General features: G+C 67.4%; 54 protein-coding genes (1 of these 54 only partly in view). 28 read left to right on the forward strand and 26 right to left on the reverse strand.

Going from position 1 to position 56,545, the window contains the following annotated elements:
- Both AC1RM6_RS11665 and AC1RM6_RS11670 read left to right on the forward strand, forming a co-directional pair.
- On the forward strand, positions 1–1,984 hold the end of the coding sequence (locus tag AC1RM6_RS11665) for an SPM autocatalytic domain-containing protein (protein ID WP_493101283.1). The gene continues 12,938 nt to the left of window position 1, outside the view; 1,984 of the gene's 14,922 nt are visible here — the last part of the coding sequence; the start codon falls outside the window, past its left edge; it ends in the stop codon at positions 1,982–1,984.
- An 8-nt stretch (positions 1,985–1,992) separates the two neighbouring features.
- Positions 1,993–2,508: a toxin-activating lysine-acyltransferase gene (locus AC1RM6_RS11670; protein ID WP_493101285.1), complete on the forward strand. Its 516-nt coding sequence runs from the start codon at positions 1,993–1,995 to the stop codon at positions 2,506–2,508.
- A 328-nt stretch (positions 2,509–2,836) separates the two neighbouring features.
- On the opposite strand, the gene pgeF is transcribed toward AC1RM6_RS11670, so the two are convergent.
- The 5 genes from pgeF to AC1RM6_RS11695 all read right to left on the reverse strand — a co-directional run bounded on the left by pgeF (position 2,837) and on the right by AC1RM6_RS11695 (position 6,940).
- Positions 2,837–3,610, reverse strand: a complete 774-nt coding sequence (gene pgeF / locus AC1RM6_RS11675) for a peptidoglycan editing factor PgeF (protein ID WP_493101287.1) — start codon at positions 3,608–3,610, stop codon at positions 2,837–2,839.
- A 49-nt stretch (positions 3,611–3,659) separates the two neighbouring features.
- Entirely contained in the window at positions 3,660–4,712 is a 1,053-nt protein-coding gene (locus AC1RM6_RS11680) for a class I SAM-dependent methyltransferase (protein WP_493101289.1), read from the reverse strand.
- A gap of 44 nt (positions 4,713–4,756) precedes the next feature.
- A complete protein-coding gene (lgt, locus tag AC1RM6_RS11685) occupies positions 4,757–5,602 on the reverse strand; it encodes a prolipoprotein diacylglyceryl transferase (RefSeq protein ID WP_493101290.1) in 846 nt (281 codons plus the stop codon).
- Between the two features lie 247 nt (positions 5,603–5,849).
- A complete protein-coding gene (locus AC1RM6_RS11690) occupies positions 5,850–6,329 on the reverse strand; it encodes a glutathione peroxidase (protein ID WP_493101292.1) in 480 nt (159 codons plus the stop codon).
- A 107-nt stretch (positions 6,330–6,436) separates the two neighbouring features.
- Positions 6,437–6,940 carry a MarR family winged helix-turn-helix transcriptional regulator gene (locus tag AC1RM6_RS11695; protein ID WP_493101294.1) on the reverse strand — a complete coding sequence of 168 codons (504 nt, stop codon included), beginning with the start codon at positions 6,938–6,940 and terminating at the stop codon, positions 6,437–6,439.
- A 64-nt stretch (positions 6,941–7,004) separates the two neighbouring features.
- On the opposite strand from AC1RM6_RS11695, the gene AC1RM6_RS11700 reads away from it, so the two are divergent.
- The gene (locus AC1RM6_RS11700; protein WP_493101296.1) at positions 7,005–7,892 is read left to right on the forward strand and encodes a branched-chain amino acid aminotransferase; all 888 of its coding nucleotides are present in this window, start codon (positions 7,005–7,007) and stop codon (positions 7,890–7,892) included.
- Between the two features lie 166 nt (positions 7,893–8,058).
- Here AC1RM6_RS11700 and AC1RM6_RS11705 read toward each other — a convergent pair whose 3' ends face one another.
- The 10 genes from AC1RM6_RS11705 to AC1RM6_RS11750 form a co-directional block, all read right to left on the reverse strand.
- A complete protein-coding gene (locus tag AC1RM6_RS11705; RefSeq protein WP_493101298.1) occupies positions 8,059–8,343 on the reverse strand; it encodes a UrcA family protein in 285 nt (94 codons plus the stop codon).
- Between the two features lie 170 nt (positions 8,344–8,513).
- Positions 8,514–9,371: a DUF4349 domain-containing protein gene (locus tag AC1RM6_RS11710; RefSeq protein WP_493101300.1), complete on the reverse strand. Its 858-nt coding sequence runs from the start codon at positions 9,369–9,371 to the stop codon at positions 8,514–8,516.
- A 26-nt stretch (positions 9,372–9,397) separates the two neighbouring features.
- Entirely contained in the window at positions 9,398–10,831 is a 1,434-nt protein-coding gene (locus AC1RM6_RS11715; protein ID WP_493101302.1) for a vWA domain-containing protein, read from the reverse strand.
- A 537-nt stretch (positions 10,832–11,368) separates the two neighbouring features.
- The gene (locus tag AC1RM6_RS11720; protein ID WP_493101304.1) at positions 11,369–12,994 is read right to left on the reverse strand and encodes a helicase HerA-like domain-containing protein; all 1,626 of its coding nucleotides are present in this window, start codon (positions 12,992–12,994) and stop codon (positions 11,369–11,371) included.
- Between the two features lie 42 nt (positions 12,995–13,036).
- Positions 13,037–13,921, reverse strand: a complete 885-nt coding sequence (rarD, locus tag AC1RM6_RS11725) for an EamA family transporter RarD (RefSeq protein ID WP_493101306.1) — start codon at positions 13,919–13,921, stop codon at positions 13,037–13,039.
- A 165-nt stretch (positions 13,922–14,086) separates the two neighbouring features.
- Positions 14,087–14,644 (reverse strand): DNA-3-methyladenine glycosylase I, encoded by a 558-nt coding sequence (locus AC1RM6_RS11730; protein WP_493101308.1) that lies wholly within the window; start codon positions 14,642–14,644, stop codon positions 14,087–14,089.
- Entirely contained in the window at positions 14,637–15,284 is a 648-nt protein-coding gene (locus tag AC1RM6_RS11735; RefSeq protein ID WP_493101310.1) for a glutathione S-transferase family protein, read from the reverse strand. The genes AC1RM6_RS11730 and AC1RM6_RS11735 overlap by 8 nt, the downstream gene beginning before the upstream one ends.
- 116 nt (positions 15,285–15,400) lie before the next feature.
- Positions 15,401–15,787: a hypothetical protein gene (locus AC1RM6_RS11740; RefSeq protein ID WP_493101312.1), complete on the reverse strand. Its 387-nt coding sequence runs from the start codon at positions 15,785–15,787 to the stop codon at positions 15,401–15,403.
- Positions 15,788–15,884: 97 nt separating this feature from the next.
- Positions 15,885–16,379: a DNA-deoxyinosine glycosylase gene (locus AC1RM6_RS11745; RefSeq protein WP_493101566.1), complete on the reverse strand. Its 495-nt coding sequence runs from the start codon at positions 16,377–16,379 to the stop codon at positions 15,885–15,887.
- Between the two features lie 101 nt (positions 16,380–16,480).
- Positions 16,481–17,050, reverse strand: coding sequence for a hypothetical protein (locus tag AC1RM6_RS11750; RefSeq protein WP_493101314.1), 570 nt, complete (start codon positions 17,048–17,050; stop codon positions 16,481–16,483).
- Positions 17,051–17,409: 359 nt separating this feature from the next.
- On the opposite strand from AC1RM6_RS11750, the gene AC1RM6_RS11755 reads away from it, so the two are divergent.
- Positions 17,410–18,414, forward strand: coding sequence for a cysteine synthase A (locus AC1RM6_RS11755; RefSeq protein WP_493101568.1), 1,005 nt, complete (start codon positions 17,410–17,412; stop codon positions 18,412–18,414).
- A gap of 116 nt (positions 18,415–18,530) precedes the next feature.
- Here the strand turns inward: AC1RM6_RS11755 and AC1RM6_RS11760 are convergent, their stop codons facing one another.
- From AC1RM6_RS11760 to AC1RM6_RS11785, 6 genes are all read right to left on the reverse strand, one after another.
- On the reverse strand, positions 18,531–19,508 hold the full coding sequence (locus AC1RM6_RS11760) for a hypothetical protein (RefSeq protein WP_493101315.1): 978 nt from the start codon (positions 19,506–19,508) through the stop codon (positions 18,531–18,533).
- 75 nt (positions 19,509–19,583) lie between these two features.
- The gene (locus AC1RM6_RS11765) at positions 19,584–20,474 is read right to left on the reverse strand and encodes a hypothetical protein (protein WP_493101317.1); all 891 of its coding nucleotides are present in this window, start codon (positions 20,472–20,474) and stop codon (positions 19,584–19,586) included.
- A gap of 30 nt (positions 20,475–20,504) precedes the next feature.
- Complete coding sequence (locus tag AC1RM6_RS11770; RefSeq protein WP_493101319.1) at positions 20,505–21,848, reverse strand: lipopolysaccharide biosynthesis protein; 1,344 nt, start codon at positions 21,846–21,848, stop codon at positions 20,505–20,507.
- Positions 21,845–22,585: a nucleoside/nucleotide kinase family protein gene (locus AC1RM6_RS11775; protein ID WP_493101321.1), complete on the reverse strand. Its 741-nt coding sequence runs from the start codon at positions 22,583–22,585 to the stop codon at positions 21,845–21,847. Before AC1RM6_RS11775 ends, AC1RM6_RS11770 begins: the two co-directional genes overlap by 4 nt.
- Before the next feature lie 66 nt (positions 22,586–22,651).
- Positions 22,652–23,464: a nucleoside/nucleotide kinase family protein gene (locus tag AC1RM6_RS11780; RefSeq protein ID WP_493101323.1), complete on the reverse strand. Its 813-nt coding sequence runs from the start codon at positions 23,462–23,464 to the stop codon at positions 22,652–22,654.
- Between the two features lie 137 nt (positions 23,465–23,601).
- Complete coding sequence (locus tag AC1RM6_RS11785) at positions 23,602–23,925, reverse strand: hypothetical protein (RefSeq protein ID WP_493101325.1); 324 nt, start codon at positions 23,923–23,925, stop codon at positions 23,602–23,604.
- Positions 23,926–24,091: 166 nt separating this feature from the next.
- Between AC1RM6_RS11785 and AC1RM6_RS11790 the strand changes: the two genes are divergently transcribed.
- Positions 24,092–25,021 carry a 2-hydroxyacid dehydrogenase gene (locus AC1RM6_RS11790; RefSeq protein WP_493101327.1) on the forward strand — a complete coding sequence of 310 codons (930 nt, stop codon included), beginning with the start codon at positions 24,092–24,094 and terminating at the stop codon, positions 25,019–25,021.
- A gap of 116 nt (positions 25,022–25,137) precedes the next feature.
- Here the strand turns inward: AC1RM6_RS11790 and AC1RM6_RS11795 are convergent, their stop codons facing one another.
- Positions 25,138–25,515, reverse strand: coding sequence for a low molecular weight protein tyrosine phosphatase family protein (locus AC1RM6_RS11795; protein ID WP_493101329.1), 378 nt, complete (start codon positions 25,513–25,515; stop codon positions 25,138–25,140).
- Between the two features lie 114 nt (positions 25,516–25,629).
- Here AC1RM6_RS11795 and speB point away from each other — a divergent pair, with 114 nt between their 5' ends.
- Positions 25,630–26,673, forward strand: coding sequence for an agmatinase (gene speB / locus AC1RM6_RS11800; RefSeq protein WP_493101331.1), 1,044 nt, complete (start codon positions 25,630–25,632; stop codon positions 26,671–26,673).
- Positions 26,670–28,136: an APC family permease gene (locus AC1RM6_RS11805; protein WP_493101333.1), complete on the forward strand. Its 1,467-nt coding sequence runs from the start codon at positions 26,670–26,672 to the stop codon at positions 28,134–28,136. Before speB ends, AC1RM6_RS11805 begins: the two co-directional genes overlap by 4 nt.
- 359 nt (positions 28,137–28,495) lie before the next feature.
- Here AC1RM6_RS11805 and AC1RM6_RS11810 read toward each other — a convergent pair whose 3' ends face one another.
- From AC1RM6_RS11810 to AC1RM6_RS11820, 3 genes are all read right to left on the reverse strand, one after another.
- Entirely contained in the window at positions 28,496–29,506 is a 1,011-nt protein-coding gene (locus AC1RM6_RS11810) for an Ldh family oxidoreductase (RefSeq protein ID WP_493101335.1), read from the reverse strand.
- An 85-nt stretch (positions 29,507–29,591) separates the two neighbouring features.
- On the reverse strand, positions 29,592–30,116 hold the full coding sequence (locus AC1RM6_RS11815) for a nuclear transport factor 2 family protein (RefSeq protein ID WP_493101337.1): 525 nt from the start codon (positions 30,114–30,116) through the stop codon (positions 29,592–29,594).
- A 135-nt stretch (positions 30,117–30,251) separates the two neighbouring features.
- Positions 30,252–30,539 (reverse strand): hypothetical protein, encoded by a 288-nt coding sequence (locus AC1RM6_RS11820; protein ID WP_493101339.1) that lies wholly within the window; start codon positions 30,537–30,539, stop codon positions 30,252–30,254.
- Between the two features lie 158 nt (positions 30,540–30,697).
- Here AC1RM6_RS11820 and AC1RM6_RS11825 point away from each other — a divergent pair, with 158 nt between their 5' ends.
- The 19 genes from AC1RM6_RS11825 (at position 30,698) to ftsA (ending at position 52,948) form a co-directional block, all read left to right on the forward strand.
- The gene (locus AC1RM6_RS11825; RefSeq protein WP_493101341.1) at positions 30,698–31,828 is read left to right on the forward strand and encodes a hypothetical protein; all 1,131 of its coding nucleotides are present in this window, start codon (positions 30,698–30,700) and stop codon (positions 31,826–31,828) included.
- A gap of 297 nt (positions 31,829–32,125) precedes the next feature.
- Complete coding sequence (locus tag AC1RM6_RS11830) at positions 32,126–34,105, forward strand: putative bifunctional diguanylate cyclase/phosphodiesterase (protein ID WP_493101343.1); 1,980 nt, start codon at positions 32,126–32,128, stop codon at positions 34,103–34,105.
- A gap of 242 nt (positions 34,106–34,347) precedes the next feature.
- The gene (locus AC1RM6_RS11835; RefSeq protein WP_493101345.1) at positions 34,348–34,584 is read left to right on the forward strand and encodes a hypothetical protein; all 237 of its coding nucleotides are present in this window, start codon (positions 34,348–34,350) and stop codon (positions 34,582–34,584) included.
- A 499-nt stretch (positions 34,585–35,083) separates the two neighbouring features.
- The gene (locus tag AC1RM6_RS11840; RefSeq protein ID WP_493101347.1) at positions 35,084–35,548 is read left to right on the forward strand and encodes a division/cell wall cluster transcriptional repressor MraZ; all 465 of its coding nucleotides are present in this window, start codon (positions 35,084–35,086) and stop codon (positions 35,546–35,548) included.
- Positions 35,545–36,537: a 16S rRNA (cytosine(1402)-N(4))-methyltransferase RsmH gene (gene rsmH, locus AC1RM6_RS11845; protein ID WP_493101349.1), complete on the forward strand. Its 993-nt coding sequence runs from the start codon at positions 35,545–35,547 to the stop codon at positions 36,535–36,537. Before AC1RM6_RS11840 ends, rsmH begins: the two co-directional genes overlap by 4 nt.
- Entirely contained in the window at positions 36,534–37,442 is a 909-nt protein-coding gene (locus tag AC1RM6_RS11850; RefSeq protein WP_493101351.1) for a hypothetical protein, read from the forward strand. Before rsmH ends, AC1RM6_RS11850 begins: the two co-directional genes overlap by 4 nt.
- Positions 37,439–39,226 (forward strand): peptidoglycan D,D-transpeptidase FtsI family protein, encoded by a 1,788-nt coding sequence (locus AC1RM6_RS11855; protein WP_493101353.1) that lies wholly within the window; start codon positions 37,439–37,441, stop codon positions 39,224–39,226. The genes AC1RM6_RS11850 and AC1RM6_RS11855 overlap by 4 nt, the downstream gene beginning before the upstream one ends.
- Entirely contained in the window at positions 39,204–40,643 is a 1,440-nt protein-coding gene (locus AC1RM6_RS11860) for a UDP-N-acetylmuramoyl-L-alanyl-D-glutamate--2,6-diaminopimelate ligase (protein WP_493101355.1), read from the forward strand. Before AC1RM6_RS11855 ends, AC1RM6_RS11860 begins: the two co-directional genes overlap by 23 nt.
- A gap of 193 nt (positions 40,644–40,836) precedes the next feature.
- On the forward strand, positions 40,837–42,252 hold the full coding sequence (locus tag AC1RM6_RS11865; RefSeq protein WP_493101358.1) for a UDP-N-acetylmuramoyl-tripeptide--D-alanyl-D-alanine ligase: 1,416 nt from the start codon (positions 40,837–40,839) through the stop codon (positions 42,250–42,252).
- Complete coding sequence (mraY, locus tag AC1RM6_RS11870) at positions 42,233–43,303, forward strand: phospho-N-acetylmuramoyl-pentapeptide-transferase (protein WP_493101360.1); 1,071 nt, start codon at positions 42,233–42,235, stop codon at positions 43,301–43,303. The genes AC1RM6_RS11865 and mraY overlap by 20 nt, the downstream gene beginning before the upstream one ends.
- Positions 43,300–44,679 (forward strand): UDP-N-acetylmuramoyl-L-alanine--D-glutamate ligase, encoded by a 1,380-nt coding sequence (gene murD / locus AC1RM6_RS11875; RefSeq protein WP_493101362.1) that lies wholly within the window; start codon positions 43,300–43,302, stop codon positions 44,677–44,679. Before mraY ends, murD begins: the two co-directional genes overlap by 4 nt.
- An 8-nt stretch (positions 44,680–44,687) precedes the next feature.
- Positions 44,688–45,911, forward strand: coding sequence for an FtsW/RodA/SpoVE family cell cycle protein (locus AC1RM6_RS11880; RefSeq protein ID WP_493101364.1), 1,224 nt, complete (start codon positions 44,688–44,690; stop codon positions 45,909–45,911).
- Positions 45,908–47,065, forward strand: a complete 1,158-nt coding sequence (gene murG, locus AC1RM6_RS11885) for an undecaprenyldiphospho-muramoylpentapeptide beta-N-acetylglucosaminyltransferase (protein ID WP_493101366.1) — start codon at positions 45,908–45,910, stop codon at positions 47,063–47,065. Before AC1RM6_RS11880 ends, murG begins: the two co-directional genes overlap by 4 nt.
- Entirely contained in the window at positions 47,062–48,483 is a 1,422-nt protein-coding gene (gene murC / locus AC1RM6_RS11890) for a UDP-N-acetylmuramate--L-alanine ligase (RefSeq protein ID WP_493101369.1), read from the forward strand. Before murG ends, murC begins: the two co-directional genes overlap by 4 nt.
- On the forward strand, positions 48,480–48,674 hold the full coding sequence (locus AC1RM6_RS11895; RefSeq protein ID WP_493101371.1) for a hypothetical protein: 195 nt from the start codon (positions 48,480–48,482) through the stop codon (positions 48,672–48,674). Before murC ends, AC1RM6_RS11895 begins: the two co-directional genes overlap by 4 nt.
- Entirely contained in the window at positions 48,671–49,591 is a 921-nt protein-coding gene (gene murB, locus AC1RM6_RS11900; RefSeq protein ID WP_493101373.1) for a UDP-N-acetylmuramate dehydrogenase, read from the forward strand. The genes AC1RM6_RS11895 and murB overlap by 4 nt, the downstream gene beginning before the upstream one ends.
- 130 nt (positions 49,592–49,721) lie before the next feature.
- Entirely contained in the window at positions 49,722–50,663 is a 942-nt protein-coding gene (locus AC1RM6_RS11905) for a D-alanine--D-alanine ligase (RefSeq protein WP_493101375.1), read from the forward strand.
- Positions 50,660–51,628, forward strand: coding sequence for a cell division protein FtsQ/DivIB (locus AC1RM6_RS11910; protein WP_493101377.1), 969 nt, complete (start codon positions 50,660–50,662; stop codon positions 51,626–51,628). The genes AC1RM6_RS11905 and AC1RM6_RS11910 overlap by 4 nt, the downstream gene beginning before the upstream one ends.
- A 57-nt stretch (positions 51,629–51,685) precedes the next feature.
- Complete coding sequence (gene ftsA / locus AC1RM6_RS11915) at positions 51,686–52,948, forward strand: cell division protein FtsA (protein ID WP_493101379.1); 1,263 nt, start codon at positions 51,686–51,688, stop codon at positions 52,946–52,948.
- A 159-nt stretch (positions 52,949–53,107) separates the two neighbouring features.
- On the opposite strand, the gene AC1RM6_RS11920 is transcribed toward ftsA, so the two are convergent.
- A complete protein-coding gene (locus AC1RM6_RS11920) occupies positions 53,108–53,248 on the reverse strand; it encodes a hypothetical protein (RefSeq protein WP_493101581.1) in 141 nt (46 codons plus the stop codon).
- On the opposite strand from AC1RM6_RS11920, the gene ftsZ reads away from it, so the two are divergent.
- Both ftsZ and AC1RM6_RS11930 read left to right on the forward strand, forming a co-directional pair.
- On the forward strand, positions 53,205–54,623 hold the full coding sequence (gene ftsZ, locus AC1RM6_RS11925; protein ID WP_493101571.1) for a cell division protein FtsZ: 1,419 nt from the start codon (positions 53,205–53,207) through the stop codon (positions 54,621–54,623). The genes AC1RM6_RS11920 and ftsZ overlap by 44 nt on opposite strands.
- 103 nt (positions 54,624–54,726) lie before the next feature.
- Complete coding sequence (locus AC1RM6_RS11930) at positions 54,727–56,442, forward strand: SPOR domain-containing protein (protein ID WP_493101380.1); 1,716 nt, start codon at positions 54,727–54,729, stop codon at positions 56,440–56,442.
- Positions 56,443–56,545: the final 103 nt, after the last annotated feature.

Raw genomic sequence — 56,545 nt, forward strand, 5'->3', positions numbered from 1 at the left:
GGATCTCGACGGCGATGGTATCGAATTGGTCGACCTCGCCTCGTCGACCGCGAGCTACGACATGAATGGTGACGGCATCGCCGACCGTACCGGCTGGGTTGGTTCCGATGACGCAATCCTCGCTCTTGATCGTAACGGCAACGGTACCATCGATGGGCCGGACGAGATTTCCTTCATTGGCGACGTCGATGGCGCGGTTTCGGATCTTGAGGGACTGCGCAGCTTCGACAGCGACGGCGACGGCTTCCTCGATGCCGACGATGCCCGCTTTGGCGAATTCCGCCTGTGGCGGGATCTCAATCAGGACGGGGTGAGCCAGAGCAGCGAACTGTTTGGGCTGTCCGATCTCGGCGTCGCAGCGCTCAACCTGCAACTGAATCTGACCGGCGAAGACGATGGTCGCGAAGGCAATCTGGTCTATGCCACGTCGCAATTCTTACGTTCGGACGGTAGCAGCGGTGTGCTGGGTGACGTGATTCTGCAATATGAGCCGTCGGGCAACCCACTTGCCGCGCCGATCATCGTCAACTGGAATGGCGACGACATCGACTATGTCCGGCTCGGCGCGAGCTCGGTCCGCTATGACATGAATGGTGATGGCACGGCCGATCGGACGAGTTGGATCCAGTCCGGGGACGCCTTCCTGGCGATCGACCGCAATGAAAACGGCCTGATCGACGATATCAGCGAGATCAGCTTCCTTGCCGACAAGCCCGGCGCGCGGACCGATCTCGAGGGGCTGTCGGGCTTGGATAGTAATGGCGACGGGGTGCTGACCACCGCCGACGCCCGTTACGCCGAGTTGTTGCTGTGGTTCGACCGGAACGGAAATGGCGTCACCGATACCGGCGAGTTGCAGAGTCTAGCGCAAGCCGGGATCACGGCCATCGATCTGACCGGCGATGGTGTCGCCGAGGCCGCGGACCAGGACGGCACCACCATCTACAACCATATCGGCCTGACCAAGCTCGACGGCACCACCGTCAGCGCCGTCGACATCGCGATGGCCTATCGGCCTAGCGCGCTCGCCGGCGACGCGGCGGCCGGTGCGGCGCCGATCACTTCCGGCGCCTTCGCGATGCAGACCAGTCATCTCGATCGCAAGGCCGGGAAATATCGGGTCGAGGCGCGCAGCGGCTCGCTATACCTGACCCGCATGGGGCAGGGGACTTTCGATCCCTCGGCCGGTCAGATCTCGCCGGCGACGATCCTGACCTTCGCGAACCGGCAGGTCGGCATGCTGGCGCCGGTCATCCTCGATCTCGACGGTGACGGTGTCGAGATGCGGTCGGCGAAGAAGAGCGGCGCCCGCTTCGACATGGACGGAGACGGCATCGTCGACGATACCGGTTGGGTCGGCAGGGGCGACGGGTTGCTCGTCATCGATCGCAACGGCGACGGCCTGATCACCGACGCCGCCGAACTCTCCTTCCTCGGCGAGAAGGCCGGGGTGCGGTCCGATCTCGACGCGTTGTCGGCGCTCGACTCGAACAAGGACGGCAAGATCAGCGCCGACGACAAGCGCTTCGGAGAGCTAAAGGTCTGGATCGACGCCAACGACAATGGCGTGAGCGACGCCGGTGAACTCAAGGGCCTAGGCGAGCTCGACATCGCCAGCATCTCGCTCAAGGAGACCACGATCGACCGCGCGGTGAAGCCGGGTAAGAATGTGCTGCTCGGCACGAGCAGCTTCACCCGCGGCGACGGCACCACCGGCTCCGTCGGTGACGCGGTGCTGGCCTTCACCCCGAGCAGCGGCACCCAGGTCGCCAGCGCTGGCTCGGCGGCGCAGCTCGCGGCGATGCGGGCGGCGACCGAGAAGCCGGTCGATGCCGGCGACGCGGGCATCGTCGACGATCAGCGCATCGCCCAGATGGTGCAGGCGATGGCGAGCTTCGGCGCGACCGGCGCGATCGACGAAATGCTTGCAAACAAGACCCCAGCCGATACCCGTTACGACTGGCTGACCGCTTCGGCGGCATGAGGAACGACATGACCGAAACGAAATCGGGCGCCGCACCGGCGCCCACCATTAGCCATATCCTGGGTGAAATGACGTGGCTACTCAGCCAGTCGCCACTGCATCGTGGGTTGACGCTCGCTGATCTCGAATGGCTGGTCATGCCGGCGATCATCCATCGCCAATTCTATGTCTTCCGCGATGGCGAGCAGACGATCGGGCTGGCGCTTTGGGCGCTGTGCGGGGATGCGGCGGAAGCCAAGCTCGAGGCCGGCATTCTCGAGCCCGCCCATCATTTGACTCTCGATGACTGGAAATCGGGCGACCACGTCTGGCTGGTGGACCTGATCGCTCCGTTTGCCAATGCCGCGAACAAGCAGCGCGAGATCATGATCGCCGATCTGATCTCCGGGCCGCTGGCAGGTAAGGCATTTTCCTTCCACCAGACCGATCCGCAGACTGGCGTTCGGTCGGTTCAGCAGATCGAGGCCGATGCTGGCGAGAAGCTCAAGGCAGCTATAGCTGCGGCGGTGAAAGGGGGAAGTTGACCCTCTTCGGTCAAAAAAACATTTATCTCAGTTGTGGCATTAACTGTGGCATCTCGGGCGAGAACGGAATTGGATTAGCTAAATTACAGATGGTTAAATCGATATTGTGATTTCCTCCGTCTCCGCCAGCAACGCGCTGGACCTCAAGAAAATCTCGAATTTACAGACCCTTGCGAGGGCAAATCCGGGCGCCAGGGCAGCGCCTCCCGGTGACCTGCCGATCGATCCTGGCGGTGCGCGTCGCAAACCAAAGCCGCAATGGGCGTCGAACTTGTCGTGAAGCTCTCGAGGATGGGCGTGAAATATGCCCCAGCCGCGGCGGGCCGCCTCAGGCTTGTGTCGGCAACCCGATCAGGCTGATCTGCCGGCCATAGCCCGGCTCGCCCTTGTGGGTCGCGCGGCGGAAGCTGAAGAAGCGGTCGGGCTGGGCATAGGTGTCCTCGCCCAGTGCGACGATCCGGGTCAGCCCGGCGATCGCGAGGCGGTGGGCGACATAGGCCTCGATGTCGAACTGCTGATGGCCGGCGCGCCTGGCCAGCGAGAAGAAGCGCTCATTGGCGGGATCGTCCTCCTCGAAGCGCCGGGCGAAGCCGTCGTCGACCTCGTAGCTGGCGCGGGCGATGCATGGGCCGATCGCGGCGACGATCCGGTCGCGCTGCGCACCCAGCGCCTCCATCGCGGCGATCGTGCGGTCGGTGACGCCGGTCAGCGCGCCCTTCCAGCCGGCATGTGCCGCCCCGACCACCCCGGCTTCGCGATCGGCGAACAGCACCGGCACGCAATCCGCCGTGAGGATGCCGAGCAGCAGCCCCGGCCGGTCGGTGACCAGCGCGTCGGCGTGCGGGCGGGCATCGTCGGCAAAGGCCTCGGTCACCGTCACCGCGTCGGGAGAATGGACCTGGTGGAGGGTGACGAGCCGATAGCCCGGTGCCACCGCTTCGGTCGCGCGGCGGCGATTTTCGAGGATCGCCGCGCGGTCGTCGTCCGATCCCAGCCCGACGTTGAGACCGGCATGGATGCCGGTCGACACCCCGCCTTCGCGGCCGAGAAAGCCATGGGGGAGCGGGGAGAGCAGCGGGATGTGGATCGCGGGGACGGTCATCGCGGCGTGATAGCCGTCCGCGGCGGGCGGGCGAAGCCCCAATCTGCGGTCAGGCCTGGAAGCCAGCCGGAGCCGGCCAGTCGCGGGCGACCGCGGCGAGGGCGCGGAACAGGGTGCCCATCTGCTCCTCGCTGGTCAGCCGCTGGTGCGCGGCGGCGATCTCCTCGACCCGCTCGGGATAGCGGCGGCCAAGTGCCGCGGCGCGCGCGGCGATCCCCATCGTGCCGAGAAAGAAGCTCTGGCTGACCGGTCCATGGACCCGCGCGCCGCCCTGGCGGAGCGCCTTGCCCAGCGCGGTAAAATCGACATGCGCGGTCAGGTCGTTCCGACCCGGATGGCTGAACACATCGGCATAGGCGTGCGCGTTGAGCGCCTGGAGCGTGTCGCCCGCGTCATAATCCTCATGGCCATAATCGATCGCCAGCATCGCGCCGCCCTGCCGGGCGATCCGCCGCGCCAGCGCCTCGGCGATCGCGAGCCCGACCGGCGAGGTCTCGAAGATGCTGCCCGCGATCGCGTCGTGCAGCCGCTCGGGCACCCGATCCTCGGCGGGGGCGGCGCCGGGAACCGAGGCGAAGCCGTCATAGCCATGGGTCACGCAGCGCTCGCGCCAGCCCGAATAGGTCATCACATATTGGCGATAGGGCAGCGCGTCGAAAAATTCGTTGGCGGCGATCAGCAGCGGCAGGTCCGCCGGCAGGGTCTCGATCCCGTCATGCCAGGTTGCGTGCGGCACCCGTTCGGCCTGGAGCCCGCGCAGGATCGGGCTGGTCTCGACGAAATGGACCGGCGGTTCGAGCCCCTGGCTCGCCATCGCCCTGAGCGCGTCGGCGGCCAGCGTGCCGCGGCCCGGGCCCAGCTCGACATAGGCGATCGCCGGCTGGCCGGCGCGATGCCACAGATCGGCGATCCAGATGCCGACCAGCTCGCCGAACATCTGGCTGATCTCGGGCGAGGTGATGAAGTCGCCCTTCACCCCGAACGGATCATGCGCGGCGTAATAATGGCCGTTGGCCGCGTCCATATAATCGGCGACCGGGATCGGCCCGTCGGCGGCGATGCGGGCGATCAGGCGTTCCGCGAGCTCTTCAGCACTCTCCATCGGCGTGCGCATAGCATGTCATGACAGGAACTTGGTTAACGCGCTCATTCGGGCGCGACCGAGACCAACGTGCGCTTGCCCGAGGTCGCGATCAGATAGGCGCCGCCGATCAGCATCGGCACGGTCAGCGTCTGGCCCATCGTCAGCCCCCAGCTCAGCGTGCCGAGCTGCTGGTCGGGCTCGCGAAAAAATTCGATGATGAAGCGCGACACGCCGTAGAAGAACAGGAACAGCCCGACCAGCCGGCCTGGCTTGTTGCGGGCATCGGTCTTCCAGAAGGCGAAGGCCAGGATCAGCCCGAGCACGATCCCCTCGAGCCCCGCCTCGTAAAGCTGGCTGGGATGGCGCGGCAGCGCGTCGGGGGCATTGGGGAAGATCACCGCCCAGGCGACGTCGGTCGGCCGGCCCCACAGCTCGCCATTGATGAAATTGGCGATGCGGCCGAAGAACAGCCCGAACGGCACGCAGCAGGCGATATAATCGTGGACGCGCAGCCAGGAGAGGTGGTTCTTGCGCGCGAGCAGGAAGATCCCGATCGACACGCCGAGCGCGCCGCCATGGAAGGACATGCCGCCCTCCCACAATTTCAGCACGTCGAGCGGGTGGCGCATGATCTCGGGCTGGTAGAACAGCACATAGGCCAGCCGCCCGCCAAGGAGGATGCCGAGGGTCGCGTAGAACACGAAATCATCGGCATGGCGCCGCGCCATCGGCGGGTTGGGCTGGGCGAGCAGGCGCAGCAGATACCACCAGCCGAGCGTGATCCCGGCGATATAGGCGAGCGAATACCAGCGGATCGCCAGCGGCCCGAGCTGGAGCGCGATCGGATCGAGCCCGAGGTCGGTGAAGTGGATCGCCGATGCAGCATCGGCCAGGACGGGCAGGATCAAGTTGGGGGTTCCCCGCTGAGGTGGTGCGGGTTCAATAGCGGGCGCGGCGGGGAGGGGGAAGGGCGGTTACGGAGCACCGCCCTCAACCGTCGTGCCAGCGCAGGCTGGCATCCATGTCTCTATTCCCGAGCGTTGCCGTCGATGGCGGGCGCAACGTCATATCGGCGATACCGCGCATAGTCCGGCGACAGCCTTTGACGCACCAGACATGGATCCCAGCCTGCGCTGGGATGACGTGGTGAGGAGGTTACAGCAGGGCCTCGATATCCTTGCGGATCGCCTTGGGCGGGGTGGTCGGCGCATAGCGGTCGACGACCTTGCCGTCGCGGTCGACCAGGAATTTGGTGAAGTTCCACTTGATCCCCTCGCTGCCGAGCAGGCCCTTCGCCTCATGCTTGAGCCAGGCATAGAGCGGCGCGGTCGCCGGGCCGTTGACGTCGATCTTGGCGAACATCGGGAATTTGACGTCGTAGCTCAGCCGACAGAAGCTGGCGATCTCGGCGGCGTCGCCGGGCTCCTGCGCGCCGAATTGGTTGCACGGGAAGCCGAGGACGACGAGTCCGCGGTCGGACAGTTCCTCGTGGAGCGTCTCCAGCCCTTCATATTGCGGGGTGAAGCCGCATTTGCTGGCGGTGTTGACGATCAGCAGCACCTTGCCGCGATAGATGTCGAGGCCGACCTCCTGTCCGTCGATCGTCGTCGCGCTGAAATCATAGATGTCGGCCATGCATCCTCCCGATCCGTCTTTCCGGACTTGATCCGGAAGCTCTTTTGCCTTGGCCTGTGCGAAACAGGAAGCGAGATCCCGGATCACGTCCGGGATGACGAAAGATTTCAGCGCTTGAGATCGACGACCCGGGCGCGCTCCTCCGGCGGGATCAGCCCTTCGAGCACCATCCAGAAGCCCGCGACCGATCCCTGCCCGGCCTGGGCATAGGCCGACGACAGCCGCTCGCGCAGCGATTCGAACAGCTCGGCCTCGAGCGCTTCGCCGGCGGCGGTGACCCGCAGCAGCCGCTGGCGCCGGTCCTCGCGCCCCGGACGGGTCTCGATCAGCCCGCGGTCGGTCAGTTCGTTGAGCACGCGGCCGAGCGATTGCTTGGTGATGCCGAGCACCTTCAGCAATTCGCTGACGGTGATGTCGGGCTGGCGGGCGACGAAATAGAGCGAGCGGTGATGCGCACGGCCGAGCCCCTGTGCGGCCAGCCCCTCGTCGATCCCGCGATAGAGGTGGCTATAGCCGAAATAGAGCAGCTCGATCCCGCGCCGGATCTCGGGCTCGCGCAGGAACAGCGGGGAGGCGCCGCGAAACGGCTCGGGTGAATTTTGGACAGCCATATTGACCTATTTTCTCATCGGGGCTAATCGGCGTTTTGTAAGATTCGTACGTGTGGAACTGAAAATGGCTAATGAAAATACTTATGATGACCGCGATGGTTTCATCTGGCTCGACGGGAAACTCGTGCCTTGGCGCGACGCCAATGTCCATATTCTCACCCATGCGCTCCATTATGCCTCGTCGGTGTTCGAAGGCGTGCGCGCCTATGACGGCCATATCTTCGAACTGAGCTGGCATTCGCAGCGACTGCGCAATTCGGCGTCGATGCTCGGTTTCGACCTGCCCTGGTCGGTCGAGGAGATCGACGCGGCCTGCATCGCAACGATGAAGGCGAACAATCTGACCGACGCCTATGTCCGCCCGGTGGCGTGGCGCGGGTCGGAACAGATGGGCGTTTCGGCGCAGAAGACCAAACCGCATATGGCGATCGCCGCCTGGTATTGGGGCACCTATCTCGATCCTGGGGCGAGCGGGCTGAGGCTCGACATCGCGCCGTGGCGCCGTCCGGCCCCCTATACCGCGCCGGTCCAGGCCAAGGCGGCGGGTCTCTACATGATCGCGACGATGTCGAAACATCATGCCGAGGGGCGCGGCTATCAGGACGCTTTGATGTTCGACTATCGCGGCCAGGTCGCCGAGGCGACCGGGGCCAATGCCTTCTTCGTCAAGGACGGCGTGCTCCACACCCCGACCCCCGAATGTTTCCTCGACGGCATTACCCGCCAGACCGTGATCAAGCTGGCGAAGCGCCGCGGGATCGAGGTGGTCGAACGTGCGATCTGGCCCGAGGAACTCGAGGGGTTCGAGCAGTTCTTCCTTACCGGCAGCGCCGCCGAGATCGTGCCGGTCGGATCGGCAGGCCCATGGAATTTCGCGGTCGGCGACCTGACCCGCCAGCTCCGGAAGGATTATGGCGACCTGGTGCGGGGCCGGCTGAACGACGCGGTCTGAATTTTTGATGCAGCTTTGCTGAGCGGGCTGGTGCCGCAACGGTTCAGCTTTGCTGAACCCAAAAAAAAGCGCGGGAGATACCCGCGCTCATGCGAACCGATCATGGGACCCTCGTCTGCCGGGACGATCCGTGCGGATCAGTCCCGGCAGCGCGGGGTGCGGCGCATCAGCGCGAAGCCAGCACGGTGGCGGACTTGGCGGCGAGCTGCGCCTTGGCGTCGGCGACGATCTGCTGGCGGCAAACCGCATTGGCGATCGGTGCCTGGCCGGTGTTGCACAGCTTGTCGGCGACGCGGTGCAGGCGGGCGTCGAACTGGGCGGAGCCGTTGGCCGATGCGAGGTCGAGGTCGGCATAGCGGACCGTTTCGGCGCGCAGCGGAGCGGCCATCGAGATCGACACGAAGCTGGCGACCAGGGCGGCGACAGCGGCGACGGGGTGCTGGTAGTTCATGATGATATTCCCTTCTTCACTTGGCAGTTGCTAGATGCAGATTACTTTGCATGGGTCGTGCCAATTGAAAAAAGTCAGCAAAATCAATGATCGTTCATAAAAAAGGGTGAATAAATTTACTGATAGTGGGTGAATTTCGCCAACCGCATGGTGAAATTCACCATATCGGATCAGGCACCTTCGGAATTTTTGATGCGCCGGCGGATCAAGCGCCAACCCGCTATCGCCAAGCCGGCCACCACGGCCCAAGGCAGCAGGGTTGCCACCAGCAGCAACAGCATGCCCAAACTCTGTGCGAAGAAGCTTCCAAGCGACCCTATCGAATCGCCCAACGTCGCGAAGAAACCGGTGCCGGGGAGGCCGCCGGCCGATTGGTAGCTCAGGTCGAAGGCGGACATGGCGACGCGACCCCGTGCATCGGCAAGCCATGATTGTGCCGCATCGATTTCCTCCTGCACGTCCGCCACGCCCCGCTCGGCCGCGACCAGATCGGCGACCGGGCCCTTGCGGGTCTGGAGCAACTCCATCAGCCGGGCGGCGAGCGCCTGCTTGGCGCGCAGTCGCGCTTCGGTATCGACGATCTGTTTCGACAGATCCTCGGCTTCGATGCTGCTGTCGCTCTGGCTGCCGCCCGCGGCCACCGCGGATCGCGAGAGCGTCGCCGCGAACGAACGTGCGATCCCGGCATCGACCGCCAGCTTGAGCGAGGCGGCGGCCGATTTGCCCGCGGTGCGACGTTCCATGCCGAGGACGTGGCAGCGGCCGGGCCCCAGCCGGTCGCACAGCGCGATGTGGCGGTCGATCGTCGCCGCCACCGCATCCGCCGGCAGGTCGAACGCATAATGATAGGTATAGGCGATCTGCGGGATCGAGACTTTCAGGTTCCCGTCCGCTTTTTTGGCATTCGCGGCGGCCGCCGTGGCGTCGGCCATCGGCGCGGCTTGTTCGCCGGCTTCCTCGTGCTTGCTGCATCCGGTCAGCGTCAGCGCCAATGCAAGCGTCGCCGCCATCGTCGTCATGGGCTTCATCGATTACCCCCTGGGCGTTTTCGACGTCAATGTTTCGGGCTTTCGGCGAGCCGGGTCAGTTCGAGGAACTCCTGGCGACGATAGTCGGTCTGGGCGCCGGCCAGCGTGCGGGCGTCGGCCATGGTGAAGCCGCCGAGATATTTGTCGTCGCGCAGGATCTGGCCATAAGCGGCGACCGCGGCGGCGAAGGCCTGCTCGCCGGCGGGGGCGGGCGATCGGGCGAGGCCGGCCGCGGAGACCGCGGTCTCGATCAGCTTCGAACTCTCCTCGCCCGGCAATTTATAGCGCAGCTTGAGCCAGGCGAGCTCGCCGCCGCCCGATCCCTTCGCGGTCCTGGCATTGGCCGGATAATGCCGCTCGGGCAGCCAGCCCGCGGCGCCGGCAGGGACGATCTCGTAGAGCGCGGTCACCTGGTGGCCGGCGCCGATATCGCCGGCATCGACCTTGTCGTTGGCGAAATCCTCCTCGGCGAGCGCGCGGTTCTCATAGCCGATCAGCCGATATTGCGAGACCGTCGCCGGGTTGAACTCGACCTGGATCTTCACATCCTTGGCGATCGTGAACAAGGTCGCCGACAGTTCGTCGTCGAGCACTTTTCGCGCCTCCGAGGCGCCGTCGATATAGGCATAGTTGCCGTTCCCGACGTCGGCGATCTTCTCCATCATCGATTCATTGTAATTGCCGCGGCCAAAGCCGAGCGTGGTCAAAGTGATGCCGTCGTCGCGGTTACGTTTGACCAGTGCCTCGAGCCCGTCGTCGGAGGTGGTGCCGACATTGAAGTCGCCGTCGGTCGCCAGGATCACCCGGTTGATGCCGCCTTCGATCCGGTTGGCGCGGGCGGTCTCGTAAGCCAGCGCGATCCCCTGGCCGCCGGCGGTCGATCCGCCGGCATCGAGGCAGGCGAGCGCCTGGCGGATGAAGGCGGGCTTGGAGGTCGGCGCGAGCACCAGCCCCGCGGCGCCGGCGTAGACGACGATCGAGACCTTGTCCTGCGGCCGCATCCGATCGGCGAGCAGCCCGAGCGCGTTTTTCACCAGAGGCAGCTTGTCGGGCTCGTCCATCGACCCCGATACGTCGATCAGGAACACCAGATTGGCGGGTGGTCGTCCTCCGGCATCGACGTCGTAGCCGCGCAGGCCGATCCGCAGCAACCGGCTGTCCTTGTTCCACGGCGTCGCCGACAGCTCGGTCGATACGCTGAACGGGCGGCTGCGATCGCGCGGCGCCGGATAGGCATAGCGAAAATAGTTGAGCAGTTCCTCGGTGCGGACCGCACCGGCCGGTGGACGTTCGCCGTCGTGAAGGAAGCGCCGGACATTGGCATAGGCGCCGGTGTCGACGTCGACCGAGAAGGTCGAGACCGGCGCCTCGGCGACCGCCCGGATGCCGGCGACCGCCTCGGCGGCATAGCGATCGCCCTCGGCGCGCGGGCCCGTCACGGCCGCTGGGGCGATCGGCATGGCGCTGCTTTGCACCGGCGCGGCATTGCGTCGCGCCGTGACGATCATGTCGCCACCCGATCCCTGCATGGGAGGGGGAGGCGGGGGTGGCGGGGGCGGCGGCGGAGCCATCAGCGGAAGCGGCGCGATCACCGCGGGAGGCGCGGTTGGAACCGAGACGATGGGCGGGGCCATCCGATAGGCGCGGCGCCCGCGGCGGGCATCGCCTTCCGGTCGTCCATCGATCGAGCATAATACCGGCGAAACCGGTTTCGCCGCGGCGAGTGGAGGTGTCGCGCCTGTCGGTGCTGCGAGCAACGCCCCGATCGTCAGCCAGGCCAGCGGTCCGCGCATCAGAGCTCTCCACCATATGCCGCGGCGCGATGATCGCCGGGTCCGGGGATGGGATAATCGGACGGCCGGGCCGCGCACAAGCAGCACGCGCGCCCGATTGATCCAGGATGGAGCGATCTGCCGGCGGCTTGTCCGCGATCCCGAAGATGCTGGCCCGAAGATGCTGAAGCCTTCGGGATGGATTTGCTCAAGCGCCGAACGGTGTCATTTGAACAGGCCGCCCAATATGCCCCGCATCAGCTGTCCGGCGATGCCGCTCGATCCGCGCCGGCTGCTCCCGCCGAACACCGCGCGGCCGAGCTCGTTGGCGACCTGCCGGCCGACCGACGAGGCGGCGGCGCTGGTCGCCGAGCGGATCGCGCGGTCGATCGCGGTCGGCTTGGCGGCCTCGCGCGCGGCAGCGGCCTGGGCGCGGGCCGCTTCCTTCAGCTCGGCCTCGCGCTGCTTCGCCTCGATCTTGGCCTGTTCGGCGGCGGCCTTGTCGGCGGCGGCCTGCGCCTTGCTCGCCTCGGCGGCGGCCGACGCGGCGGTCGCGCGCGCCGCCAGGATCTCCTCGGCGGACTCGCGGTCGATCGCCTCGTCATATTTGCCCGCGACCGGAGAGATCGACACCAGCAGCGCGCGCTCCTTCGCATCGACCGGGCCGAGCCGCGAGCGCGGCGGCGCGATCAGGCTGCGCTGGACGATGCCGGGCGATCCATCCTCCTGGAGCAGCGATACCAGCGCCTCGCCGGTCCGCAATTCGGTGATCGCGGCGACGACGTCGAGATCGGGGTTGACCCGGAAGGTGTCGGCGGCGGCCTCGATCGCCTTCTGGTCGCGCGGGGTGAAGGCGCGCAGCGCGTGCTGGACCCGGTTGCCGAGCTGGGCCGCGACATCGTCGGGAATGTCGATCGGGTTCTGGGTGACGAAATAGACCCCGACCCCCTTCGAGCGGATCAGCCGCACCACCTGTTCGATCTTGTCGGCGAGCGCCTTGGGGGCGTCGTCGAACAGCAGATGCGCCTCGTCGAAGAAGAAAACGAGCTTGGGTTTGTCGGGGTCGCCGACCTCGGGGAGCGTCTGGAACAGTTCGGACAACAGCCACAGCAGGAAGGTCGCGTAGAGCTTGGGGCTCTGCATCAGCCGGTCGGCGGCGAGGATGTTGACGGTGCCGCGGCCCTGGTCGTCGACGCTCAGGAAGTCGTGGATGTCGAGCGCGGGCTCGCCGAAGAAATGGGCGCCGCCCTGGCTGTCGAGCTGGAGCAGCTGGCGCTGGATCGCGCCGACGCTGGCCTTGGTGACATTGCCATATCGGGCCGACAGCGCCTCGGCATTCTGCGCGCAATATGCGAGCATCGCCTGGAGATCGCCGAGGTCGAGCAGCAGCAGCCCCTCTTCGTCGGCAAGCCGGAAGGCGATGCTGAGGATGCCCTCCTGCACCTCGTTCAATCCCATCAGCCGGGCGAGCAGCAGCGGCCCCATCTCGCTGACGGTGGTGCGGATCGGGTGGCCCTGCTCGCCGTACAGATCCCAGAAGATCGCCGGATTGTCGCCCCAGACGAAATCGGCGACGCCGATCTCGGCGGCGCGCGCGACGAGCTTGTCGGCGTTCTTCGCGGTCGGCGATCCCGCCATCGCGATCCCCGACAGGTCGCCCTTCACATCGGCGAGAAACACCGGGACGCCGAGCTTCGAGAAGCTCTCGGCAATGCCTTGCAGGGTCACGGTCTTGCCGGTGCCGGTCGCGCCTGCGATCAGCCCGTGGCGATTGGCGCGGCGCAGGTTGAGATATTGCGGCGCGGTGCCGCCTTCGCCTGCACCGATGAAGATGCCATTTTCGTCCGCCACCCAAGCCTCCGTCACATTGATGATGGGGGTTTAGCGAAGGCTTTATTCGGGCGCCATCGGTGTCACGCGGCCCCGGCGCCAGGTGGCGATCGCATAGATCAGCAGCCCGCCCCAGATGAAGGCGAACGCGACCATGTGGATCGGCAGCAGCGGCTCGCCATAGAAGATCGCGCAGGCGAGCTGGAGCGTCGGCGCCAGATATTGCAGCAGCCCGAGATCGGCATAGCGGATGCGCTTGGCGGCGGCGGCGAACAGCAGCAGCGGGGTCGCGGTGACCAGCCCGCTCGACGCGATCAGCCAAAGCGGCGGGCTGCCCGGTGGCGGCAGCAGGCTGCCGTGGAACAGCAGCCAGCCGAGCGCGAGCGGCATCAGCAGCAGCGTCTCGACCAGCAGCCCCTCGAGCGAGTCGACCGGCGCCATCTTGCGCACCAGCCCGTAGAAGGCGAAGGTCAGCGCGAGCGCCAGCGACACCAGCGGCAATGCCTGCTGCCAGATCGCGAGCGTGGCGACCCCGACCGCCGCCAGGGCGATCGCGGCGAGCTCGGTCTGGCCGAGCCGTTCGCGCAGCACCACCATGCCGAGCAGCACATTGACCAGCGGGTTGATGAAATAGCCCAGACTCGCATCGAGGACATGCCCCGAATTGACCGCATGGATATAGATCAGCCAGTTGGCGCCGATCAGCGCCGCCGACAGGCACAGCGTGGCGATCAGCCACGGCCGGCGGACCACCGCCATGAACTGCCCGCCGCGCTTCCAGGCGATCGCGATCGCCAGCAGCAACAGCAGCGACCACAGGATCCGATAGGCGAGAATATCGACCGCCCCCAGCGGCCGCAGCAGCTTCAGGAAGATCGGCAGCAGCCCCCATATCGCATAAGCGGCGACGCCCATGGCGATGCCGGCGCGGGTCGGGGAAAGGGGCATGGGCTCGGGCTTTTTCTTGCCCCTCCCTGTTCAGGGAGGGGTAGGGGGTGGGTGGCGTAGCCGGAGGCTCGATGCCTCCGGCGTAGCTTTTGCGGGAGGTTGGGGACGCTCGCTGCGCTCGCGACCCACCCCAACCCCTCCCTTGAAAGGGAGGGGCTCATAAGGTCAAACCTCCTCCCGCCGGAAACAGTCCTTCGCATGGTCGTCGACCATCCCCACCGCCTGCATCCAGGCGTGGACGATCACCGGCCCGCAAAATTTGAAGCCCTTCGCCTTGAGCGCCTTCGACATCGCCTCGGACGCCGGGGTGCTCGCGGCGATGGTGACGCCGTCGCCCTTGTGCGGCCGGCCGCCGGCGAGATTCCAGGCGAAGGTCGCGAAATCCTCGCCGGCGTCGCGCATCGCCAGAAAGATCTTCGCGCCGCCGATCGTCGCCTCGATCTTGGCGCGGGCGCGGATGATGCCGGGATCGGCCATCAGCGCTTCGACCTTCGCTTCGTCATAGGCGGCGACCTTGACCGGGTCGAAGCCGTCGAACGCCCGGCGGAATCCCTCGCGCCGCTTGAGGATGATCGACCAGGACAGCCCCGCCTGGAAGCCCTCGAGCATCAGCATTTCCCACAGCGTCCGGCTGTCGCGGATCGGCACGCCCCATTCGGTGTCGTGATAGGCCGCCATCAACGGATCGCTGTTGGCCCAGCGGCAGCGGACCGGATCAGTCACGATCCGGGGCTCCGGGCGGGAAGAACGGGCGGTACGGCCGCGCCTCGTCGACGCAGCGCGCGATCGACGGGCGGGCGAGCAGACGCGCACGATAGGCGCTGGCGTGCGGCAGGTCCTCGCCGATCGGCCGGATCCAGTCGGCGTAGAACAGCGCGGGCGCGGCGGCGAGATCGGCCATGGTGAAGCCGTCGCCGACCGCCCATTCGCGGTCCTGCATCCGCGCGTCGAGCCAGCGATAGGCCAAATCGAGCGTGGCATGGCCCCGATCGACCCCGGTCGGATCCTTCTGTTCGGGGGGCATCATCGCGTCGGCGACATGCTTCTGCATCGGCGTCATGACATAATTGTCGAAGAAGCGGTCGAGCATCCGCACCTCGGCGGCGGCCACCGGATCGTCGGGGATCAGCGCGACCGGCCCCGGATGGTGGAGCGCGAGATGCTCGATGATCGAGGTCGCCTCGAAGATGGTGCGATCGCCGTCGACCAGCACCGGAAAACGCCTGAGCGACCAGACCTCCCCCAGTTCGGCGAAGGCCGCCTCATCGTCGAGCACGCGATAGTCGAAGGCGATGCCGTTCTCGTAGAAGGCGGCGATCGCCTTCTGGCAGTAAGAGGAGAAAGCGTGCGCGAAGAGCTTCATGCGGCGACTCCGGGAGGGACGCTGCGACTTCTGCCCGTCCGCGGTTTCGCGCGCAAAGAAAAAGGGCCGGTGGAGCGATGCTCGCACCGGCCCTGATGGCGGTCAGATAAGGACGATCAGGCCTTGCAGCTCAGCGTGCCCTTGCCCGGTGCGGTCAGGTCGATCGTCGCGGCGTCGCTGCTGATCGCATAGCCTGCAGCCTTGTACGGCTTGCCGGCGGCTTCGGCGGTCAGCACGGTCGGCGAACCGGCCTTGTCGGTCTTGTAGGTCGCAGTGTTGTTGTTGAAGAAGTCGATATAGACGACGCTGTTGTCCTTGCAGCGATAGGTGCGGCTGGCGGTCACCATCGGCGGCAGTTCGACCTTGGCGGCCGCGTTGAGCGCCTCCTTCTGGTCGTCGGGCGGGCCGGCGACGATCGTCTCGGGCTTCGAGTCGCACGCCGAAAGAGCAAGGGAAGCGCCGAAAAGCGCGGCTGCGGTGATGATGCGGGTTTTGATGAGCATAGCGCCGATACTCATCCGATTCTGTGTGCAGTGCGTCAAGGCTGTTGCGCGTTAAAATACCCGTTACAGCGCCGTTTTTGGGGGATTTGCGACGAAATCACGCTGCATTGAGAAAGAATGACAGCGCTTGCCACCGCTCGGCCTTCACGGTGAAGGGCAGGGTATAGGCCGGGCTGCTCGACGGCAGGTCGACCAGCGCCGGCGCCGAAATCGCACCGAGCTGCCGCCGGCCGATGCGCGCCGCGGTACCGCCGTTGAACCCGATCGCGCGCAGCTTCGGCAGCGACGCGACCAGTGTCGGCAGGTCGTTGGCGCGATGCTCGCGGATCGCGCCGTCGAGGCTGCCAGGCCGGATCGCGTCGGCGACGACATCCCACAGCCCGACCCGTGCCGCGCGCAGCGTCGCCAGCCGCGCCTCATAGTCCATCGCGTGGAGATCGCAGCCGATCGCGCCGCCGACCAGCCGCCAGAACTGGTTCTGCGGATGGGCATAATAGCGCGCGGCCTTCAGCGACGCCTCGCCTGGAAGACTGCCGAGCAGCAGCAGGCGGGTGTCGGCATCGACGACCGGAGGGAAGCTGGCCTTGCGCATCGCCGCGACATGGCGGCGCGGGGCGATCGGTGCAAGGGGAGGCGATCCGGGAAATCCGGGACCGCCTCCGGGAAAACCAGCGAGATCGTCCGAAGACGGGATCACGCGGTCTTGTCGATCAGCAGCGCGGTCTGGCTGCTGCTCGAGGACGCCGACGCGCCATAGCTGTCGTCGCTCGCGAGACTCTGGCGCAGCTTCTCGATCAGTGCGGTCAGCGCGTCGAGCTTGGTCGAGATGCTGTCGGTCGATCCGGTCGCCGAGACGCTGTCGTCATCGTCGTCGCCCGACGGCGGCGGGGGCGGCGGGCCACCGGCCGAGCCCGGACCGCCGGGACCGCCCGGGCCCTGTGCTTGATCGGGGGCGTTGGCGCCGAACATATCCTTGAGCTCGGCCGCCTGGTCGTCGGTGAGCTTGCCGTCCTTGACCTCCTGGTCGATCAGCCCGTCGATCTTGGTCTTCATCGCCGACGGGTCGGGCCGGGTGCCCGAGGTCGAGCCCGATGCCGACGAGGACAGCGCCTTGTCGATATCGTCGAGCGCGCCCGACAGCGCCGTCTCGTCGGTCTTGCTGATCGTTCCCGCCTGGGTCGCCGCTTCGAGCCGGGCGTTCATCCGCGCCCGGGGAGATTGCATTGCCGCCTGAGCGGAGAAGCCGCTTGAAATCGTCGTCATGTCCTGCCCTTTCGAATTCGGACCAATCCGATGGCCACCGGCATTCGATATGACAAACATGGTTAATCTGAAGTTAAATGAAAAATATCTCTGAGAATATCTTAAATAATATTTGAAAATAAGATATTAAACTGGGCGATGTTTCCCAGTTTTATTTATAAGGCGCGTTTGTAACAGGCGTTTTGCGGAATTTGCTACAAAACTGAAATGTTCGGGATTTTTCGGGTGTATGCGATCGACCTGCGCGGCACTGCCGCAAGACGGCAGGCTCGATGGCGGCGATGCGGCCGCGATAGGCTACGAGCCGGACAAGAGAAGCTTGCTTGTCGGGCGCACCCCCGCTCGGCTATCGCTGCGCCATGGCAATCGACAGTTTCGCGCAGAACGCGCTCGCCCTGATCGGCAACACCCCGCTCGTGCGGCTCAAGGGCGCGAGCGACGCGACCGGCTGCGAGATCCTCGCCAAGTGCGAGTTCATGAATCCCGGCGCCTCGGTCAAGGACCGCGCGGCGCTGGCGATCGTCACCGACGCCGAGGAGCGCGGGCTGCTCCAGCCGGGCGGGGTGATCGTCGAGGGCACCGCCGGCAACACCGGTATCGGCCTGGCGCTGGTCGGCAATGCCCGCGGCTATCGCACGATCATCGTCATGACCGACACCCAGAGCCGCGAGAAGCAGGACACGCTGCGCGCGCTCGGGGCCGAACTGGTGCTGGTGCCGCCGACCGCTTATTCGAACCCCGCCCATTATGTGCACACCTCGCGCCGGATCGCCGAGGACACGCCGGGCGCGCTATGGGCCAACCAGTTCGACAACACCGCTAACCGGCTCGCGCATATCCGCACCACCGCGCCCGAGATCTGGGCGCAGACCGGCGGCAAGGTCGACGGCTTCACCTGTGCGGCAGGCACCGGCGGCACGATCGCCGGGGTCGGGCTGGGTCTCAAGGAGTTCAACCCCGACGTCACCATCGCGCTGACCGATCCCTATGGCGCCGCCCTCTACAGCTATTTCGCGACCGGCGAACTGAAAGCCGAGGGCAACAGCGTCGCCGAGGGGATCGGCCAGAGCCGGATCACCGCGAATCTCGACGGCGCGCCGATCGACACCCAGTTCCGCGTCTCCGACGAGGAGGGGCTCGAACAGGTCTATGCGTTGCTCGAACATGAAGGGCTGTGCGTCGGCCTGTCGTCGGGGATCAACGTCGCCGGCGCGATCCGCCTCGCGCGGCAGATGGGGCCCGGCCACACGATCGTGACGATCCTGTGCGACAGCGGGATGCGCTACCTGTCGTCGCTGTTCAACAAGGAGTGGCTGGCGGCCAAGGGGCTGCCGGTACCGGCATTCCTGACCCGCGGGGAATGAGGTTCGGCGGATAACCCCGCACCCTCTGCCGTTCGTGTCGAGCGCAGTCGAGACACGTTTCGCGACGTTGCGTGGGGTGTCTCGACTGCGCTCGACACGAACGGTCGGGGTTTTGGTTACCCCGGATAGCGTTCCACCAGCGCCTTCAACCGCCCGCTGATCTCCACCGGCAGGGCGAAGCCCTCCTTGTGATAGTCCTGCGTGCCGGCGATGCGGCGCTCGATCAGCGTGTCGTGCATGTCGCCCATCAGCCCGTTGATCGCCGCGAGCGCGCGCGACATCCGGAAGGACTGCTCGGTCGGCGCGATCGTGCGCAGGCTGTCGTAGAACGACACCTGGCGGCTGATGATCTTGCGGGTGGCGTGGAATTCGTGGCCGGTGACCTGCTCCTTGGCCAGCACGCCGCGGAGGGTGACGACCTGGCGTTCGACATAGCGCCGGAACGACGCGGTGTCGGTGGGCGTGAAATTGTCAATCTCGCGCGTCAGCAGCGTCTGCGGCAGCCGGCTGAGGAAGCCGTGCGCCAGCGCGACCTCGCGCTTCACCGCGCGCGCCTCGCCATTTTTGAACGCATCCTGGAGGTGGCCCATCGCGGTCGTCATCCAGTCGAGGATCACCGGATAGCGGTGCTTCGCGCCATAGAGCGCATAAGCGAAGCGCAGATGCTTGAACTTGGCGCGGGCATATTTGAAGCGCAGCCGGTCGGCGGGGCTCAGATCATGGTCGCGGCCGAGCAGCCGGGTCAGTTCGACCAGTTCGGCATGATCGACACCGGTCTTCCACAATTGGCGGCAGATCCGGAAACAGTCGAGCAGCTGCTCCTCGTCATGGTCGAGGGTGATGCGGTCGGGCAGGTCGGTGACCGGGTCGAGCACGTCGTCGATCAGCACCGCTTCGAACAGGGCCTCGCACTGCGCGTCGCTGAACCGCTTCGCATCGAGCGCGCGTGCGTCGAGGGTTCGCTTGCCCGTCTGTCCCGGGCGAGCGGTCGGGGGCGCCAGCGCGGCGGGGAAGGCGAGGCCATCGGTGGCGGCGCGGCGGCTATAGGGCGAGGGTTGCGGCAGGTCGTGGCCGAACGGAAATTCGATCTTCATGCTGACAAGACGTCGCTGCGCGAGCCGACCCGTCATGAATATTTCAGATGTGCAATATCTCGTTACAAGCCGCGATCAGGCGGCGCCTTCGCTCCGCGCGTAACAGGCGGCCAGCGCCGTCAGCCGGTCGCGAATCTCGGCGGGCAGCGGGAAGTTCTGCTTGTGATAATCGAGCGTGCCGGCGATCCGCCGCTGGATCAGCTCGTCGTGCATCGCCCCCATCAGCCCGTTGATCGCGGCGAGCGCGCGCGACATCCGGTAGGCCTCTTCGGACGGGGCGATCGTGCGCAGACTGTCGTAGAAGGAGACCTGGCGGCTGACGATCTTGCGGGTCTCGTGAAATTCATGGCCGGTCATCCGGTCGCGGGCCAGCACGCTGCGCAGGATCGCCACCTGGCGTGCGACATAGGCGCGGAACGATCGCGATCCGCCCGGCCGGAAATGGTCGACCTCGCGCCGCAGCAGCGCCTGCGCCGGCGCGCTCAGGAAAGCGCGCGCGATCATCACCTCGCGCCCGATCGCGCCGACATGACCATTTTTGAACGCGTCCTGGAGATGCCCCATCGCCGTCGTCATCCAGTCGAGGATGGTCGGATAGCGATGCTTCGCGCCGTAGAGCGCGAAGGCGAAGCGCAGATGCTTGAACCGGGCGCGGACATATTTGAAGCGCAGCCGCTCGGCCTCGTCGAGGTCATGGTCGCGGCCGATCCGGCGGGTCAGCGCGCGCAGCTCGTCGCGGTCGACCCCGGTCTTCCACAATTGGCGGCAGATCCGGAAACAGTCGAGCAGATGGTCCGGGTCATGGTCGAGGGTGATCGTCTCGGGCAGGTCGGTGACCGGGTCGACGACGTCGTTGACCAGCACCGCCGCGAACAGCGCTTCGCATTGCGCGTCGCTGAAGCGCTTCGCGTCGAGCATCGCGGCGTCGAGAACGGGAGCGTCAGGGGGAATGGGGGCGTCAGGCATGGAGGATATCGAGCGCGGGGGCGTCGAGGATCATGCCACGGCCTGTACCCCCACCAATGCATGCTGTCGATAGATGGCGCGGCGGCGATAGCTCGCCAGCACCGGCGCCAGCATGAACCCCGCCAGCGCCAGCGTGCCGAGCAGATAGGCGATCCCCGCGCCGGTCAGCCCGAAGCGATGAGTGAGCACCGCGAGCAGGCCGATATAGACCGCGGCCGCCGCGAGCTGCGCGACCAGCGAGGCGCGCTGGCGCCCGACCATGTAGAGCAAGGATTCGAGCGGGAAGCTCGCCATCGAGATCATCAGCGACCAGGTCATCAGCTGCAGCAGGTCGAACGACGCCAGATATTTGCGGCCGAACACGAAACCGATGACCGGCTTGCCGCCGACCATGATCAGCAGCGCGACCGCAATCCCGATCAGCCCGGCGATCGCCCCGACCCTGAGGCCCAGCCGCCAGGGCTGTTTGGTGGCGGGATCGAGCCGCATGATCTCCGGATAGAAGCCGCGGCTGAGCAGTTCGGCGGGCTTGCTGGTCGAATCGAGCAGGGTGCTGGCGATCTTGTAGAGCCCGGCCGCGACCGGGCCCAATATGCTGGCGACCACCAGATTGCTGATCGGTCCCCAGGCGGCATAGAGCGAATGGGCGATGTTGGTGGTCCACACGAACCCCCAGGCCTCGGGCAGCCGCCGCGCGGTGCCGAATAGCCCGGGGCGCAGCGCGTCGAGCATGCCCCGCCGGCGCAGTTCGCGCGCGGCATACCACCACAGCAGCAGGTCGGCGCCGAGATCGGCGACATACCAGGTGACGACGAAGCCGGTGAAGCCGAGATGGCCGAAATAGGAGATCGCGGCGCCGCCCGCGCGCAGCACCGGGGTCGCGAGCTGCTGCACCCCGATCAGGTCGAACCGGTCGAGCAGGCGCAGCACCCCGGTCGCGGTCGCCGCCGACATCGTCGGCACCAGCGTGCAATAGACCAGGGCCAGCCAATAATCCTCGCCGGTCAGGCCGAACCATCCGGAGAGCCACGGCAGCGCCGCCATCGCCCCGACCATGCCGACCAGGCCGCTGACGATGTCGAGCCCGAAGGCGAAGCGGATCGTGTCGCGCACGAAGGCGTCGTCGCCGCGGTGGAGCGCCGGGGCGGCGTAGCGGATGATGAACTGCCAGGTCTGGAACTTGACGATCGCGCCGGCGCCGGTGGCGTAGGTGTGGATCACCATCAATATGCCGAACAGCAGCGGGGTCAGGCCATGGCCGGCCCAGGCGAGCGCGGCGAGGCTCAGCGGCGCGCCGAGCAGCTTGGCCGATCCGAGATAGCTGGCGTTGCGCAGGACGGCGCGGAACACGCCGTCCGCGAACCAGCGCCTCATCGGCCTGCCGCCGCCTCGGGCGAGGGGCCGCCATCGGCCCAGATCGCGGCACCCAGCGTGGTGGTGATCGCGGCCTTGGCCTGGCGCAGCACCTCGTCGAGCGGCAGGGTCGCGTCGATATCGACGATCGGGGCGCCCTCGAAGGTGAGGCGCGGCACATCCTCGACCTTGGTCTTCAGCGAGGAGGGGCGGTGATCGGGCTTGCGCGCGAGCGCGGTCGCCAGATCGACGTTGAGCCGGATCACCAGCGTCGGCCGATAGGCGACCATCCATTCATATTGGCGGCGCTCGCGCCGGGCGAGGAAGCGGGCGATCGCATTGTCGCCATGCGCCGCCTTGGCAAGGCCCAGCCCGTCCATCGGCCCCGGCACGCCGAGCTGGGGAAAACGATCGGCGAGGATCGCGATGCCGCGCGCGCGGATCGTCAGCATCCGCCGGAACCGCCGCACCCGCCGCATCGAGAAGAGATAGATGATCAGCGCGGTGAAGGCGCCGGGCCCCTTCTTCTCGCGCGCGCCCTCGGCCTTGGTGCTGATCGTCTTGTCGAGCCGCTGGCCGACGATCGGCCAGCGCGCGATCGCGCGGCCGATATTGCCGGTCTGCTTGCCGAGATGGCACATTTCGGTCGGCCGCCGCTCGCGCATCCACGCCAGCAAGGCTTCGCCGACGGTCGATTTGCCCGATCCGTCCGATCCAACGATCGCGATCAGCGGCGCCTGGTCTTGGGCAATGGTCATCGGCGCCTATTGATGCTTGTGCGATCGAATTACCAGAGGCGACGCGAAGGATCGCGCCGTCTTGGGTCAGGCGGCGCGCACCATCCGGTGGCCGGCGTCGCCGATCACCCGCCGGGTGATGTCGAGCGCTTTCGCACGAACCTCTTCATAGGGCCGGCGGCTGTCGAGATCGACGATGAAGGCATCGTTGAAGCGCAGCAGCGGGGTCACCGCGACCTTGCGCGCCAGCAGGTCAGGCTTGTGGTCGGGCTTGCGGGCATGCGCGGTCTCGACGTCGATGTTCAGCCGGATCACGACGTCGGGCAGGTGGCTCGCCATCTCCAGATAAAGGTCGCGCTCGCGCGCCGCGAGCCAGGCGACCAGCCGGCTGCCCGCGCGCGCCGCCGACAGGCCGGGGCCGTCATAGAAGCCCGCGACCTCGGTCTGCGGATAGCGATCGGTGATCACGCTGATCCCGCGTGCGCGCAACGCCATCATCTTGCGGAAGCGGCGGCGGCGCAGCAGCGACAGGCCGAACACCACCAGCGCGGTCGGGAGCCCCGGGATCTTCGCGTCCTTGGTGCGGGTCTGGGTGGCCTTCTTGACCAGCTTGCGCTCGATCGCGGGGCCGATCAGCGGCCAATGCTTGATCCGTTCGCCGAGATCGCCGGTGCCGAGCCCCAGATAGCAGGTCTCGATCGGGCCGTCCTTGCTCAGTTCGATCCGCATGTCGGCCGACAGGGTCGACTTGCCCGATCCGTCGCAGCCGATGATCGCGATCAGCGGCGCCAGGCCCCTGTCCGACTCGCTGTTGTCCGACACGCCGCTACCCGGCATATCGTGGCGGAGCTGGCGCATTCCATGAGGCAGGTCATGGCCGAGGAGGAAATCGATCTTCATATTGCCATGACGTCGTAGCAGAAACAAAACCGTCATAAAAATTACATAACTTTAATTTTTCCTGCGGGTCTGCGTTCAGCGCGGCGTCATGATGGCGGTAGCCCTGTCGTGGATGCGGCCGCGCGATCGCGGGCCTGTCAGCGCCGTTTCGGCCGCTCGCTCTTCACGCCCAGCACCGATCCGAACCTGGCCCAGGGAACCGGGGCATTGGCGGGGGCTTCACCGAGCAGCTTGTGCCAGGCGGCGTCGGCGGCGCGCTTGCGCAGCGCGAGGTAGACGATCTCGAGTTGCCACAGGTCGAGCGCGGCGAGGCCGGCATCGTTCCATTCGAACCGCTCGACCTGATCGCCCTGCCACTCGCCGACCTTCATCGCGACCAGATTCGGCGCGAGCGCGAAGTCGGGCGCGCGACCCTTGATCGCGTCTATCAGCATCTCGCGGTCGACGGTGAGTGAACTCATGCATCCTTCCCAAACCGCCATCCTACAGGCTCGATCGCCCGCGGCAAACGCTTGCATAGGAGATAGGGATAGGGTGGCGATATTGCATCGGGCCATATTGCCTCGGGATTGCGTCCCGTTATCGCCCGTGCTGGCGCCGCGCGTGCATCGGCTATAATCGATGGCCATGACCGCAAGACCCGTCGTCCTGATCGCCCAGCCGCACCTCGCGCCGCTGATCGCGGCACTGTCGCCCTCCTATGAGGCGCTGCCGCTGTGGGAAGCGGCGGGGGAGGCGCGGCGGGCGGAGGCGCGCGCGATCGTCACCGCCGGCGAATATCGGCTCGATCCCGCGCGGCTCGCGGCGATGCCCGATCTCGGGCTGATCGCCTGCTTCACCGTCGGCTATGACGGGGTCGATCTCGACTGGGCGCGAGCGCGCGGCATCCAGGTCGGCCATGCGCTCCACGCCAATGACGAGGATGTCGCCGACCATGTCATCGGGCTGATCCTCGCCCAGCGCCGCCGGATCGTCGACGGCGACCGCGCGGTGCGCGGCGGCGGCTGGGTCCGCGGCGCCAAGACGATCACCCGGTCGCTCGGCGGCGCGCGGATCGGTATCGTCGGTCTCGGCAGCATCGGCGTCGCGGTCGCGCGCCGGGCGGAGGCGATGCGGATGCGGGTCGGCTGGTGGGGGCCGAATCCCCGGCCCGACGCCGCGTGGCCGCGCGCCGACAGCCTGCTCGCGCTGGCGGCGGAAAGCGACATCCTCGTCGTCGCGGCGCGCGCGCATGCCGGCAATGCGGGGCTGATCTCGGCGGCGGTGATCGATGCGCTGGGGCCCGACGGTCTGCTCGTCAACGTCGCCCGCGGCCAGCTCGTCGACGAGGACGCGCTGATCGCGGCGCTGCAGGGCGGCCGCCTCGGCGGCGCCGCGCTCGACGTCTTCGCCGAGGAGCCGACCCCGGCCGATCGCTGGGAGTGCATCCCCAACCTCGTCCTCACCCCGCACACCGCCGGCGCGACCGACCAGGCGGTGGCGATGATGACCGGCATGCTGCGCGCCAATCTCGCCGCCTTCTTCGCCGGCGAGCCGCTGCCGACGCCGGTGGAATAGGGGCGCGAAGTACGCGGACTGATTCGACAGTCGCTAAGCTGGGATGAATTGCACCCTTCCTCGTCACCCCGGAACAGGTCCGGGGTGACGAAGAAAGGAAGAAAACGCGCCTTAAGTTAGCGCCCGTGGGAAGCCGCGGCAGGCAGATGGCGCGCCATCCGCACTTCGAGCAGGCGGATCAGCGCAGGATCCATGAAATCATAATCGTCGGGAATGTCGAGGCAGACCACCCGCTTGCCGCCGAGCCAGCGGCGGAAGCGCTTCTGTAGCTTGCTGCGGTGGGTCTTCTCCATCACGACGATCATGTCCGCCCAGGCGACCAGTTCGGACGTCAGCGGATTCTCGGCGTCGTGATTGGTGCCCGCCGACGACACTTCGATATCGTCGCGCTTCGCGAAGATCTGCTCGGCGGTCGGGCTGCGCAGCCGGTTCTGGCTGCAGACGAACAGGACGGTTTTCAGCGGCGATCCTCCATGCGTCCACCTATGGCGCAACAATGTCCCCGACAAGCCGCGCCGCACTGCAACAAAATTTGCGCAATACGTCATCGTCCCCTTGCGCGGCGCCGGGAAAACGGGCCTTCTGCGATCCCTTCGCCGGGGAGTTTCATGCCGACCGATCCGCTCGATCTCGAGGAATTGCGCCGTCTCTACGCCGGATCGGGCGGGGCCGACATCTATGATCCGCATTTCCGCGAGGTGGCGGGGCTCAACTTCAAGGATGGCGACAAGCGCCGCTGGCCGTTCGCGCAGCCCTCGACCCTGCTCGACGCGCCCTATATCGTCGGCGGGCTCGATCCGGCGACCCTCGAAAATCTCGACGTTGCGCTGATCGGGGTCCCGATGGACCTGGGCGTCACCAACCGTCCGGGCGCGCGCTACGGCCCGCGTGCGGTGCGTGGGGTCGATCGCATCGGTCCTTATGAACATGCGCTGCGGGTCGCGCCGATGGGCAGGCTCAAGGTCGCCGATGTCGGCGACGTGCCGATGCAGAGCCGCTACGATCTCGCTTTGTGCCATGCCGACATCGAGGATTGCTACCGGATGATCGGGGCAACCCGCGCGGTGCCGCTGTCGGTCGGCGGCGATCATTCGATCACCGGATCGATCATGAAGGGGCTGGCGGCGTCGCGCGGGCCGATGGGGATGGTCCATTTCGACGCGCATTGCGACACCGGCGGCATCTATGAGGGATCGAAATTCCACCATGGCGCACCGTTCCGCGAGGCGGTGCTGGCCGGCGTGCTCGACCCGAAGCGCTCGATCCAGATCGGCATCCGCGGTGGCGCCGAATATCTGTGGGAATTCTCCTTCGCCTCGGGGATGACCGTCATCCACGCCGAGGAGGTCGCCGAGATGGGCATGGCGGCGGTGGTCGCCAAAGCGCTCGAGGTGGTCGGCGATGGCCCGACCTATGTCACCTTCGACGTCGACGGGCTCGATCCGGTCTATGCCCCCGGCACCGGCACCCCCGAAATCGGCGGGCTGTCGACCCGCGAGGCGCTGCAGCTGCTGCGCGGGCTGGCCGGGATCGACATCATCGGCGGCGACGTCGTCGAGGTCGCGCCCGAATATGATCCGACCACGCTGACCGCGCAGGCCGCGGCGCAGATGCTGTTCCAGCTGCTCTGCCTGGTCCAGCTCAGGCGATGAGCGCAGCCGGCGCGCCCAAAGCCGGTCGCGAACCTGGCCCCGAACCGGCCCTGCGCCGCGGGATCACCGGCCCCGGTTATTTCGCGCTCGGCTTCGGCACCATCGTCGGATCGGCCTGGATGGTGCTGATGGGCGATTGGGTCGGCCCGGCCGGACCGGGCGGGGCGGTGCTCGCCTTCATGGGCATGACCCTGCTGATGATCCCGGTCGCCGCGGCCTATGCCGAAATGGTCGCGCGGGTGCCGCATGCCGGCTGCGAATTCGTCTTCGTCGAGCGCGCGATCGGGCCGTGGACCGGCTTCACCACCGGCTGGTTCCTCACTCTCTATTTTATCGGCATCACCGCGTTCGAGGGGCTGGCCTTGTCCTGGTTCCTCGAAAATCTGGTGCCGGCTTGGGGCGGGATGACCCCGCTCTATACCCTGCTCGGCAAGCCGGTGACCGCGCTCGACCTCGGTGTCGGGCTGGCCGGCGCGCTGTTCATGACCGGGCTCAACATGTCGGGGGCGACGATCGCGGTCGGTTTCCAGAAGATCGTCACCTTCGCCTTTCTCACGGCCTCGGCGCTGCTGGTGGTGTTCGGCTTCGCCCGGGGCGATCCGGCGAACTGGCAGCCCTTGTTCGATTCGACCCAGCATCGCTCCTTCGCCAGCGGTATGTTCGTGATGCTGGCGGCGGCGGGGATGTGGCTGTCTGGCTTCCAGACCGCGGCCTCGGCGATCGAGGAGCGCGCGCCGGGCACCTCGCTGCGCACCGTCGCGCGGGCGATGATGGTCTCGGTCGCGGTCGCGGCGATCTTCTACAGCCTGATCATCCTCGCCTCGTCGTCGCTGCTGCCGTGGAAGGAACTGACCAGCGGCGCGCTGCCGGTCGCCGCCGCCTTCGACCATGCGCTCGCCGGCGGCCTCGCGACCAAGGCGATCATCCTCGTGGCGATGGCGTCGCTGATCAAGACCTGGAACGCGATGCATCTGAGCGCGACCCGGGTGATCCTCGCCGAGGCGCGCGCCGGCTTCCTGCCCGCCGGCCTCGCCCATATCGACGCCCGCACCGGTGCGCCGAGGCGCGCGGCGCTGCTCGTCGGCATCTTCACCTGTATCGGCGTGGTCGCCGGCCGCGGCGCGATCGGCCCGATCATCTCGATGGGGACGATGTGCACCACCAGCATCGCCGCGCTGGCGCTGGTCGCGCTGATGCGGCTGCGCGCGGCGGACAGGGAGGGGGCGCCGCGCCCGGCTTTCGTCCTCGCCGGCGGCAAGCCGGTGCTGCTCGCAATCACCTTGGGCGCCACGGTGGTGGCGATCGCCGCGGTCACCACCCCGTTCGGCGTCACCCCGGGCATCCCGACCGAGATCTGGCTGATGCTCGGCTGGATCGTCCTCGGCGTGGCGCTGGTCGCGGTGCAGCGGCTCGTGGCGGGCATCGGCCGGTCGGTGCCGGTGGTCGCGGTGGGTGAGGGCTAGCTTGCTTCGGTCGATGGAAATGATTGTGCAGACCGTTCAGATGCGGATAGCCCACGAACAAGCCCAGGCGCTCAGCCCCAGATAAATCACCACGACCAACCAGAATTGGACCGGCCGTTCGCTTCGGCGAGGGTCCATTTTTGGATTGCCCGCGGGCATTCCCGTACGAATCGAGCGCCAGGCGAGCCAAAGCCAGAAGACGGTTCCCAAACTTCCGATCGCGATTCTAACGGCGTTTCCCAATTTGGTTCTCCGTCACCTTCGTAAGTCACGATGACGGAGGGCCGATTGAATCACAACGCGTTCGATGGCGACCCGCGAACTGGATTGAGCCGGAAACGGGAGCGGTTTGCGAAAACTCAACATGCTCTCGCCAGCGCCTCCAGCCGCGCCAGCATTTCGGGCCGCACCGGAATCCCCTCGCGCATCGCGCGGTCGCGCGCCGCGAAGCGGCGGTCGCCCGGCATCCGCTCCTGCCCGGCATCGTGCAGCGCCGCGACGAGCGTCTCGACCCGCGCCACGAACCCCGCTGCCGATCCCCCACGCGCCGGATCGATCAGGATCAGCGTCTCGCCGGTGCACGGCGTCTGCGCGCCCGGATGGCCCGACCAGTCGACCTCGTGCGAGAACAGCCCGCCGGTCAGCGCCGCGCCCATGATCTCGATCATCATCGCGATCGCCGCCCCCTTGTGGCCGCCGAACGCCAGCAGCGCGCCACCGTCGAGCACCGCCTTCGGGTCGGTGGCCGGCCGCCCGTCGCGGTCGACGCCCGCACCCGGCGGCAGTTCATGGCCTTCGCGCGCGGCGATCTGGACGTCGCCATGCGCCATCACGCTCACCGCCTGGTCGAACACGACGATTCTGCCGCCGGCGCGCGGGGCGGCGAAGGCGAGCGGATTGGTGCCGTAGATCGGTCGCACCGCCCCCTGCGGCACCACCACCGCCATGCTGTTGACCATCGCCAGCGCGACCAGCCCCTGCTCGGCGAAGGGCTCGACGTCGGGCCACAGCGCCGCGAAATGATGCGAGCGGCGGATCGCGACGACGCAGGCGCCGGTCGCGCGGGCCTTCGCGACCGCCAGCGGCGCCGCCAGCGCCAGCGCCGGCTGGGCGAAGCCGTTGGCGGCATCGACCCGCAGGAAGGACGCACCGGCATCCTCGACCACCGGCACCGCGCGCCCGTCGACCCAGCCGCTCTTGAGCGTCGAGACATAACCCGCGACCCGGAACAGCCCATGGCTGGCGGCGCCGTCGCGCTCGGCGCCCGCACAATTGCGCGCGAGGATCGCCGCGACCTCGGCCGAGGTGCCGTGCGCCACGAATATCCGCTCCAGCAGCGCGACCAATGCGTCGAAGCCGATGCTGTCCATAAATCCCCATCGTCGCCCGGCGAGCCCGAATCGGTGCGCCCGGATGCCGGCCGCTATGGCATGTCCGGGGCGAAAAGCGTCTCGCCTATTCGAGGCGGAGCCGCTGGTAGCTGGCATCGTCGGGACAGCGCCGGCCGAGGTCGATGCGCTGGCCGAGCAGACCCCGGTCCCAGTCGGCCGAATCGGGATATTGGCGGAACCAGTCGGTGAGCACGAGCCGCTCGGCGATCCGCCATTCGTCGCCGCGCCGTTCGAACCGGTCGATATAGCGGCCCGATCCGATCACGTCCGCCTTGCGGCCGTCGATCGTCACCCGGTGATAGCCGTGAAAATAGCTTTCGACATCGGCGGTGGGCCCGCGGATCGTCATCAGCACATTGCCGATCAGGTGCATCGTCTGATCCATCGCACGCATGATCGGGAAGGCCCAGGCGATGAACGCCTCGACATCGCCGGTGAAGTCGAGATGGGTGTCGATCGCGTCGGGCCAATAGGCGCTGCGCAGCATGTCGGCATCGATCCGATCGATCCCGCGCGCATAGCGATAGAGACAGTCGCGGATCGCCTCGCGATCCGCCAGTTCGGCGACGATCTGGGTCAGTCTGGCCATGGCGCCTCTCCCGGGACCGGACGAGTGTCCGGCCGGGCAGGGCGTGGGTCAAATCATCGCTGGGGCCGATCAAGCCGGATGGCGATCAGCGGCAAATGGCCCTCTCCCTGGGAGAGGGCGGGGCACCTCAGGCCGTCAGCGCCAGCACTCGATCGTGATGCTGGCGAGTTCGGGATCGTCCCAGCCCTGGGTCGCCGCCTGCTTCGCCGCGTCGCGCGCCGCCAGCCAGGTGCGGGCGAGGCCGGTCATGCCGGCTTCGTTGCCGAAGATGCCGCCCTGCGCATGATAGGCTTCGGTCGCCTTGCAGGCATCGATGCCGGCGCGGTCGAACACCCGGCGGGCCGCGGCCTTGGCACGGGTCTCGGCCAAGGTGGGGTCGAGGGGGCAACCATAGAGCCAGTCGATACCGACGTGATAAGTCATCGTGCCATTCCACAAACAACAGGCTGAGCCCAGTCCTGCTTCTCTTGGCGCCATACCGGTTAATTTTTGGTGCCCGCGCATTGACGATCTTCTGCCGGCGGCGCCGTTACGTCATTCGCCCCATTGCCATCGCCCGCCCGGCAACGCAGACCTTTGCGATGATCAGATGGCCGCTCCCGCTCTCGCTGCTCCTGCTCGGTTTCGCGCTGGCGGCGCGGGGCGAGGCGGGGCACGCCGTCACGCCCGCGGCCTGGGATGCCGCCGGTGCGGCCCATTATCTCGATACCCGCATGGCGTGGTGGCGCGGCTGGCCCAAGGCGCAGCGCGACCATGGCACCGTCTGCGTGTCGTGCCACACCGCGCTGCCGGTCGCGCTCGCCCGTCCCGCGCTGCGCGGCGAACTGGGTAAACCCGATATCAGCGATGCCGAGCGGCAGATGCTGGGCGACGTCGCCAAGCGGGTATGGATGTGGAAGGAGGTCGAGCCCTTCTACACCGACCAGAAGGTCGGCCTGCTCAAGAGCAGCGAGTCGCGCAGCGTCGAGGCCGTGCTCAACGCGCTGATCCTTGTTTCGCGCGATACGGGCGGATTAGGGGGCGAATTCGGTGCCCGCACGGGGCATCTCGGCCCCGACACCCGGCAGGCCTTCGCCAATATGTGGCCGCTGCAGATGCAGGTCGGCGATCTCAAGGGCGGCTTTCCGTGGCTGACCTTCAAGCTCGAGCCCTGGGAGTCGGTGACCGCGACCTATTGGGGGGCGACCCTCGCCGCGCTCGCGGTCGCCCGCGCGCCCGACGATTATGCCGCCAACCCCGACATCCAAGACCATGTCGCCGCGCTGCGCGCCTATCTGCGCGGCGGCGTGGCGTCGCAGTCCCTGTTCACCCGCGCGCTGATCCTCTGGGCCGATGCCGATCTCCACGGCGTCATCGAACCCGCCCAGCGCCAGGCGGTCATCGACGAACTGGTCAAGGTGCAGGGCGCCGACGGCGGCTGGAGCCTGACCCGGCTGTCGAACTGGCAGCGCATCGACGGCTCGAAGCTCGACGATGAAGGCGACGGCATGGCCACCGCCTTGATCACGCTGATCCTCGAAGATGCCGGCCTGCCGGTCGGCGCGCCGCCGATCAAGGCCGCGCGCCGCTGGATCGCGGCGCATCAGGACCGCGCGACCGGCAGCATACCGGCCAGGTCGATCAACAAGGATCGCGATCCCAAGGCCGACGCCTATCTGTTCATGACCGATGCCGCGACCGGCTATGCGGCCCTGGCGATGATGAAGCGCTAGAGCATTTTCAAGTCGGGTGGAATCACCTGACGGCTCGGAAAATGCGGAAAACAAAGACAATTTAGAGCATGTCCTGATCAATCTGATCAGCACATGCTCTAGCACGGACGAAAAAATCCTGTGGAGGTAGGGACCTGGCTGCAGGCGCACGGTAATCGATGTGAATATCGGCACGGCCCCGCAACATGCGCAAAATATACAATTCGGTAAGTTGCCGATTGTACGGCCGCCGTTTAATGATCGACCGATGTATGTGCTTGTGCGTTCTCGACCATCGGCTGAATTCAGGGTATCGTGTTGACCGCACGGCGGGCGCTTGGACAGCTTCGCGACTGGTTCGACATGCGGGCCGGACCGGATGTCGTCATCGCCCAACATGCCGAGCTCAAGCGCCAGGTGCCGCTGCTCTACGCGCTGCTGCTGCTGAACGCCGCGGCGGTCACCTATACCCATTGGCATCTGGCCCCGAAATGGCTGACGATGGGGTTCAACGGTCTGCTCGTTGCGGTCTGCCTCTACCGCGCGACCCGCTGGTGGCGCACCGAGGATGCCGCCCCTGCCGATGCCGACCGCGCCCGCCACGAGCTGCGCCGCACGACCCTGTTCGCCGGCCTGATCGGCTTCGCCTTCGTCAGCTGGTCGCTGCTGCTCAACCGCTATGGCGGCGCGATCGAACGCGGCCATGTCGCCTTCTTCATCGGCATCACCGTGATCGGCTGCACCTTCTGCCTGGTCAATCTCCCCCAGGCGGCGCTGGTGCTGACGGTGGCGGTGACCTTGCCCTATCTCGGCTATTATCTGGTGCTGGGCGATCATGTCCTCATCGCGACGGCGCTCAACATCGCGCTGGTGACCGCGGTCATGATGCGGGTGCTGCTGACCAGCTTCACCCGGTTCGAAGGGCTGATCAACTCGCGGGCGATCCTCGCCGAAAAGCAGCGCGAAGCGGAACTGCTGGGGGCGGAAAACGCCCAGCTCGCGCATACCGACGTGCTGACCGGCCTGCCCAACCGCCGCCATTTCTTCGGCGAACTCGACCGCGGCATCCATGACGCGCGTGAGGCCGGCCGGCGGATCGCGGTCGGCGTCGTCGATCTCGACCGGTTCAAGCCGGTCAACGACACCTATGGCCATGTCATCGGCGACCGGCTGCTGTTCGAGGTCGGGCGGCGGATCGGCGCGTTCGCCAATGACGACGTCGTGCTGGCCCGGCTCGGCGGCGACGAGTTCGGCATGCTGCTCACCCGCGATATCGACGTCGCCTGCGACATCGGCCAGGCGATCTGCGACGCGCTGGCGCTGCCCTTCCATATCGAGGGGCATCGCATCGTCATCGGCGCCTCGGCCGGGGTCGCGGTCTTCCCCGATGCCGGCATCACCGTCCATGAGCTGTTCGACCGGTCCGACTATGCGCTCTACCATGTCAAATCGCGCCAGCGCGGCCGCTGCGCCTTGTTCTCGCTCGAACATGAAACGATGATCCGCTCCGAACGCGCGGTCGAGGCCGCGCTGCAGGCGGCCGATCTCGATGCCGAACTCCATGTCCAGTATGAGCTGATCCTGTCCACCGCGACCCGTGAGGTGATCGCGGTCGAGGCGCTCGGCCGCTGGACCAGCCCGGTGGTCGGGGTCGTTGGCCCCGATCGTTTCATCACCACCGCCGAACGGCTGGGTTTCATCCACGCCATCACCCTGACCCTGTTCGGCAAGGCGCTCGCCGATTTCGCGCAGATGCCCGCGACGATCGGCCTGTCGTTCAACCTGTCGGCGCACGACATCACTTCGCCCGAGACGACCGCGCGGCTGATCGGGCAAATCGCCGAGGCCGGGATCGATCCGGAGCGGATCACCTTCGAGCTGACCGAGACCGCGGTGATGCGCGACTTCGACGCGGCGGTCGAGGGGATAAGGGCGCTGCGCGCGCTCGGCACCCGCATCGCCCTCGACGATTTCGGCATGGGCTATTCGAGCCTCGGCTATCTCCAGCGGCTGCCGCTCGACAAGGTCAAGGTCGACCGCAGCTTCATCGCCGACATGGACGAAGCCGCGGCGCGCAACATCCTGACCGCCATATTGGGGTTGTGCCGCACCCTCGGACTCGACTGCATCATCGAAGGGGTGGAGACCGAGACCCAGCTTCGGTCGCTGGCTCAGTTCGGCTATCGGATGGCGCAGGGCCATCTATTCGCCCGCCCGATGAAGCTCAGCGGCCTGCTGGCCTGGCTGCGCCGCCAACGCGAGGAGCAGGCGGGCTTGCGGCTGGCCGGATCGAGCTGAGCGCCGGGCAAAAGAACTGCCGGTCGACGGGTGCGAACGGCGCCTCGGGTCGACATATTTCGGGGACGCCGCACCAATCCCTCCACCCGTCGCAAATCCTACCCCATTGACCTTATGCCCTCGGTACCCGACATTAGGCGCATGCGGTCGTCGATGGCCTCTTCTATGTATTTGCCAGTTTTCGGGGTCGCTTAAGCGTGGATCGCCGTCACGCCCGCCAGGGCCAAAGGGACGAGACCCTGATGCAACGCGTCCGTATCGGTATCACCGGTCTTTCTGTCGTTTTCCTGATCGTGCTGCTTGCCGCGGCGGTCGTCGGATTCCGCCAGAAGGATGTCGCCGGCGAGATGGGCAATCTCGCCGGCGGCAACAACGAGGCGGCCTTCGAGCAGCCCAAGGATCCGCTCGCCGAACTCGGCGTCGCCCCCGGCAATCCACAGGCCGACAGCCCGACTCGGACCCCCGCCACCCGCCCCTGATTCCGGTCCGGGCGCGCCGCTGCGCGCTCCCGCCCGGCAAACCCGTTTCGCATTTGGCGGAACGGGCTTTTTGCGGTAGAGAACGTTCCGCGAACATCGTGGCGAACGTGATCAAAGGCACACAGCCGGTCCCGCCCGCCACACATGCTGCTCCCCAGACTTATCCACAGGCCCGTTCACATGAAAATGCCCGGAATCCCGTCAGGAATCTTCCCCCGCGCCGGGCCGGGGGTGTGGCGTCGTGGTTACAATCCACAGGGAGTGGTATGAAAACCCAGGCCAAACCATGAAAAACCATTGATCTGCGTTGGCAACCCAGATACTTCCAGCTGATGCAATGGAGCTGGAAGACTCGCGTGGCGTCGTGACGCCCCCGGCCTGATCCAAACAGGATCTGGCAGCGCGATAATCCTCGTTCCTGAACGGGGTAATGGCGTTGGCGTCGGGCGGAGCGGTCTTCAATGACGTGCATATCAATGGCGTCGACCTTAAGGGTCGCGTGTCATTGCCTGCCGCATTCCGCCAGACGATCGATATCCGCGTCGCCAATGGCGATGTCGCCGCCGGCCTCGAAAAGACGCTGCGCATGGTCAAGCACAAGGAGCAGGCCTGCATCGAGGTGTCCGATGCCCGCCAGATCTCCGACGACGACAAGATCCTGCGCGGCCGCGCCGAACATATGGCGCAGCAGACCGGCGAATATCCCGAGGACGTGCTCGAGCGGCTCGAGGCGATCGCCTATCCCCGGCTCAAGGATGTCAGCTTCGACGCCGCCGGCCGGATGTTGCTGCCCTCGGGGCTGCGCGAGCGGCTCAAGATCGGCAGCGAGGCGGTGTTCGTCGGCATGGGCCGCAAGTTCCAGATCTGGAACCCCGATGCGCTGCGCGCCGCGCGCGGCGACGACGAGGATCTGATGCAGGATCTCGACGACCTGCTCGCCAAGCGGGGAGGGGGCAAGGAATGACCGCCGTTCCCGCTCCGGCCCCTGCCGCGCCGCACATCCCCGTCCTCCTCGACGAGGTGCTCGCCGGTCTCGACCCCAAGCCCGGCGAAACCCATGTCGACGGCACCTTCGGCGCGGGCGGCTATACCCGCGCGATCCTCGCCACCGGCGCGCGGGTCTTCGCCTTCGATCGCGATCCCGATGCGATCGCCGAGGGGCGGGCGATCGAGGCCGAGTTCGACGGCCTCACGCTGGTTCCCGAGCGCTTCTCGCGGCTGGCCGAGGCGCTGGCCGAGCGCGGCATCGACCAGGTCGACGGGGTTACCCTCGACATCGGCGTGTCGTCGATGATGCTCGACCGCGCCGAACGCGGCTTCTCCTTCCAGGCCGACGGTCCGCTCGACATGCGGATGGAGCAGGCCGGGATGACCGCCGCCGACTTCGTCAACGAGGCTGACGAGGAAGCGATCGCCAACGTCCTCTACGAACTGGGCGACGAGCCGCGCTCGCGCCGGGTCGCGCGGGCGATCGTCGCGGCGCGTCCGCTCAGCCGCACCACCGAACTGGCCGATGTCGTGCGCCGCGCGCTCGGCCATCGGCCGCACGAGAAGAAGGATCCGGCGACCCGGACCTTCCAGGCGATCCGGATCCACCTCAATGCCGAGCTCGACGAGCTCGAACAGGGTCTGGCCGCCGCCGAGAAGATGCTCCGCCCGGGGGGGCGGATCGCCGTCGTGTCCTTCCATTCGATGGAAGATCGTATTGTGAAGCGTTTCTTGCGTGAGCGTAGCGGCGGGACACCCGCCGGATCCCGTCATCTACCCGATGCGCGTGGAGGCGGGGGGGAACCGCATCCCAGCTTCGAGGCGGTCGCCAAGCCTGTTCGCGCAGGCGAGGCCGAGCTCGCCCGAAACCCCCGGTCCCGTTCGGCGACGCTGCGCGTCGCCCGCAGGACCTCCGCTTCGCCGTGGAACCCCGCACAGACGGGCAGCAAAGGACGTCAGGGATGATCGCAACCCGCTTCAGGTCGGTGGTTTGGACAGGCGGCATCTGCGTCGCGGCCTTGTCCTTCTACATGGTGTCGCAGACCGTCGCCGCCAAACGCGCCGAACTCGCCACGGTCGAGCGCCAGATCGGCGCCACCCAGCGCGAGATCGCCTCGCTCGAGACCGAGATCGGCACCCGTGCCGGCATGGCCCAGATCGAGAACTGGAACCAGCGCGTCTATGGCCTGCAGGCCCCGGGCGCCGGCCAGTTCGTCAATTCGTCGACCCAGCTGATCGCGATGGTTCAGCCCGCGCCGCAGCCGCTCGACCCCGCGCAGGTCTCGCCGCGCGAGGCGGTCCGTCTCGCCAGCCTCGAATCGGCGCCGGCCGCTTCCAGCCCTGCCCAGGACCGTTCGATGCCGCCGCCCCCGCCGCGGCTCGCCGAGGCCAGTCCGCCACCGGCCCCGCAGCCGGCCGTCGCGCCGGCCCAGCCGATGTTGCGCCAGGCCTCTTATGTGCAGGCGCGGCCGCAGGCGCTCGCGCCCGTCGATTCGGCGATCCACACGGCGTCGCTGACGACCGCGCCGATCGCGCTCAAGCCGGCAATCGTGAAGCCGGCGACGCCCGCCGTGGTCAAGGCGCCGACGGTCAAGGCACCGACCGTCAAGGCATCGGCGAAGGCTGAAGCCGCCACCGATCGCAAGGCGCTCGACAGGGTCGCGTCCGCCGCCAGCCCGGCGAAGATGCCGCTCAGGCTGGCGTCGCTCGACGGCGGCATGATCACCCAGGCGGTCGCGCCGAAGCCGGCGGCGAAGGCCGTGGCGAAACCCGCCAAGGCGACGGGCAAGGCCAAGTCGGCTTCGCTCGACGACGCCTGGCTGGCCGGCATCCCCGGCGCCGGCAGCCCGTCGCGCAAGGCGCGCCCGTGAACATAGCGGTTCCCCACACCGCTCTTCCCGTTTCTTCCTCGCGCGCCCTGATCAAGACGGGCGAGAGCGTCAGGATCGGCACGGGCGGCCGCACCAGCCCCACCGTCGAGACCGCGCAGCATCGGTTGATGGTGCTGATGCTGATCTTCGCGCTGATCACCGCGATCATCGGCGCGCGGCTCGTCTATCTGGCGATCGTCGGCCCGCCCGAGCGCGTCGTGCGCACCGCCGCCTTCGGCCCGCGCGGCGACATCGTCGACCGCAACGGCGTCGTCCTCGCCTCGACGATCCGCGCCTGGTCGATCGGCATCTTCCCGAAGAAGATCATCGGCGATCGCGCGCTGCTCGCCCGCCAGCTCGCCGGCATCCTCCACGGCAAGACCGAAGCCGAGCTGCGGCAGATCCTGTTCAGCAAGAAGGGCTTCGTCTATCTCGAGCGCAACGCGGTGCCGGGGACGGTGTCGGCGGTCAACGCGCTCGGCGAACCCGCGATCCAGCTGGGGCGCGAGCCCGAGCGCTTCTACCCGCAGGGCAATCTCGCCGCGCAGGTGATCGGCTATCTCGATCTCGACGGCCATACCCCGGTGTCGGGGATGGAGGCCTATCTCAACAAGCAGCTCACCACCGGTGGGGCCAATGGCGGCGCGCCGGGTCAGCCGGTCGCACTGTCGATCGACAGCCGCATCCAGGCGGCGATGGATTCGGCGCTCTATGCGCAGATGGTCAAGCATAGCGCGGTCGGCGCGGCCGGCATCGTCCTCGACGTCCACACCGGCGAGGTGCTGGCGATGTCGTCGCTGCCCAGCTTCAACCCCAATGCCCCCGGCATGGCGCCGGTCAGCTTCGACGAGCGCCAGCCCGATGCGCGCTTCAACCGCGCGATCAAGTCGGTGTTCGAACTCGGCTCGACCTTCAAGATGATCACCGTCGCCAATGCGATCGAACATGGCGTGATCACCGACATGGCGCACCGCTACGACGCGACCGCGCCGCTTCAGGTCGGCGGTTTCAGGATCCGCGACGATCATCCGCAGAATCGCTGGCTGACCGTGCCCGAGATTCTGATCCACTCGTCGAACATCGGCACCGCGCGGATCGCCGACGAACTTGGGCAGGAGCGGACCTCGGCCTTCTTCCGCCAGCTCGGCTTCGACCGGCCGGTCGATATCGAGCTGCGCGGCGCCGCCAAGCCGATCTGGCCGGGCTTCTGGGCGCGTACCACGGTGATGACCACCGCTTATGGCCATGGCATCGCGGTGACCCCGCTCCACCTCGCCAATGCCTATGCGGCGCTGGTCAATGGCGGCATCTACCGCGACGCGACGATGCTCAAGCGCGCGCCGAACCAGGTGCCCCAGGGCCGTCGGATCATCTCGGAGGCGACCAGCGCGCGGATGCGCCAGATGATGCGGCTGGTGGTGACGATGGGCACCGGCAAGGCCGCCGACGTTCCCGGTCTCAGGGTCGGCGGCAAGACCGGCACCGCCGAAAAGAACCTCCATGGCCGCTATATCCACGACTCGCTGCTGGTGACCTTCGCCGCGGTCTTCCCGATGGACAATCCGCGGTATGTGCTGATCGGCACCCTCGACGAACCGCACGGCACCAAGGACACCTATGGTTTCCGCACCGCGGCCTGGACGGTCGCGCCGGCGATCAAGAAGGTCATCGCGCGGATGGGCCCGCTGCTCGGGATCATCCCGGAGGCCAATCGCGACATCGACGTTTCCGACCTCACCCCTTATATCCAGCAAGAGAAAAATGCGGCTGAAGCACCTGATTGACCGCGCGATCCCCGCGGACGCCGATGCCCAGGTCACCGGCTTCGCGATCGATCACCGCAAAGTGGCGCCGGGCACCGTGTTCGGCGCCTTTCGCGGTGCGCGCTTCAACGGCGAGGATTATATATCCGACGCTATAAAATCGGGTGCGGTCGCGATCGTCACCGGACCGGGCGTGGCGGTCGAAGGCGCGCTCCACATCGTCGACGACGAACCGCGCCGCGCCTTCGCGCAGATGGCCGCGCGCTTCTTCGCGCCGTTCCCCGACACCTCGATCGCCGTCACCGGCACCAACGGCAAGACCTCGATCGTCGAACTGACCCGCCAGCTCTGGCGGATGGCGGGTTTCCACGCCGCGTCGATCGGAACCCTCGGGGTCACCACTGCCGACGACCAGGTCTCGACCGGGCTCACCACCCCCGACATCGTCACCTTCCTGTCGAACATGGCGGGCCTGCGGATGGAGGGGGTCAGCCACGCCGCGTTTGAGGCGTCGAGCCACGGCCTGTCGCAATATCGCACCGAGGGGCTGCCGGTTCGCGCCGGCGCCTTCACCAACCTCACCCGCGACCATCTCGACTATCATGGCACGATGGAGGCCTATTTCGAGGCGAAGATGCGGCTGTTCGCCGATGTGATCGCGGAAGACGGCACCGCGGTGGTGTGGGCCGACGATCCGCTGTCCGACGACGTTATCGCGATCGCGAAGGGCAGGGGGCTCAAGGTGATCTCGGTCGGGACGAAGGGCGAGACCTTCCGCCTCGTCGAGCGTACCCCGACCCAGCTCGGCCAGACCCTGATCGTCGAAGCCGGCGGCAAGCGCGTCACCGTCAAGCTGCCGCTGATCGGCGCCTATCAGGCCGCCAACGCGCTGGTCGCCGCCGGTCTCGTGGTCGCGACCGGCGGGCATGAGGATGTGACCTTCGCCAATCTCCAGCGGGTGGCGCCGGTGCGCGGCCGGCTCGAACGCGCGGCGATCACCCGCGCCGGCGCGCCGGTCTATGTCGACTATGCCCATACCCCCGACGGGCTCGAGGCGGCGATCGCGGCGCTGCGCCCGCATACCAGGGAGCGGCTGATCGTCGTGTTCGGGGCCGGCGGCGACCGCGACACCGGCAAGCGCCCGCAAATGGGCGAGATCGCGGTGCGGCTCGCCGACCATGTCATCGTCACCGACGACAATCCGCGCAGCGAGAATCCTGCCGCGATCCGCGCCGAGGTGCTCGCCGGCGCCCCCGGCGCGATCGACATCGGCGGCCGCCGCGAGGCGATCGCCGCCGGTATCGCCGCCGCGGGCCCGGGCGACATCGTCCTGATCGCCGGCAAGGGCCATGAACAGGGCCAGATCATCGGCGCCGGCGAGACCCTGCGGGTGCTGCCGTTCGACGACGTGACCGTGGCGCGGGAGTGCGCGGCATGAGGGGGCTCTTCTCAATCCTCCCCATCGAAGATGGGGAGGGGGACCACCCGCAGGGTGGTGGAGGGGTGGTGCAGGACCGCGAGGTCGGAAGACCCCTCCACCATGCTTCGCATGGTCCCCCTCCCCACGCTTCGCGCAGGGAGGATTTCAAGCATTTCACCGGGGCGGGGACCTTAGGAAGGGAGTGCACCGCATGACCCAGACCCAGCCGCTCTGGACCGCGTTCGACGTCGCCGCCGCGGTCGATGGCGAGGTGCACGGGGCGTTCAACGCCTCGGGCGTCGCGTTCGATTCGCGTGAGGTCGGCCCCGGCGACCTGTTCGTCGCGCTGACCGGCGAGACCACCGACGGCCATCGCTTCCTCGACAAGGCGTTCGCCGCCGGCGCCGCCGGCGCGATCGTGTCGGACGCGTGTGGCGGTCCGCATGTCCGCGTCGCCGATACGACCGCCGCGCTCGACGCGCTCGGCCTCGCCGCGCGCAAGCGGATGGGCGGCAAGGTGATCGGGGTGACCGGGTCGGTCGGCAAGACCGGGGTCAAGGAGGCGCTGTTCGCCTGCCTCGACCGCGCCTGGCCGGGCGAGGTCCATCGCTCGGTCAAGAGCTACAACAATCATACCGGGGTGCCGCTCAGCCTCGCGCGGATGCCCGCCTCGACCCGGGTCGGCATCTTCGAAATGGGGATGAACCATGCCGGCGAACTGTCGAAGCTGACCGCGCTGGTCCGTCCGCATGTCGCGATCGTCACCGCGATCGCCCCCGCGCACAGCGCGTATTTCGCCGACGAAGGCGAGATCGCCGACGCCAAGGGCGAGATTTTCGAGGGGCTCGAGCCCGGCGGCATCGCGATCATCCCCTATGACAGCCCGCACCGCGACCGGCTGATCGCATCGGCGCGGCCGTTCGCGGCGAAGATCGTCACCTTCGGCACCGCCGAGGCGGCGGACATCTCGCTGCAGGACGTGATGCCGATGCCGAACGGCACCCTCGTCTCGCTGGTGCTGCCCGATGCCGAGATCACCTTCACCATCGCCCCGCCGGGCGAGCACTGGATCTCGAACGCGATGGCGGTGATCGCCGCGGTGTGGGCGGTCGGCGGCGATATCGCCGCGGCCGGCCTCGCCTTCGCCGAGATGCCGGGATTGCCCGGCCGCGGCCAGCGCACCAAAGTCCCGGTCGGAGCCGGCGAGCTGCTGGTGATCGACGAGAGCTACAATGCCAATCCCGCGTCGATGGCGGCGACGATCGCGATGCTCGGCGCCGAGAAGGCCGATCGCCGGATCGTCGTGCTCGGCGAGATGCGCGAGCTCGGCGCCGGTTCGCCGGGCTATCATGCCGATCTGGCGCAGCCCTTGATCGACGCACGGGTCGAAAAGGCTCTGCTCGTCGGATCGGAGATGATCGCGCTCGCAAATGCGCTTGAAGGGCGGATCGACTTCGCGCATGTGCCCGACGCTTCGGCGGCGATCGAGTCCCTCAAGGGAATGATCGCGCCGGGAGACGCCATTTTGATCAAGGGATCGAATGCCATCGGGCTGTCCCGTGTCGTCGAGCAGTTGCGCTCGGGGGCGCTGGCAGCGGAAGGACCACATGCTCTATCTGATCGCTGAACATCTCGGATTTCCGGGCGCGCTGAATCTCATCCGTTACCTGACCTTCCGGGCCGGGGCGGCGGCGGTGACCGCATTGATCATCGGCCTCGTCATCGGGCCGCGCTTCATCGGCTGGCTGCGGATCAAGCAGGGCCGCGGACAGCCGATCCGCGCCGACGGGCCGCAGACCCATCTCGCCAAGGTCGGCACCCCGACGATGGGCGGGCTGATGATCCTGGTGTCGGTGATGATCTCGATGCTGCTGTGGATGAACCTCGACAATCGCTATGTCTGGGCCTGCATCGGCGTGACCCTGGGCTTCGGCCTGATCGGGTTCATGGACGATTATGACAAGGTCAAGAAGCGCAGCCACAAGGGCGTGTCGGGCAAGGTCCGGCTGCTCGGCGAGTTCATCATCGCAGGTCTCGCGAGCTGGCTGATCGTCTCGGGCAACGGCACCCAGCTCTACGTGCCCTTCTATAATGGCGCGGTGATCGATCTCGGGCCGTTCTACATCTTCTTCGCGGCGTTCGTGATCGTCGCCTTCGGCAATGCGGTGAACCTGACCGACGGGCTCGACGGGCTGGCGATCATGCCGGTCGTCATCGCCAGCCTCGCCTTCTTCGTGATCGCCTATCTGGTCGGCAACAAGGTGTTCGCCAATTATCTCGGCATCCCGCATGTGCTCGGCGCGGGCGATCTCACCATATTGACCGCGGCGATCATCGGCGGGGGCCTCGCCTTTCTGTGGTTCAACGCGCCGCCGGCCGCCGTCTTCATGGGCGACACCGGCAGCCTCGCGCTCGGTGGCGCGCTCGGCACGATCGCGGTGGTCGCGCATCACGAGATCGTGCTCGCGATCGTCGGCGGCCTGTTCGTGATGGAGACGGTGTCGGTCGTCCTCCAGGTGTTCTTCTACAAGCGCACCGGCAAGCGCATCTTCCGGATGGCGCCGATCCACCATCATTTCGAACAGCTCGGCTGGAGCGAACCGACGGTGGTGATCCGCTTCTGGATCATCAGCTTCGTGCTCGCGCTCGCCGGTCTTGCGACGCTGAAGCTGCGGTGATCACCAGCCGCGCCTTTTCCGGCCAGCGATATGCCGTGCTCGGGCTCGCGCGCTCGGGCTTGGCGACGGTCGAGGCGTTGCTGGCGTCGGGCGCGGACGTGACCGCGTGGGACGGCAAGGACGTAGCGCGGGCGCTGGTCGAGGGGCGGGTGACGCTCGCCGATCCGGCGGAGATCGATCTGACCGGTTTCGCCGCGGTGGTGGTGTCGCCCGGCGTGCCGCTCAACCGGCACCCGATCGCGGCGCACGCCGCCGGCTTCGGCGTGCCCGTGATCGGCGACATCGAACTGTTCGCGCAGGCGCGCGCCGACCTGCCCCCGCACCGCGTCGTCGGCATCACCGGCACCAACGGCAAGTCGACGACGACCGCGCTGATCCACCATATCCTCGAAACCGCGGGCATCCCCTCGCTGATGGGCGGCAATATTGGCCTGCCGATCATGGGACGCGATCCGCTCGAGCCCAATGGGAACGGTACCGGCGTCTATGTGCTCGAGCTGTCGAGCTACCAGATCGACCTAACCTTCAGCCTCGACTGCGACGTCGCGGTGCTGACCAACATCACCCCCGACCATCTCGATCGCTATGCCGGTTTCGAGGCCTATGCGGCGTCGAAGATGCGGCTGTTCGAGATGCAGTCGCGCGACCATGTCGGCATCGTCAACCGCGCCGATCCGGTGGGATTTGCTCTGCAGCAGGCGCTGATGATGGACACGGAAGATGGTCCGGGCAGTTGGTTCGAATGGGGTGTGGGCCCAAATTCGACCGCGCGCGATATCGCGCAGAACGCAGCGGATCTGGCGAAGCGCCAGCAATATTGGCCTGGCCTGCAGGGGCCGCATAACGCTGCAAATGCTGGAATGGCCGATATCGCCGCGCTCGAACTCGGCGTCCATATCGGCCAGCGCGAGGCCGCGTTGCGCACCTTCTCCGCGCTCCCGCACCGAATGCAGCGCGTCGCCGAGATTGCCGGCGTCACCTATGTCAACGACAGCAAGGCGACCAACACCACCGCGACCGCGCCGGCGCTGGGCGCCTATCCGCGCATCCACTGGATTCTTGGCGGGCTGCCCAAGAGCGACGATCTCGACGATTGCGCGCCTTATTACGACCATGTCGTCGCCGGCTATACGATCGGCCAGGCCGGGCCGATGTACGCGCGGATCCTCGCCGCTGCCGGCAAGAAAGTGACCGAGAGCGGCACGCTGGCGCAGGCCGTCCGCGACGCCGCGGCCGCCGCGAAGCCGGGCGAGGTGGTGATGCTGTCGCCGGCCTGCGCCTCGTTCGATCAGTTCAGCGATTATGAGGCACGCGGCGACGCATTCCGCGCCGCGGTCGAAGCTCTGGGACTAACGGCAGGGGCTCGTTCGTCATGACAGGAACCATGTCCATTCTCGATCAGCCGGTGCAGCGGCCCAGGAAGGGCGCTTCCGACAAGAAGGTTCGGCGCTCGCGCTTCGGCCGCGGCAAGAACACGCCGCTCGCGCGCTGGTTCTGGGAGATCGACCGCGTCCTGCTGCTGCTGGTGACGATGCTGATCGGCATCGGCCTGATCGCGGTCGCCGCCGCCTCGCCCGCCGCGGGTGTGCGCTATTCGGGCGGCAATGTCGTGGTCGGCTCGCACCATTATTTCTTCGCGCAGCTCGGCTGGACCGCGGTCGCGGTGCCGATGATGATCGCGGTGTCGATGCTGCCCCAGCTCGCCGCGCGGCGGCTGGCGCTGACCGGCTGCGCGATCTTCATCGTCCTGCTCGCGCTGGTGCCGGTCGCGGGCAGCTCGGCCAATGGCGCGACCCGCTGGATCGGCCTCGGTCCGGCGCGCATACAGCCGTCCGAATTCCTGAAACCCCTGTTCGTGGTGACGGTCGCCTGGCTGTTCTCGCTGCGCGCGAAGAACCCGGGGCTGCCCTTCACCCTGATCACGATGGCGATGACCGGGCTGATCGCGATGCTGCTGATGATGCAGCCCGATTTCGGCCAGACGGTGATCTTCGTGTCGGTGTGGGTGGTGCTGCTGATGCTGTCGGGGGCGTCGATGAAGATGCTCGGCATGCTCGGCGCCGGCGGTCTCGGCGCGGTGATCAGCGCCTATGCCTTCTACTCGGTGGCGCGCGAGCGGATCGACAAGTTCCTCTACAAGAAGGGCGACACCTTCCAGATGGACAGCGCCCATGCGACGCTGACCCATGGCGGGCTGCTCGGCACCGGTCCGGGCGCGGGCACCAAGAAATTCTCGCTGCCCGAACCGCACACCGACTATATCTTCTCGGTGATCGGCGAGGAGTTCGGGCTGATCGCCTGCATCGCGATCGCCTGCCTCTATCTCGCGATCGTCGCGCGGGTGTGCGTGCGGCTGCTGCGCGAGGAGGATGATTTCCTGCTGTTCGCCTCGGCCGGGCTGGTTGCCCAGTTCGGCATGCAGGCGCTGATCAACATGCTGGTCAATGTCGGGCTCGCGCCGTCGAAGGGGATGACGCTGCCGTTCATCTCCTATGGCGGATCGTCGATGATCGCGCTGTCGATCGGCATGGGGCTGCTGCTGGCCTTCACCCGCCAGAACCCCCATCTGCGCGAGGGCAGCTACACCATCACCTGGAACGGCCGATGATCGTGCGCCACTTCGTCCTCGCCGCCGGCGGTACCGGCGGCCATATGGTCCCCGCCCATGCACTGGCGGGCGAGTTGATGCGCCGCGGCCACCGCGTCGCTCTGGTCACCGACGAACGCGGCGCGAAGATCCCGGGGCTGTTCGACGGGGTCCAGACCCACATCATCCCCGCCGGCCGGCTCGGCGGCGGCATTCGCGGCTGGTGGAAGGCGTTCATGGACATCCGCGCCGGCACCGCGATGTCGCGCCGGCTCTACGAGACCTTCGATCCGTCGGCGGTGATCGGCTTCGGCGGCTATCCGGCGCTCCCCGCGCTGCGCGCCGCGTTCAAGGACAAGGTGCCGACCCTGATCCACGAACAGAATGCGGTGCTCGGCCGGGTCAACCGGCTGGTGTCGGGCAAGGTCACCGGCATCGCCACCGCCTATCCGGAGGTCGGGCGGCTCGCCGACAAATATCTCGGCAAGACCCATCTGGTCGGCAATCCGGTGCGTGACATCGTCCGCCAGATCCGCGACCAGGATTTCCCGACCATCAGCGACGACGGCATCTTCCGCCTGCTGGTGACCGGCGGCAGCCAGGGCGCCAGCATCCTCTCCGACGTCGTTCCCGACGCGCTCGGCCTGCTGCCGCTCACCTTCCGCCGCCGGCTCCAGGTCACCCAGCAGTGCCGGCCCGAGGATATCGAGGCGGTGCGGACCAAATATAAGGTGCTCGGCATCCCCGCCGATCTCGCCACCTATTTCACCGATCTGCCCGAACGGCTCGCCTGGTCGCACCTGGTGATCGCCCGCGCCGGCGCCTCGACGATCGCCGACATCACCGTCGCCGGCCGGCCGGCGATCCTGATCCCGCTCCCCTCGGCCGCCGATGATCACCAGACCGCCAATGCCCGCGAGCTCGCCAATGTCGGCGGCGCCCGCGCGATCGCGCAGGGCCGCTTCACCCCGCAGGAACTCGCCAAGCAGATGCAGAAGCTGGCGCTCGATCCCAAGGCGCTGGTCAATGCCGCCAAGCGCTCGCGCTCGGTCGGCCGGCCCGACGCCGCCGAGGCACTCGCCGACCTCGTCGAAAGCATCGGCCGCAAGCCGCTGATGGACCCCATTCCCGTCGAAAATCTGGAGCTGAAACCGTTGAAGGGCGCATTCGCATGAAGGGTGTCGCGATCGACATCGGCACGATCCATTTCATCGGGATCGGCGGCATCGGCATGTCGGGCATCGCCGAGGTGATGCACAATCTCGGCTATAAGGTGCAGGGCTCGGACGTCGCCGAGGGCTATGTCGTCGAGGGTCTGCGCGCCAGGGGAATCAAGGTGATGATCGGCCACAAGGCCGAGAATCTGGGCGACGCCGCGGTGGTGGTGACCTCGACCGCGATCAAGCGCGGCAATCCGGAAGTCGAACTCGCGCTCGAAAGCCGGGTGCCGGTCGTGCGCCGCGCCGAGATGCTCGCCGAACTGATGCGGCTGAAGTCGACCGTCGCGATCGCCGGCACCCATGGCAAGACCACGACGACCTCGATGGTCGCCGCTTTGCTCGACGCGGGCGGGGTCGATCCGACCGTGATCAACGGCGGCATCATCAACAGCTATGGGTCGAACGCCCGCCTCGGCGCATCGGACTGGATGGTGGTCGAGGCCGACGAGAGCGACGGCAGCTTCCTGCGGCTCGACGGCACGATCGCGGTCGTCACCAACATCGATCCCGAGCATCTCGACCATTATGGATCGTTCGAGAAGGTCAAGGACAGCTTCATCGAGTTCGTCGAGAATGTCCCCTTCTACGGCGCGGCCTTGCTGTGCATCGACCATCCCGAAGTCCAGGCGATCATCCCGCGGGTGCGCGACCGCAAGCTGGTGACCTATGGCTTCTCGGCGCAGGCCGATGTCCGCGGCGACAATGTCACCCCGATCCCGGGCGGCAACCGCTTCGACGTGGTGATCCGCAACCGCGACGGCGCCACCCGCCGGATCGAAGGCGTGACGATGCCGATGCCGGGGCGCCACAATGTCCAGAACGCGCTCGCCGCGATCGGGGTCGCGCTCGAGATGAACATCCCCGACGAGGTGATCGCCACCGGCTTCGCCAAGTTCGGCGGGGTCAAGCGCCGCTTCACCAAGGTCGGCGAAGTCGATGTCGGCGGCGGCAGTGCCACCGTGATCGACGATTATGGCCACCACCCGGTCGAGATCAAGGCGGTGCTCGCCGCCGCGCGCGAAGGCGCCAAGGCGCGGGTGATCGCGGTGGTCCAGCCGCACCGCTACACCCGCCTGCGCGATCTGATGGTCGAGTTCCAGACCGCGTTCAACGACGCCGATGTCGTCTATGTCGCGCCGGTCTATGCCGCGGGCGAGGCGCCGATCGAGGGTGTCGACGCCGATGCGCTGGTCGCCGGGCTCAAGGAGCGCGGCCACCGCACGGCGCTGACGATCGCCGGGCCCGATGCGCTGGCTGTGGCGTTGGCGGGTAGCGTGCAGGCCGACGATATGATCATCTGCCTCGGCGCGGGCGACATCACCAAATGGGCGGCGGGACTCGCGGACGCGATAAGGAAGGAGAAGGTGAAATGACCGATCTTTTCGGAACCTGGGTACGCCTGCAGGAGCAAGCGCTCGCCATGCACAAGACCAATCTCGACATCGTTTTCAAGAATATGGGCAATAGCAGCTTCGCGGGTGCGGCCGAGGCCGCCAAGGAAGTCGCCGACGCCCAGGTGAAGGCCTGGGAGACCTGGCTTTCCCTGTTCGGCCCGCGCACATGATCCAGGCGTCCGTCGGACAGACCGCCGCTGCCTTCACGCTGCCGCCGATCCGCGGCACGGCGGAGGCGGGCGGCCGTCTGGCGGACTTCATCTGGTTCCGCACCGGCGGGCCGGCCGAATGGCTGGTCCGGCCCGCCGATGTCGCCGACCTCGCCGATCTGATGGCGGCGCTGCCCGCCGACATGGCGGTCTGGCCGGTCGGGGTCGGATCGAACCTGATCGTTCGCGACGGCGGCGTGCCCGGCGTGACCGTGCGCCTGCCCAAGAGCTTCGCGAAGATCGTCATCGAGCCCGGCGATCGCGTGCGCGCCGGCGGCGCCGCGATGGGGATCACCGTCGCCAGCGCCGCGCGCGACGCCGGGATCGCCGGCCTCGAATTCCTCCGCGGCATTCCCGGCACCGTCGGCGGCGCGGTGCGGATGAACGCCGGCGCTTATGGTCGCGACACCTCCGACATATTGATCGAGCTGACCCTGGTGCTGCGCGACGGCCGGGTCGAGACCTGGCCGGCGGCGAAACTCGGCTACAGCTATCGCCACAGCGAGCTGCCCGAAGGCGCGATCGTTGTCGAGGCGCTGTTCGCGGGCGGCCCGGGCGACAGCGTCGCGATCGGCGCCGAGATGGACCGCATCGCCGCCGAGCGCGAAGCCTCGCAGCCGCTGCGCAGCCGCACCGGCGGATCGACCTTCAAGAATCCGGACGGCCACAAGGCGTGGCAGCTCGTCGACCAGGCCGGCTGCCGCGGGCTGAAGCGCGGCGACGCGCAGGTCTCCGAGAAGCACTGCAATTTCCTCCTCAACCTCGGCGCCGCGACCTCCGCCGACATCGAGGCATTGGGCGAAGAGGTGCGCGACAAGGTGAAGGCGGCGACCGGCGTGACGTTGGAGTGGGAGATACAGCGGGTGGGTGTGAAGTGAATCGCGATCGCCACCTTTCTCGTCATCCCGGCGGAGGCCGGGATCTCGGTCGTCAGGGACGGAGCCCGGGGCGAGTGCTGTGGCATACGCCTGAGATCCCGGCCTCCGCCGGGATGACGGAACGCGCCGCATGAGCATCACCCCCCTCCACATCGCCGTCCTCATGGGCGGCTGGTCGTCCGAGCGCGAGGTGTCGCTGGTCAGCGGCAACGGCATCGCCGACGCCTTGACCGACCTCGGCCACAAGGTCACCCGGATCGACATGGACCGCGACGTCGCGCTCAGGCTGCACGAGGCGAAGCCCGATCTGGTGTTCAACGCGCTCCATGGTACCCCCGGCGAGGACGGCACCGTCCAGGGCATGCTCGACCTGATGGGGCTCAAATACACCCATTCGGGGCTCACCACCTCGGTGATCGCGATCGACAAGGAACTGACCAAGCAGCAGCTCGTGCCCCAGGGCATCCGCATGCCGGTCGGGACGATGGTCGACAGCGAGAGCCTGTACGACGCCGATCCGATCGCGCGCCCCTATGTGCTCAAGCCGGTCAACGAGGGCTCGTCGGTCGGGGTCGCGATCGTCACCCGCGAGGGCAATTACGGCAACCCGATCGCGCGCGCCGCGCACGGGCCGTGGCAGGTGTTCGACCGGCTGCTCGCCGAACCGTTCATCCGCGGGCGCGAGCTGACCACCGCGGTGCTCGGCGATCGCGCGCTCGGCGTCACCGAACTCGTCACCAACAGCGGCTTCTACGATTATGAGGCCAAATATACCGAAGGGCTGACCCGCCATATCTGCCCCGCCGAGATCCCGGCGGAGATCGCCGAGGCGGCGATGGCGATGGCGCTCAAGGCGCATGAGGTGCTCGGCTGCAAGGGCGCTTCGCGTTCGGATTTCCGCTGGGACGACGAGCAGGGGCTCGACGGGCTCTACCTGATCGAGATCAACACCCAGCCGGGGATGACCCCGCTGAGCCTGGTCCCCGAACAGGCGAAACATGTCGGCATGACCTATCACGACCTCGTCCAGTGGATCGTCGACGAAGCGATGGCGGGAGGCGAGCAGGGATGAGCGAGCGCGCGCGCAGCCGCAAGCCGGCCGCGACCGGCGGTGCCGCCGGCCGCCGCGCGCGCCCCGAAACCGCGGCCGCCGCGCGCCGGCCCGCGGCCAAGCGCCGCGCCTCGACCTTCGACCGGGCGGTGGCGATCCTGCCGGTGTCGAAGGAGGCGCTCAAAAGGGCCGGCAACTGGGCGCTCGGCGCCGGCATCACCGGCGCGATCGTCGCCGGGATCGTCGCGATGGGGCTGCCGCAAATGGCATGGGCGGCGACCGCGCTGGCGATCGGCGACGCCGGTTTCTCGGTCCGCAATGTCGAGATCCTCAACCGCCGCCGCGCCGATGCCGGCGTGGTCTACGACATCGCGATGAGCCAGAAATCGCGGGCGATGCCGCTGGTCGACCTCGAGGGCACCCGCGCCGAGCTGATGAAGCTCGGCTGGATCGCCGACGCCCGCATCTCGCGCCGGATGCCCGACACGCTGGTCGTCGACATCGTCGAGCGGGTGCCCGCCGCGATCTGGCAATATCAGCACCGGCTGGCGCTGATCGACAAGGACGGGGTGGTGATCGCCCCGGTCGACGACCGGGCGATGCCCGACCTGCCGGTGGTGGTGGGGCCGGGCGCCAACATGCAGGCCGACGAACTGTCGGCGCTGCTGGCGGGCGTGCCCCAGCTCAAGCCGCTGATCACCGCGGCGAGCTGGCAGGGCCAGCGCCGCTGGGACATCATCTTCCAGTCGGGCGAGAAGCTGATGCTGCCCGAGGGCGAGGCCGAGGCGAAGAAGGCGCTTGAGTATTTCGCGCGGCAGGACCGCACCGCCGGGCTGCTCGGCAAGGGGCTGGTCAGCATCGACCTGCGCGATCCGGCGCGGGCGATCGTGCGGATGTCGCGCGAGCCGGGCAGCAAGATCGAGACACCGAAAGTCGAAGCGGGGGCACCATCGGCGCCCGCGCTCGCAGCGAAGACAGTCGCATGAGCGGGGGCGTTCAAGGGACCGACCATGTGGGACATCATCAGGGGAAAAGGACCGTCGATGGCACAGCCGCGTAATGAAGGGCTGATCACCGCAATCGATATCGGCTCGTCGAAGGTCTCGGCGCTGATCGCCCGGGTGGGCGAGGGCGGCGAACTCGAAGTGCTCGGCACCGGCCAGCGCGAGAGCCGCGGGGTCAAGCGCGGCTATATCGCCGATATGGAAGGCACCGAGGCGGCGATCCGCGAGGCGGTCGAACAGGCCGAGACGATCGCGCGTACCAATATCGACCATGTCTGGGTCAGCTTCTCCGCCGGCGGCCTCGTCAGCGACGTCGCCCAGGTCGAGGTCGATCTCGGCGGGGTCCAGGTCGAACAGCAGGACATCGACGATCTGCTCAAGCAGGGCCGCCGCTCGCTCAACCCCGAAGGCCGGATGGTGCTCCACGCCCAGCCGACCCTCTACACGCTCGACGGCCTGCGCGGGGTCAAAAGCCCGCTCGGTCTCCACGCCGACCGGCTCGGGGTCGAGATCCACGTCGTCGCCGCCGAGCCCTCGCCGGTGCGCAATCTGGCTCTGTGCGTCCGTTCGGCGCATCTCGGGGTCAAGTCGATCGTCGCCTCGCCGATCGCGACCGGCACCTCGTGCCTGACCGAGGAGGATCGCGAAATGGGGATCGCGCTGGTCGAAATGGGCGCGGGGGTGACCAACGTCTCGCTGTTCGCCGGCGGGCTGCTGGTCGGGCTGACCTCGCTGCCGATGGGCGCCGCCGACATCACCGACGACATCGCCTCGGCCTTCTCGATCCGCCGCGCCCAGGCCGAGCGGCTCAAATGCTTCCACGGCTCGGCGCAGGCCTCGCCGCGCGACAGCCACGAGATGATCGACATCGGCACCGCGCAGGACACCGAGGACGGGGTCGAGCCGCCGCGGATCAGCCGCGCCCAGCTCATCCAGGTGATCCGCTCGCGGGTCGATCACTGGATGGACGCGATCGCCAAGGCGCTGATCGAGCTCGGCTATGTCGGGCCGGTCGGGCGGCAGGTGGTGCTGACCGGCGGCGGCGCCGAGCTGAAGGGCATCGCCGACTATGCGCAGGGCGTGCTCGGCCGCGCGGTGCGGGTCGGCCGGCCGCGCGGATTGGTGGGGCTGCCCGACGCGCATAGCGGTCCGGCATTCGCGACGCTCGCCGGTCTGGCGCAGTTCGCGGCGACGAATCCGTTGGATCTCCGCCAGATTTCGCTCGAGCCGCAGGCGGTGACGCGGATGGCGCCGTCGAATTTCGTCCAGCGGATGATCGCCGCCTTCAAGACGGGTTATTGAAAATGCATATTGACAGCATCGGCGGGCAGCCGCGGCTTTCTAACAGAAATTAGCAGTTCGTTGCGGAGGCGTTCCCGTTAACCTCTCCGTTAACCATGATTTTTGACCGGAACCAAACTTTTCGCGTGCGTCGGCGAATCGGGTCTGGCAAGATTCGGATCAGTAATTTGCGTCGGCGTCGTGGCCGCCAGGGAGAATATCAATGACGATCGAATTCATGCGACCGCAGGTTGATGAATTGAAGCCGCGGATCAGCGTGATCGGTGTCGGCGGCGCGGGCGGCAACGCGATCGCGAACATGATCGCATCCGATGTCCAGGGTGTCGATTTCATCGTCGCCAACACCGACGCGCAGGCGCTCAACGCCTCGCCCGCCGAACGCCGCATCCAGCTCGGCCTCAAGATCACCCAGGGTCTGGGCGCCGGCAGCCGGCCCGAGATCGGCCGCGCCGCCGCCGAAGAGACGATGGAGCAGGTCGAAAAAGCGCTCGAAGGCTCGCATATGTGCTTCATCGCCGCCGGCATGGGCGGCGGCACCGGCACCGGTGCGGCCCCGGTCATCGCCAAGGCGGCGCGCGACCGCGGCATCCTGACCGTCGGCGTCGTCACCAAGCCGTTCAGCTTCGAGGGCAATCGCCGGATGAAGTCGGCCGATGCCGGCATCGAGGAACTGCAGAAGCATGTCGATACCCTGATCGTCATCCCGAACCAGAATCTCTTCCTGATCGCCAACCCGAACACGACCTTCAAGGAAGCGTTCCAGATGGCCGACCAGGTGCTCCAGCAGGGCGTGCGCGGCATCACCGACCTGATGGTGATGCCCGGCCTGATCAACCTCGACTTCGCCGACGTCCGTTCGGTGATGAGCGAGATGGGCAAGGCGATGATGGGCACCGGCGAGGCATCGGGCGACAATCGCGCGATCGAGGCCGCCGAGAAGGCGATCGCCAACCCGCTGCTCGACGGCGTGTCGATGAAGGGCGCCAAGGGCGTGATCGTGTCGATCACCGGCGGCGAGGACATGCGCCTGATGGAGGTCGACGAGGCGGCCAACCATATCCGCGAACTGGTCGATGCCGACGCCAACATCATCTGGGGTTCGGCGTTCAACAATGATCTCGAAGGCAAGATCCGCGTGTCGGTGGTCGCCACCGGCATCGAGGTCGACGCCGCGACGATGCCCGAACCGTCGAAGAGCTTCAGCTTCGCGCCGCGCACCCCGGGCCGCGACGACCGGTCGATGTCGATCCCGCAGCCGGCGCCCCAGCCGGTCGCCGAAGTCGCTTCGCCACCGCCGGTCGCGATCCCGACCCCGCCGGTGGCGATGGTCGACGACGAGCCGCCGATCGTGCTCGAGGCGCCCGAGGCCGCCCGGCCCGCCGCGGCGCCGACCTCGCTGTTCAGCGACGAACTGCTGCTCGAGCCCGAGGCGGTGGTTCCGGCCCCCGCGCAGCCCGCGCCCGAACCGGCTGCCGAGACCGGCACCCGCCGCTGGCTGTCGAACCCCGAGGAGCCCGCCGCCGAGGCGCCGCGCACCCGCCCGGCCGCCGGCGCGACCCTGTTCGAGCGTATGTCGAACATCGCCCGCGGCGCTGCCAAGGCGCAGGTCGATGACGAGCCGGCCGATCGCGACGGCGACGTACCGCGGTTCCTGGGGCGCCAGGGCAACCAGTAACCATAAGGCTTTCCGGCCTGGCTCGGCTGGAAACCGTTTTGGCGCATGACGCCCGCATGTCCCTTGCGGACATGCGGGCGTTATAGTGTATCATGGTGGTTCAATGACAAACATCTTCCGTCGCTGCATCGCCCTGGCCCTCTCGCTGGCGCTGATCGCTGGCCCCGCATCGCCGACCTTCGCCAAGAGCTCGACCAAGGCGAGTTCGAAGAAGAGCGCGAGTTCGAAAAAGAAGACCGGCAAATCCTCTTCGACCCGCGCCAGGAGCGGCAGCAAGGCGAAGAAATCGACCTCGCGCAGCCGGCGATCGTCGTCGCGCTACAGCCGCGCGCGGGTCACCGCGCCGGTCAAGGCGGCGGAAGAGACGCCGGTCGCCACCGAGCAGGGACTCGACCCCAACGAGGCGGGGGCGCCCGAACCCGAGCCGGTGCTGGTCGACACGATGAAGCAGGCGCGCGACGCGATGGCGCGCGGCGACCCGGCCGAGGCGCTCGCGCGCTATTTGCGGGTGCTGGCGCGCGATCCGGGCGATCTCGAAGGGCTGACGGGCGCCGGCAACGCGGCGCTCGCGGTCGGCGACGCCGATGCCGCGATCAACTTCTATGTCCGCGCCGAGAAGCTGTCGCCGCGCGACGGCCGGATCAAGGCCGGGCTCGGCTCGGCGCTGGTCCAGAAGGAACAGGCGCGGCCCGCGCTGCGCATGTTCGACGATGCGGTCGATCTCGGTGTGCCGCCGGCCTATGTCGCGCTCGACCGCGGGCTCGCCTACGATCTGCGCGGCGACAATCGCAAGGCGCAGGCCGAATATCTGCTCGCGCTGCGATCGGGTCCCAATGACGAGGCGACCCGGCGGCTGGCGCTGTCGCTGGCGATGGCGGGCGACCGCGCCGGCGCGCTGGCGATGCTCGATCCGCTGCTGCGCAAGCAGGACATCCCGGCCTGGCGCACCCGCGCCTTCGTGCTGGCGATGACCGGCGACCGGCTCGGCGCCGAACAGGCCGCCTATGCGGTGCTGCCGCGGCCGCAGGCCGATGCGATCAAGCCGTTCCTCGACCGGCTGCCCGACCTGAAGGGCTCGGAAAAGGCTGCGGCGGTCCATTTCGGCCATTTCCCCGAGGACAAGGTGCCGCAGATGGCGATCGCCAATCCGGCGCCGTCGTCGAAGGGAATCCCCACCGCGCCGGTGGTCACCGCGCCGACCAGCACCCGCTTCACCCTTACCCAGGCCGGACCCGAGCCGCGCACGTCGACCGCCAAGGCCGGCACGACGCCGGTGGTGACCGCGCCGATCGCACCGGCCACCCCGTCCGATACCCCGACGGTCGCCGCATCGCCGACGCTCGCGGCGTCGACGCTGACCCCCGCGCAGCGCAGCCTGAGCGACGACCGCAAGCTCGCCGACCGCAAGGCGGCGGTCGACAAGGCCGCGACCGAAAAGGCCGCGGCCGACAAGAAGCTTGCCGACAAGAAGGCGGCGGACAAGAAGCTCGCCGAAAAGGCCGAGCGCGACCGCGACGACGCCAAGTCGACCGCCAAGCTCAAGGCGTCCGAGCCCGGTCGCTACTGGGTCCAGATCGCGAGCGGCGCCTACAAGCCCGATCTCGACAAGGAATGGGCCAAGCAGAAGGCGAAGTTCGGCAAGCAGCTCGCCGGGCGCACGCCGTGGACGATGCCGTTCAAGGCCACCAACCGGCTGATGGTGGGTCCGTTCCCGACCAAGGATGCCGCGCAGGATTATGTCAACGAGGTCGGCAAGTCGGGCCTGTCGACCTTCCCGGTGACCACGACGCCGGGGCAGAAGGTCGAGCGGCTGGATTGATATCAAACATGGCCCAAATACGGGACCTTCTTCTCCGTTCGTGTCGAGCGTAGTCGAGACACGCCACGCTGGTGGAGCGTGTCTCGACTACGCTCGACACGAA

Source organism: Rhizorhabdus sp. GW822-FHT03C02 (genome assembly GCF_058801765.1).

Coding starts and splice junctions, on each gene's coding strand:
- AC1RM6_RS11670 (WP_493101285.1), top strand. CDS start 1,993: ATGACCGAAACGAAATCGGGCGCCGCACCGGCGCCCACCATTAGCCAT.
- pgeF (WP_493101287.1), bottom strand. CDS start 3,610: ATGACCGTCCCCGCGATCCACATCCCGCTGCTCTCCCCGCTCCCCCAT.
- AC1RM6_RS11680 (WP_493101289.1), bottom strand. CDS start 4,712: ATGGAGAGTGCTGAAGAGCTCGCGGAACGCCTGATCGCCCGCATCGCC.
- AC1RM6_RS11690 (WP_493101292.1), bottom strand. CDS start 6,329: ATGGCCGACATCTATGATTTCAGCGCGACGACGATCGACGGACAGGAG.
- AC1RM6_RS11695 (WP_493101294.1), bottom strand. CDS start 6,940: ATGGCTGTCCAAAATTCACCCGAGCCGTTTCGCGGCGCCTCCCCGCTG.
- AC1RM6_RS11700 (WP_493101296.1), top strand. CDS start 7,005: ATGGCTAATGAAAATACTTATGATGACCGCGATGGTTTCATCTGGCTC.
- AC1RM6_RS11705 (WP_493101298.1), bottom strand. CDS start 8,343: ATGAACTACCAGCACCCCGTCGCCGCTGTCGCCGCCCTGGTCGCCAGC.
- AC1RM6_RS11710 (WP_493101300.1), bottom strand. CDS start 9,371: ATGAAGCCCATGACGACGATGGCGGCGACGCTTGCATTGGCGCTGACG.
- AC1RM6_RS11715 (WP_493101302.1), bottom strand. CDS start 10,831: ATGCCGATCGCCCCAGCGGCCGTGACGGGCCCGCGCGCCGAGGGCGAT.
- rarD (WP_493101306.1), bottom strand. CDS start 13,921: ATGCCCCTTTCCCCGACCCGCGCCGGCATCGCCATGGGCGTCGCCGCT.
- AC1RM6_RS11735 (WP_493101310.1), bottom strand. CDS start 15,284: ATGAAGCTCTTCGCGCACGCTTTCTCCTCTTACTGCCAGAAGGCGATC.
- AC1RM6_RS11740 (WP_493101312.1), bottom strand. CDS start 15,787: ATGCTCATCAAAACCCGCATCATCACCGCAGCCGCGCTTTTCGGCGCT.
- AC1RM6_RS11745 (WP_493101566.1), bottom strand. CDS start 16,379: ATGCGCAAGGCCAGCTTCCCTCCGGTCGTCGATGCCGACACCCGCCTG.
- AC1RM6_RS11750 (WP_493101314.1), bottom strand. CDS start 17,050: ATGACGACGATTTCAAGCGGCTTCTCCGCTCAGGCGGCAATGCAATCT.
- AC1RM6_RS11755 (WP_493101568.1), top strand. CDS start 17,410: ATGGCAATCGACAGTTTCGCGCAGAACGCGCTCGCCCTGATCGGCAAC.
- AC1RM6_RS11760 (WP_493101315.1), bottom strand. CDS start 19,508: ATGAAGATCGAATTTCCGTTCGGCCACGACCTGCCGCAACCCTCGCCC.
- AC1RM6_RS11765 (WP_493101317.1), bottom strand. CDS start 20,474: ATGCCTGACGCCCCCATTCCCCCTGACGCTCCCGTTCTCGACGCCGCG.
- AC1RM6_RS11770 (WP_493101319.1), bottom strand. CDS start 21,848: ATGAGGCGCTGGTTCGCGGACGGCGTGTTCCGCGCCGTCCTGCGCAAC.
- AC1RM6_RS11775 (WP_493101321.1), bottom strand. CDS start 22,585: ATGACCATTGCCCAAGACCAGGCGCCGCTGATCGCGATCGTTGGATCG.
- AC1RM6_RS11780 (WP_493101323.1), bottom strand. CDS start 23,464: ATGAAGATCGATTTCCTCCTCGGCCATGACCTGCCTCATGGAATGCGC.
- AC1RM6_RS11785 (WP_493101325.1), bottom strand. CDS start 23,925: ATGAGTTCACTCACCGTCGACCGCGAGATGCTGATAGACGCGATCAAG.
- AC1RM6_RS11790 (WP_493101327.1), top strand. CDS start 24,092: ATGACCGCAAGACCCGTCGTCCTGATCGCCCAGCCGCACCTCGCGCCG.
- speB (WP_493101331.1), top strand. CDS start 25,630: ATGCCGACCGATCCGCTCGATCTCGAGGAATTGCGCCGTCTCTACGCC.
- AC1RM6_RS11805 (WP_493101333.1), top strand. CDS start 26,670: ATGAGCGCAGCCGGCGCGCCCAAAGCCGGTCGCGAACCTGGCCCCGAA.
- AC1RM6_RS11810 (WP_493101335.1), bottom strand. CDS start 29,506: ATGGACAGCATCGGCTTCGACGCATTGGTCGCGCTGCTGGAGCGGATA.
- AC1RM6_RS11815 (WP_493101337.1), bottom strand. CDS start 30,116: ATGGCCAGACTGACCCAGATCGTCGCCGAACTGGCGGATCGCGAGGCG.
- AC1RM6_RS11820 (WP_493101339.1), bottom strand. CDS start 30,539: ATGACTTATCACGTCGGTATCGACTGGCTCTATGGTTGCCCCCTCGAC.
- AC1RM6_RS11825 (WP_493101341.1), top strand. CDS start 30,698: ATGATCAGATGGCCGCTCCCGCTCTCGCTGCTCCTGCTCGGTTTCGCG.
- AC1RM6_RS11835 (WP_493101345.1), top strand. CDS start 34,348: ATGCAACGCGTCCGTATCGGTATCACCGGTCTTTCTGTCGTTTTCCTG.
- rsmH (WP_493101349.1), top strand. CDS start 35,545: ATGACCGCCGTTCCCGCTCCGGCCCCTGCCGCGCCGCACATCCCCGTC.
- AC1RM6_RS11850 (WP_493101351.1), top strand. CDS start 36,534: ATGATCGCAACCCGCTTCAGGTCGGTGGTTTGGACAGGCGGCATCTGC.
- AC1RM6_RS11860 (WP_493101355.1), top strand. CDS start 39,204: ATGCGGCTGAAGCACCTGATTGACCGCGCGATCCCCGCGGACGCCGAT.
- AC1RM6_RS11865 (WP_493101358.1), top strand. CDS start 40,837: ATGACCCAGACCCAGCCGCTCTGGACCGCGTTCGACGTCGCCGCCGCG.
- mraY (WP_493101360.1), top strand. CDS start 42,233: ATGCTCTATCTGATCGCTGAACATCTCGGATTTCCGGGCGCGCTGAAT.
- AC1RM6_RS11880 (WP_493101364.1), top strand. CDS start 44,688: ATGTCCATTCTCGATCAGCCGGTGCAGCGGCCCAGGAAGGGCGCTTCC.
- murG (WP_493101366.1), top strand. CDS start 45,908: ATGATCGTGCGCCACTTCGTCCTCGCCGCCGGCGGTACCGGCGGCCAT.
- murC (WP_493101369.1), top strand. CDS start 47,062: ATGAAGGGTGTCGCGATCGACATCGGCACGATCCATTTCATCGGGATC.
- AC1RM6_RS11895 (WP_493101371.1), top strand. CDS start 48,480: ATGACCGATCTTTTCGGAACCTGGGTACGCCTGCAGGAGCAAGCGCTC.
- murB (WP_493101373.1), top strand. CDS start 48,671: ATGATCCAGGCGTCCGTCGGACAGACCGCCGCTGCCTTCACGCTGCCG.
- AC1RM6_RS11905 (WP_493101375.1), top strand. CDS start 49,722: ATGAGCATCACCCCCCTCCACATCGCCGTCCTCATGGGCGGCTGGTCG.
- AC1RM6_RS11910 (WP_493101377.1), top strand. CDS start 50,660: ATGAGCGAGCGCGCGCGCAGCCGCAAGCCGGCCGCGACCGGCGGTGCC.
- ftsA (WP_493101379.1), top strand. CDS start 51,686: ATGGCACAGCCGCGTAATGAAGGGCTGATCACCGCAATCGATATCGGC.
- AC1RM6_RS11920 (WP_493101581.1), bottom strand. CDS start 53,248: ATGTTCGCGATCGCGTTGCCGCCCGCGCCGCCGACACCGATCACGCTG.
- AC1RM6_RS11930 (WP_493101380.1), top strand. CDS start 54,727: ATGACAAACATCTTCCGTCGCTGCATCGCCCTGGCCCTCTCGCTGGCG.